The 56,181-nt window shown below is 73.6% G+C and carries 54 protein-coding genes, 1 tRNA gene, 1 pseudogene and 2 riboswitches (2 of these 58 only partly in view); of the genes and pseudogenes, 38 read left to right on the top strand and 18 right to left on the bottom strand.

From position 1 onward, the window contains the following. From AC5L3Z_RS21015 to AC5L3Z_RS21025, 3 genes are all read left to right on the top strand, one after another. Positions 1-1,046: the 3' portion of a DUF3626 domain-containing protein gene (locus AC5L3Z_RS21015; protein ID WP_494844398.1), read on the top strand. 73 nt of this gene lie to the left of the window's left edge; 1,046 of the gene's 1,119 nt are visible here — the last part of the coding sequence; the start codon falls outside the window, past its left edge; it ends in the stop codon at positions 1,044-1,046. 205 nt (positions 1,047-1,251) lie between these two features. After that, entirely contained in the window at positions 1,252-1,944 is a 693-nt protein-coding gene (locus AC5L3Z_RS21020) for a hypothetical protein (RefSeq protein ID WP_494844399.1), read from the top strand. Between the two features lie 850 nt (positions 1,945-2,794). Then, positions 2,795-3,415, top strand: coding sequence for a hypothetical protein (locus AC5L3Z_RS21025; protein ID WP_494844401.1), 621 nt, complete (start codon positions 2,795-2,797; stop codon positions 3,413-3,415). Between the two features lie 410 nt (positions 3,416-3,825). Here the strand turns inward: AC5L3Z_RS21025 and AC5L3Z_RS21030 are convergent, their stop codons facing one another. Next, complete coding sequence (locus AC5L3Z_RS21030) at positions 3,826-4,086, bottom strand: hypothetical protein (RefSeq protein WP_494844402.1); 261 nt, start codon at positions 4,084-4,086, stop codon at positions 3,826-3,828. A 1,041-nt stretch (positions 4,087-5,127) separates the two neighbouring features. Further along, a pseudogene (locus tag AC5L3Z_RS21035) lies at positions 5,128-5,520 on the bottom strand (winged helix-turn-helix transcriptional regulator); the annotation flags it as partial. Positions 5,521-5,666: 146 nt separating this feature from the next. Between AC5L3Z_RS21035 and AC5L3Z_RS21040 the strand changes: the two are divergent. The 10 genes from AC5L3Z_RS21040 (at position 5,667) to AC5L3Z_RS21085 (ending at position 18,569) form a co-directional block, all read left to right on the top strand. Next, positions 5,667-7,121, top strand: a complete 1,455-nt coding sequence (locus AC5L3Z_RS21040) for an MFS transporter (RefSeq protein ID WP_494844404.1) — start codon at positions 5,667-5,669, stop codon at positions 7,119-7,121. Between the two features lie 843 nt (positions 7,122-7,964). After that, positions 7,965-11,255 (top strand): formate dehydrogenase, encoded by a 3,291-nt coding sequence (fdh, locus tag AC5L3Z_RS21045; protein ID WP_494844406.1) that lies wholly within the window; start codon positions 7,965-7,967, stop codon positions 11,253-11,255. Then, on the top strand, positions 11,248-12,354 hold the full coding sequence (locus AC5L3Z_RS21050) for a 4Fe-4S dicluster domain-containing protein (protein ID WP_494844408.1): 1,107 nt from the start codon (positions 11,248-11,250) through the stop codon (positions 12,352-12,354). Before fdh ends, AC5L3Z_RS21050 begins: the two co-directional genes overlap by 8 nt. Then, positions 12,351-13,547 carry an NrfD/PsrC family molybdoenzyme membrane anchor subunit gene (nrfD, locus tag AC5L3Z_RS21055; protein ID WP_494844410.1) on the top strand — a complete coding sequence of 399 codons (1,197 nt, stop codon included), beginning with the start codon at positions 12,351-12,353 and terminating at the stop codon, positions 13,545-13,547. The genes AC5L3Z_RS21050 and nrfD overlap by 4 nt, the downstream gene beginning before the upstream one ends. 46 nt (positions 13,548-13,593) lie before the next feature. Continuing rightward, positions 13,594-13,689 (top strand) — tRNA-Sec (locus AC5L3Z_RS21060). Positions 13,690-13,711: 22 nt separating this feature from the next. After that, entirely contained in the window at positions 13,712-15,010 is a 1,299-nt protein-coding gene (gene selA, locus AC5L3Z_RS21065) for an L-seryl-tRNA(Sec) selenium transferase (RefSeq protein WP_494844412.1), read from the top strand. Position 15,011: 1 nt separating this feature from the next. Next, on the top strand, positions 15,012-16,775 hold the full coding sequence (selB, locus tag AC5L3Z_RS21070) for a selenocysteine-specific translation elongation factor (RefSeq protein WP_494844414.1): 1,764 nt from the start codon (positions 15,012-15,014) through the stop codon (positions 16,773-16,775). 59 nt (positions 16,776-16,834) lie between these two features. Then, the gene (locus AC5L3Z_RS21075) at positions 16,835-17,032 is read left to right on the top strand and encodes a hypothetical protein (protein WP_494844416.1); all 198 of its coding nucleotides are present in this window, start codon (positions 16,835-16,837) and stop codon (positions 17,030-17,032) included. A gap of 9 nt (positions 17,033-17,041) precedes the next feature. Continuing rightward, complete coding sequence (locus AC5L3Z_RS21080; protein WP_494844418.1) at positions 17,042-18,310, top strand: hemolysin family protein; 1,269 nt, start codon at positions 17,042-17,044, stop codon at positions 18,308-18,310. Positions 18,311-18,383: 73 nt separating this feature from the next. Then, positions 18,384-18,569 carry a hypothetical protein gene (locus AC5L3Z_RS21085; protein WP_494844567.1) on the top strand — a complete coding sequence of 62 codons (186 nt, stop codon included), beginning with the start codon at positions 18,384-18,386 and terminating at the stop codon, positions 18,567-18,569. A 4-nt stretch (positions 18,570-18,573) separates the two neighbouring features. Here AC5L3Z_RS21085 and AC5L3Z_RS21090 read toward each other — a convergent pair whose 3' ends face one another. Next, complete coding sequence (locus AC5L3Z_RS21090) at positions 18,574-19,230, bottom strand: hypothetical protein (protein ID WP_494844420.1); 657 nt, start codon at positions 19,228-19,230, stop codon at positions 18,574-18,576. Positions 19,231-19,361: 131 nt separating this feature from the next. On the opposite strand from AC5L3Z_RS21090, the gene AC5L3Z_RS21095 reads away from it, so the two are divergent. Beyond that, a complete protein-coding gene (locus AC5L3Z_RS21095; protein ID WP_494844422.1) occupies positions 19,362-19,562 on the top strand; it encodes a hypothetical protein in 201 nt (66 codons plus the stop codon). Here the strand turns inward: AC5L3Z_RS21095 and AC5L3Z_RS21100 are convergent. The 3 genes from AC5L3Z_RS21100 to AC5L3Z_RS21110 form a co-directional block, all read right to left on the bottom strand. After that, entirely contained in the window at positions 19,559-20,032 is a 474-nt protein-coding gene (locus AC5L3Z_RS21100; protein ID WP_494844424.1) for a hypothetical protein, read from the bottom strand. The two genes, AC5L3Z_RS21095 and AC5L3Z_RS21100, sit on opposite strands and share 4 nt — an antisense overlap. Further along, positions 20,029-20,238, bottom strand: coding sequence for a phosphatidylethanolamine-binding protein (locus AC5L3Z_RS21105; protein ID WP_494844426.1), 210 nt, complete (start codon positions 20,236-20,238; stop codon positions 20,029-20,031). The genes AC5L3Z_RS21100 and AC5L3Z_RS21105 overlap by 4 nt, the downstream gene beginning before the upstream one ends. Positions 20,239-20,312: 74 nt before the next feature. Further along, on the bottom strand, positions 20,313-21,194 hold the full coding sequence (locus tag AC5L3Z_RS21110) for a universal stress protein (protein ID WP_494844428.1): 882 nt from the start codon (positions 21,192-21,194) through the stop codon (positions 20,313-20,315). 118 nt (positions 21,195-21,312) lie between these two features. Between AC5L3Z_RS21110 and AC5L3Z_RS21115 the strand changes: the two genes are divergently transcribed. From AC5L3Z_RS21115 to AC5L3Z_RS21185, 15 genes are all read left to right on the top strand, one after another. After that, positions 21,313-22,059: an SAM-dependent methyltransferase gene (locus AC5L3Z_RS21115; RefSeq protein WP_494844430.1), complete on the top strand. Its 747-nt coding sequence runs from the start codon at positions 21,313-21,315 to the stop codon at positions 22,057-22,059. Between the two features lie 64 nt (positions 22,060-22,123). Next, positions 22,124-23,311, top strand: coding sequence for a PP2C family protein-serine/threonine phosphatase (locus tag AC5L3Z_RS21120; RefSeq protein ID WP_494844432.1), 1,188 nt, complete (start codon positions 22,124-22,126; stop codon positions 23,309-23,311). A 47-nt stretch (positions 23,312-23,358) separates the two neighbouring features. Beyond that, entirely contained in the window at positions 23,359-23,832 is a 474-nt protein-coding gene (locus AC5L3Z_RS21125) for a MarR family transcriptional regulator (protein ID WP_494844434.1), read from the top strand. A 309-nt stretch (positions 23,833-24,141) separates the two neighbouring features. Beyond that, complete coding sequence (gene clsA, locus AC5L3Z_RS21130) at positions 24,142-24,783, top strand: cardiolipin synthase ClsA (protein ID WP_494844436.1); 642 nt, start codon at positions 24,142-24,144, stop codon at positions 24,781-24,783. Beyond that, a complete protein-coding gene (locus AC5L3Z_RS21135; RefSeq protein WP_494844438.1) occupies positions 24,780-25,727 on the top strand; it encodes a DUF881 domain-containing protein in 948 nt (315 codons plus the stop codon). Before clsA ends, AC5L3Z_RS21135 begins: the two co-directional genes overlap by 4 nt. Then, positions 25,724-26,056 carry a small basic family protein gene (locus tag AC5L3Z_RS21140; RefSeq protein ID WP_446214391.1) on the top strand — a complete coding sequence of 111 codons (333 nt, stop codon included), beginning with the start codon at positions 25,724-25,726 and terminating at the stop codon, positions 26,054-26,056. The genes AC5L3Z_RS21135 and AC5L3Z_RS21140 overlap by 4 nt, the downstream gene beginning before the upstream one ends. 10 nt (positions 26,057-26,066) lie before the next feature. Continuing rightward, positions 26,067-27,023, top strand: a complete 957-nt coding sequence (locus AC5L3Z_RS21145; RefSeq protein ID WP_494844440.1) for a DUF881 domain-containing protein — start codon at positions 26,067-26,069, stop codon at positions 27,021-27,023. Between the two features lie 54 nt (positions 27,024-27,077). Next, complete coding sequence (gene gcvH / locus AC5L3Z_RS21150) at positions 27,078-27,458, top strand: glycine cleavage system protein GcvH (protein ID WP_494844442.1); 381 nt, start codon at positions 27,078-27,080, stop codon at positions 27,456-27,458. Positions 27,459-27,676: 218 nt separating this feature from the next. Beyond that, positions 27,677-28,129, top strand: a complete 453-nt coding sequence (odhI, locus tag AC5L3Z_RS21155; RefSeq protein WP_088962138.1) for an oxoglutarate dehydrogenase inhibitor Odhl — start codon at positions 27,677-27,679, stop codon at positions 28,127-28,129. Between the two features lie 50 nt (positions 28,130-28,179). Continuing rightward, positions 28,180-28,878, top strand: a complete 699-nt coding sequence (gene ftsR, locus AC5L3Z_RS21160; protein WP_334532557.1) for a transcriptional regulator FtsR — start codon at positions 28,180-28,182, stop codon at positions 28,876-28,878. A gap of 181 nt (positions 28,879-29,059) precedes the next feature. Continuing rightward, entirely contained in the window at positions 29,060-29,524 is a 465-nt protein-coding gene (locus tag AC5L3Z_RS21165) for a bifunctional nuclease family protein (RefSeq protein ID WP_334532554.1), read from the top strand. Between the two features lie 189 nt (positions 29,525-29,713). After that, positions 29,714-30,307: a MerR family transcriptional regulator gene (locus AC5L3Z_RS21170; protein WP_494844445.1), complete on the top strand. Its 594-nt coding sequence runs from the start codon at positions 29,714-29,716 to the stop codon at positions 30,305-30,307. A 335-nt stretch (positions 30,308-30,642) separates the two neighbouring features. Further along, positions 30,643-31,908, top strand: a complete 1,266-nt coding sequence (locus AC5L3Z_RS21175; RefSeq protein ID WP_494844561.1) for a nitric oxide synthase oxygenase — start codon at positions 30,643-30,645, stop codon at positions 31,906-31,908. A 2-nt stretch (positions 31,909-31,910) separates the two neighbouring features. After that, on the top strand, positions 31,911-33,140 hold the full coding sequence (locus AC5L3Z_RS21180) for a globin domain-containing protein (RefSeq protein WP_494844447.1): 1,230 nt from the start codon (positions 31,911-31,913) through the stop codon (positions 33,138-33,140). Continuing rightward, the gene (locus tag AC5L3Z_RS21185; protein WP_494844449.1) at positions 33,137-33,808 is read left to right on the top strand and encodes a hypothetical protein; all 672 of its coding nucleotides are present in this window, start codon (positions 33,137-33,139) and stop codon (positions 33,806-33,808) included. The genes AC5L3Z_RS21180 and AC5L3Z_RS21185 overlap by 4 nt, the downstream gene beginning before the upstream one ends. 82 nt (positions 33,809-33,890) lie before the next feature. Here the strand turns inward: AC5L3Z_RS21185 and AC5L3Z_RS21190 are convergent, their stop codons facing one another. From AC5L3Z_RS21190 to AC5L3Z_RS21200, 3 genes are all read right to left on the bottom strand, one after another. Next, positions 33,891-34,319 carry a DUF4396 domain-containing protein gene (locus AC5L3Z_RS21190; protein WP_494844451.1) on the bottom strand — a complete coding sequence of 143 codons (429 nt, stop codon included), beginning with the start codon at positions 34,317-34,319 and terminating at the stop codon, positions 33,891-33,893. Positions 34,320-34,525: 206 nt separating this feature from the next. Then, positions 34,526-35,062, bottom strand: a complete 537-nt coding sequence (locus AC5L3Z_RS21195) for a DUF2269 domain-containing protein (protein WP_494844453.1) — start codon at positions 35,060-35,062, stop codon at positions 34,526-34,528. Further along, on the bottom strand, positions 35,062-35,265 hold the full coding sequence (locus tag AC5L3Z_RS21200; protein ID WP_494844455.1) for a hypothetical protein: 204 nt from the start codon (positions 35,263-35,265) through the stop codon (positions 35,062-35,064). Before AC5L3Z_RS21200 ends, AC5L3Z_RS21195 begins: the two co-directional genes overlap by 1 nt. Positions 35,266-35,358: 93 nt before the next feature. Between AC5L3Z_RS21200 and AC5L3Z_RS21205 the strand changes: the two genes are divergently transcribed. The 4 genes from AC5L3Z_RS21205 (at position 35,359) to gcvP (ending at position 42,069) form a co-directional block, all read left to right on the top strand. Beyond that, a complete protein-coding gene (locus tag AC5L3Z_RS21205; protein ID WP_494844457.1) occupies positions 35,359-35,916 on the top strand; it encodes a TetR/AcrR family transcriptional regulator in 558 nt (185 codons plus the stop codon). Between the two features lie 193 nt (positions 35,917-36,109). Beyond that, positions 36,110-37,009, top strand: coding sequence for an NAD-dependent protein deacetylase (locus tag AC5L3Z_RS21210; RefSeq protein WP_494844459.1), 900 nt, complete (start codon positions 36,110-36,112; stop codon positions 37,007-37,009). A 485-nt stretch (positions 37,010-37,494) separates the two neighbouring features. Beyond that, entirely contained in the window at positions 37,495-38,778 is a 1,284-nt protein-coding gene (locus tag AC5L3Z_RS21215; protein ID WP_494844461.1) for an erythromycin esterase family protein, read from the top strand. A 297-nt stretch (positions 38,779-39,075) separates the two neighbouring features. Next, positions 39,076-39,173: riboswitch (glycine riboswitch) on the top strand. A gap of 73 nt (positions 39,174-39,246) precedes the next feature. Further along, positions 39,247-42,069, top strand: coding sequence for an aminomethyl-transferring glycine dehydrogenase (gene gcvP / locus AC5L3Z_RS21220; protein ID WP_494844463.1), 2,823 nt, complete (start codon positions 39,247-39,249; stop codon positions 42,067-42,069). A gap of 129 nt (positions 42,070-42,198) precedes the next feature. Here gcvP and AC5L3Z_RS21225 read toward each other — a convergent pair whose 3' ends face one another. Next, positions 42,199-42,399: a DUF5999 family protein gene (locus AC5L3Z_RS21225; protein ID WP_091306916.1), complete on the bottom strand. Its 201-nt coding sequence runs from the start codon at positions 42,397-42,399 to the stop codon at positions 42,199-42,201. Positions 42,400-42,522: 123 nt separating this feature from the next. Here AC5L3Z_RS21225 and AC5L3Z_RS21230 point away from each other — a divergent pair, with 123 nt between their 5' ends. After that, on the top strand, positions 42,523-43,722 hold the full coding sequence (locus AC5L3Z_RS21230) for a chorismate-binding protein (RefSeq protein ID WP_494844465.1): 1,200 nt from the start codon (positions 42,523-42,525) through the stop codon (positions 43,720-43,722). Positions 43,723-43,825: 103 nt separating this feature from the next. On the opposite strand, the gene AC5L3Z_RS21235 is transcribed toward AC5L3Z_RS21230, so the two are convergent. Genes AC5L3Z_RS21235 through AC5L3Z_RS21250 form a run of 4 tightly spaced genes read right to left on the bottom strand, consistent with a single transcriptional unit; the run spans position 43,826 to position 49,168 of the window. Then, positions 43,826-44,665, bottom strand: a complete 840-nt coding sequence (locus AC5L3Z_RS21235) for an SWIM zinc finger family protein (RefSeq protein WP_494844467.1) — start codon at positions 44,663-44,665, stop codon at positions 43,826-43,828. Then, on the bottom strand, positions 44,662-47,409 hold the full coding sequence (locus tag AC5L3Z_RS21240) for an SCO1167/SCO6262 family helicase (RefSeq protein WP_494844468.1): 2,748 nt from the start codon (positions 47,407-47,409) through the stop codon (positions 44,662-44,664). Before AC5L3Z_RS21240 ends, AC5L3Z_RS21235 begins: the two co-directional genes overlap by 4 nt. Beyond that, a complete protein-coding gene (locus AC5L3Z_RS21245; protein WP_494844470.1) occupies positions 47,406-48,218 on the bottom strand; it encodes an ABC transporter permease in 813 nt (270 codons plus the stop codon). Before AC5L3Z_RS21245 ends, AC5L3Z_RS21240 begins: the two co-directional genes overlap by 4 nt. Then, positions 48,215-49,168 (bottom strand): ATP-binding cassette domain-containing protein, encoded by a 954-nt coding sequence (locus tag AC5L3Z_RS21250; RefSeq protein WP_494844472.1) that lies wholly within the window; start codon positions 49,166-49,168, stop codon positions 48,215-48,217. The genes AC5L3Z_RS21245 and AC5L3Z_RS21250 overlap by 4 nt, the downstream gene beginning before the upstream one ends. A 77-nt stretch (positions 49,169-49,245) precedes the next feature. Between AC5L3Z_RS21250 and AC5L3Z_RS21255 the strand changes: the two genes are divergently transcribed. Both AC5L3Z_RS21255 and def read left to right on the top strand, forming a co-directional pair. Next, positions 49,246-50,010 (top strand): TetR/AcrR family transcriptional regulator, encoded by a 765-nt coding sequence (locus tag AC5L3Z_RS21255; RefSeq protein ID WP_494844474.1) that lies wholly within the window; start codon positions 49,246-49,248, stop codon positions 50,008-50,010. 50 nt (positions 50,011-50,060) lie between these two features. Continuing rightward, positions 50,061-50,570 carry a peptide deformylase gene (def, locus tag AC5L3Z_RS21260; protein WP_494844476.1) on the top strand — a complete coding sequence of 170 codons (510 nt, stop codon included), beginning with the start codon at positions 50,061-50,063 and terminating at the stop codon, positions 50,568-50,570. A gap of 46 nt (positions 50,571-50,616) precedes the next feature. Here the strand turns inward: def and AC5L3Z_RS21265 are convergent, their stop codons facing one another. From AC5L3Z_RS21265 to AC5L3Z_RS21275, 3 genes are all read right to left on the bottom strand, one after another. Beyond that, positions 50,617-52,191, bottom strand: coding sequence for a VWA domain-containing protein (locus AC5L3Z_RS21265; RefSeq protein ID WP_494844478.1), 1,575 nt, complete (start codon positions 52,189-52,191; stop codon positions 50,617-50,619). Positions 52,192-52,285: 94 nt separating this feature from the next. Next, positions 52,286-53,119 carry a GNAT family N-acetyltransferase gene (locus AC5L3Z_RS21270; protein WP_494844480.1) on the bottom strand — a complete coding sequence of 278 codons (834 nt, stop codon included), beginning with the start codon at positions 53,117-53,119 and terminating at the stop codon, positions 52,286-52,288. A 30-nt stretch (positions 53,120-53,149) separates the two neighbouring features. Beyond that, positions 53,150-53,923 carry a sulfite exporter TauE/SafE family protein gene (locus AC5L3Z_RS21275; RefSeq protein WP_494844482.1) on the bottom strand — a complete coding sequence of 258 codons (774 nt, stop codon included), beginning with the start codon at positions 53,921-53,923 and terminating at the stop codon, positions 53,150-53,152. Between the two features lie 199 nt (positions 53,924-54,122). Between AC5L3Z_RS21275 and AC5L3Z_RS21280 the strand changes: the two genes are divergently transcribed. Beyond that, positions 54,123-54,902 carry an endonuclease/exonuclease/phosphatase family protein gene (locus AC5L3Z_RS21280; protein ID WP_494844484.1) on the top strand — a complete coding sequence of 260 codons (780 nt, stop codon included), beginning with the start codon at positions 54,123-54,125 and terminating at the stop codon, positions 54,900-54,902. Between the two features lie 61 nt (positions 54,903-54,963). Here the strand turns inward: AC5L3Z_RS21280 and AC5L3Z_RS21285 are convergent, their stop codons facing one another. Continuing rightward, on the bottom strand, positions 54,964-55,854 hold the full coding sequence (locus AC5L3Z_RS21285) for a bifunctional 5,10-methylenetetrahydrofolate dehydrogenase/5,10-methenyltetrahydrofolate cyclohydrolase (protein ID WP_494844486.1): 891 nt from the start codon (positions 55,852-55,854) through the stop codon (positions 54,964-54,966). 13 nt (positions 55,855-55,867) lie between these two features. Beyond that, positions 55,868-55,944: riboswitch (ZMP/ZTP riboswitch) on the bottom strand. 112 nt (positions 55,945-56,056) lie between these two features. Between AC5L3Z_RS21285 and AC5L3Z_RS21290 the strand changes: the two genes are divergently transcribed. Then, positions 56,057-56,181 carry the 5' portion of an SRPBCC family protein gene (locus AC5L3Z_RS21290; protein WP_494844488.1) on the top strand. It continues 955 nt past the right edge of the window, so only the first 125 of its 1,080 coding nucleotides appear in the window; it begins with the start codon at positions 56,057-56,059; its stop codon lies beyond the right edge, outside the window.

Here is a 56,181-nt window from a genome sequence, read left to right on the forward strand (position 1 = left end):
ACGTGCGCGCGGTGGCGGTGCGGGACCGGCCGGTGGCCCTCGCGGTGATCGCCCGGCACCTGGCCGGGTCGGGGGCCGCGTACCGGCCGGAGGAGCTGGTCGCGGCGGTCGCGGAGCGGGGTCGGCTGACCGTCAACTTTCACCCCGACCGGCTGCTCGCCGACGGGCGCACGGTGGCGGCGGCGCTCGCCGACGAGGGGACCTACCGCAGCCAGTTCGTCACCGGCATCTCCAGCGGCGGCCTCACCGCGTATCCGGGCGGCGACCGGGACCGTTGGGAGGAGCGGCTGTTCGGCGGGGCGTACCAGGCGCCCGGGGTGTCCCCGGCGGAGCGGCCGATCTACGGCGGGTTGAACCTGCTGGACCACCCGGACGGCGCCTGCCCCCGGTTCGGCTCCTGCCACCTGCGGCTGCGTCCGGAGGTGCTGGCCCGAACGACATTCTGCTTCGGCGACAGCCATCTGGGCCCCACCGACCTGGGCACCGTCGACGTGCCCGAGCCCATCCTGGCCGCACTGCTGGCGGCGACCGCCGAAACCGGGACGAGCCTCGGCGTCGCCGGGATGGACGCCGGCCGGCTGGTACGCACCCTGCTCAGCCGGCGCGAGCGGGCGGCGCGCCGGCCCGCCGGCCGCGCCCTGGACGACTACGTCGAGGCGCAGATCCACGGCGGGGTCGCGCTGGGACGGGACGTGGAGGCGCTCGTCGTGGACCCGTCGTTCCGGGAGACGGACATCGGGCGCCTGCTGGCCGAGATCGCCCAGCGGTACCGGATCGACCTGGCGTTCCACGACGGCTTCGCGATGCCGGTCGACGCGATCGGTCCCGAGTTCCGCGGGCCGGCGATCCCCCCGTTGGCCGCCCGGGTGCACGCCGAGTTCGGCCGGCCGGGGGAGCCGGTCGACGCCGCGCTGATCGGGCGGGCCGCGGCGTCGGTGGTGCGGGAGCCGGGCCGCTGGGCCGACCGGGGCTCGACCGCCGAGACCCTGCAGCACCTCAAGCAGCTCTGGCACGTCCTGGTGCGGTTCGGCGATCCGCGTCCCTGACCCGCCTGTTCACGGGTGAACGTCCGACTCGCCGCGTGACCCACGCCGCAGCTCGGCGGGGTGCCGACATTTCCGGAATGACGGACACGTCAACCTGGTTGTGTCCCCCGTACCGCCGGCATCCAAACCCCGCCGGCGCGGGCAGTTCCCCCCGGGAGTGGGCGCGATCTTCAAGCGCGTCGACACGATTGAAAGGGCAACCATCGTGAAGCAGGTCTTCACTGCATGGCTCCCCGCCATCGCGAAGAACCGCAGGACCCCACTGATCGTCGCCGGCATCGCCGCCATCGGCGGACTGGCGCTCGGACCCGCCGCCGTGGCCGCCCCGGTCACCAGTGGGCCGCACGCCGGAGCCGTGGCCGCCATCGACCTCGCCACCGGCAAGAACCGACAGGCCACCACGGTCGAATCCGCCCTGACCACGGGCAGCAGCACCAGCAAGGTGCCCGCCGGCAAGCCGAGCCGGGACAAGCTCATCCCGCACGGCGTCGAAGGCGCGCAGTCCCGCGTGCCGCTCGACGACGAACAGCGTGCCAACGCCAAGGCCATCATCGAGACCGCCAAGAAGACCGGTGTGGGCGAGCGGGGCGCGGTGATCGGCGTGGCCACCTCGCTCCAGGAGTCGAAGCTCTACAACCTGGGTCACCTCGGCGTGTACAACGACCACGACTCGCAGGGCCTGTTCCAGCAGCGCCCGTCCAGCGGTTGGGGCACGGTGGAGCAGATCACCGACCCGGAGTACGCCTCCCGGGCGTTCTTCGACGCGCTGAAGAACGTGCACGGCTGGGAGGACCTGCCGCTGACCACCGCGGCGCAGACCGTCCAGATCTCGGCCTACCCCTACGCGTACGCGCAGTGGGAGGAGCAGGCGGCGGACATCGTCCAGCAGCTCTGGTGACCATCGCCTGAACGACCGGCCGGCCGGCCCCCGTCCCGGGGCCGGCCGGTGCTCTTCACCCACACCCCGCGTCCCGCGCGGTTTGCGGCGTGTCGTGGCGTCATCGGCCAGTGATACGCCGACACGCCGCCAACGGAGTCGATCAGCGCGGGACGTCGGCTCGCTGGTCGTCCGCGTCTCGCGGGGCGTCCGTGTCTCTGCGGGGCTTACGCCGCTCGCCGGTGCCGCGCCGTCCGGGGGCGTGTTCCGCTCTGGAAGCGAGTCGATCAGTGGGCGGGCGATCAGCTTGCTTGGGCGGTACCTCGGGTGGTCCGCTTCTGGTGCGCGGGTTGCGGCATGGCGTCTCCGCCGGGCCGTTCGGACCGCTGGGCGATTCGGGTGGGCGTGGGAACCATCCGGATCTGGTCGGTCGTGGGGCAAATGTCCGTGGCGGCCGGCATCCTCAGGCCGGAATCTGGCGCGGCCCAGGGTCGTTACATCTCCTGTACATCGCAGCAGCAGGGTGTTTCTCTGCCGGCCTCCATGGCACCGCCCCCGGCGGAATGGCCGCAGGTCCCCGGTCGTTACATCCCCTGGACGATCGCACGAGCCGCCCCGGCTCCTGGCGGAATGACGGCAGGCCGGTGGTCGTTACATCCCCCGGCCCCGTCTCGCACGAGCCGCCGCTGGCGGAATGACAGGCGGCCGGTGGTCGTTACACACAGTCCCGGCGCCGCGAGCCCCCCCGGCTTGCTGGCCCGCCGGTCGAAGACTCTCCCCTGAATCTTGTTGAGCGCCTGATCGTGGTGCTTGCGCGCGCCGCCGTCCCCCTTCTGGTGGTGCGTGCCGACCCCCGAATGGAGCTTCTCTGATGAACACGAACATTCTGCGTAAGAGCATGCTGAGCATCGCTGGTCTGGCCTTCGCCGGTGGCATCTTCGCCGGCCCGGTGACCGAGGCTCACGCCGCCCCGACCACGGAGGCCAAGGCTGTCGCCGTGGCCGTGCAGGCTGACAAGGCCGACAAGGCCGACAAGGCCGACAAGGCCGACAAGAGTAAGCTGATCCCGCATGGTGTGCAGGGCAAGCAGTCGCGCATCGACCTCGGCGCCGAGCAGACCAGGAATGTCAAGGCGATCATCGCGGCGACGAAGAAGGCTGACATGGACGAGCGCGCCGCCGTCGTGGCGATCGCCACGGCGCTGCAGGAGTCGAAGTTGGAGAACCTGGGTCACCTGGGTGAGCGCAACGATCACGACTCGCAGGGCCTGTTCCAGCAGCGTCCGTCCAGCGGTTGGGGCACGGTGGAGCAGATCACCGACCCGGAGTACTCGACCCTGGCGTTCCTGAAGGGTCTGAAGCAGGTTGATGGTTGGCAGGACATGCCGCTGACCGAGGCCGCCCAGACCGTGCAGGTTTCGGCCTACCCCTTCCACTACGCACAGTGGGAGCAGCAGGCCGCCGACCTCGTCGCCAAGCACTGGAACAACTGACCCACGAACCACCCGCTGGCCGGCACCCCCACCCCGGGGTGCCGGCCAGCGGCGTCTGCGCACCCAGCAGTGTGAAGAGTTGTCGTCGCCAGGGCGACAACCACTCTTCACAACCCACCCCCACCCCGGTGATCATGAAGTTATTGGCAGAAATGGAGATCTACACCGCCAATGACTCTCTGGACATCGGCGGACCGTCACATAAAGGCGACGGTCAGGCGGGCTCTCGGACCCATGACGCGGTAAGCCGCCCTCGCTTCATGGAGTTTCTTGATCATGGTCTCATTGGCCGGTGGGGAGGAAGCGCTCCGTGGCAGCACCGAAATTCGAGGTCGCCCGCCGGCTGCCCGCACTCCTCTGCGCTTCGCTGCGGCGGCCGACGCGTGAGCGGCGGGCGCCCTCGGAAAGGGTCAGGCTTGCGCCGGCGAGGTGGGCTGGCCGTAAGTGGTGTCGAACCAGCGGATGAAGCCCATGGTGTTGCCCCACTGAGCGGTGATCCGGTCGTGGATTGCACGCTGGTCATGCCCAGGTAGGAACTGCCGAGCGCCGGTGACAATGCCGTCGCAGCCACAGGCGCACGTACGGGGCCGGTCGAGTGGATGATCCTCGACGTAGGTGACCGGGTTGCGGAACTGGTCAAGGCTCGGCTGGCCGATCAGGCCGTCGTACACCGGATCGCCCGGAAGCCCATAAAGCCGGGGACGTAGCCCTGGCCGGCTGGCTTGGGGAGACCTACGCAACGTACCTACACGCCGTCGACCCAGCCGGAGCACAGGAGGCCCTGTCCGAAGCTAGCGCGCGGTACTACGCCCCCGGGGCGGCGTGGCTTTCCAGCGCATCGAGGTGCCGTCATCGCAAGCACAGCAGGCCGTTGACTTCCTCACCAAGCGGTACGACAACGGTCCGCAACTCATACTGGGCGTCACCGCCGTGCTAGACGACATCGCATGGGACAACACGCGCACAGCCGAGGCGGAGGCAGCTCTTGGCCGAGTTGGGCGAACACATGGGATTCACCGTCCAGCAGCCAGAGCGCGACTTCAACTCTGGACCAGACGTGCTGTGGAGCATGGGCGGGCATCGGTATGTAGTGATCGAGGCTGAGACCGGCGCGACCGCGCCGAAGATCTGGAAGGACCACATCAATCAGCTCAGCGGCTCAGTCAATTGGTGCCGCAGCAACTACGGCGGCGACGCAAAGATAACGCCGGTGCTCGTACATCCGTCCCACGTGGTCGACTCCGCAGGTACTGCCCCTCTTGGCACCCGGGTCATCAACAGGGAAAAGCTCAAGGGCCTCAAGGCCGCAGTACAGAAGTTTGCCCGGGCGCTGGCCCACGAGGATCGGTACCGCGACCCCGCCGCCGTCGAGGCCCAACCGGCTGAGCTACAGCTAACTGGCGAGACACTGCTCAACGCCTTCGCAGAAACCGCCACCGTTAGCCAGCCTCGACGATGTAACGCCACCCCGAGGTGTTGGGCCTGGCAGCCGACGCCAGCCGTGGGTCAGGTCGGTAACTGGTGGTGGCCGACCTCGACGATCGGTACCTTCCGCTGCTGGAGCGCGCCGGAGCGGTGGCGGTGCTGGTCCGCCCCGACGGTTACGCCTTCGGCGACGCGGACGCGAAAGCCGGCATCCCGGCGCTCGTGGAGGAGTTGCGGACCGCCGTCTCGGCGCTGCCCGGCAACGGGTGAACCGGGACTGCCGGCTGCTCGGCGGCCCGGTCGTACTCCTCGCGGGCGAGGGCGATCGCGGTCCGGTGCCGTTTCGCCCAGTCGGTCAGCGCCAGCAGCGCGTCGGACAGCTCCCGGGCGCGTTCGGTGGCGGTGTACTCCACCCGGACGGGGACGGTCGCATACACCGTACGAGTGAGCAGGCCGTCCCGTTCGAGGTTGCGCAGTGTCAAGGTCAGCATGCGCCGGCTGATCCCGTTCACCGCCCGTTCGATCTCGGTGAACCGGACCGGACCCTGGATCGCCACCAGCAGGATCCCGATGCTCCATTTCCCGCTGACGCGGTTGAGCACTTCGAGGACCGTGCACGCGGGGTTGTTGTCGTCCTGGTGCTCGCCGTCCTCAGGCACACGGCTGTTCCCTTGGGACATCAAAGTGCCTCCTTTCGGTCAAACGAATAGTCACACATCATGAAGTCGGTAACAAGAAGTAACGCTAGGGACCAAACAGAACCGGGCGGATCGGTCACCGGCGTTCCCGCCGGAGCGGTCCGCAGAGTCGAAGAGGAAGGCCGTTCGTGAATCAGACCAGAACAGCCGGCAGGTCGCGGGCGCTGGCGCTGGCCGTGCTGTGCTCCATGCAGCTGATGGTGGTGTTGGACGGGACGATCGTCACCGTCGCCCTGCCGACCATCCGCGAAGAACTCGGGTTCTCCCAGTCGAGCCTGGCCTGGGTGGTCAACTCTTACCTGATCGCCTTCGCCGGCCTGCTGCTGCTCTCCGGCCGCCTAGGCGACCTGATCGGCCGCCGCAAGGTGTTCCTGATCGGTCTCTCCATCTTCACCGCGGCATCGCTGCTCTGCGGGCTGGCCAACAGCCAGGAGACCCTCATCGCGTTCCGGTTCCTCCAGGGCGTCGGCGGCGCGATGTCCACCGCCGTCATCCTCGGCATGATCGTCACGATGTACACCGAGGCTCAGGAGCAGGGCCGGGCCATCGCGATCTACAGCTTTGTCGCCTCGGCGGGCGCGTCGATCGGCTTCATCGCCGGCGGTGTGATCACCCAGGGCGCCAGCTGGAACTGGATCTTCCTGATCAACGTGCCGCTCGGCGTCGCCGCCGTGCTCCTCGGCCTGCGCCAGATCGAGAAGGACCAGGGCATCGGCCTGTCGGCCGGCGCCGACGTGGTGGGCGCCGTCCTCGTCACCTCCGGGCTGATGCTCGGCGTCTACACCATCGTGCAGGCCGCCGACCACGGCTGGGGCTCCGGTCGCACCTTCGCTCTCGCCGGCACCTCCATCGCTCTGCTGGCCGGCTTCGTGGCCCGCCAGGCCACCGCGGCCAAGCCGCTGCTGGCGCTGCGCATCTTCCGGTTCCGCCAGGTCACCGGCGCCAACATCATCCAGCTGCTGATGGTCGCCGGCATGTTCGGGTACCAGTTCCTCACCGCGCTCTACCTGCAGCAGGTGCTGGGCTACGACCCCGCGGAGACCGGGCTCGGCTTCCTGTCGGTGGCCGTGGTGATCGCTATCGTCTCGCTCGGCTTCTCCACCAAGCTGGTGACCCGCTTCGGTGGGCGGGCGGTGCTGGTGGCCGGCCTGCTGGTCATCGTCGCCGGTCAGGTGCTGCTCGCCCGCGTCCCGGTCGACGGCCGGTACGTCGTCGACGTGCTGCCGGTGATGGTCCTGATCGGTGCCGGCTTCGGTATGGCGATGCCGGCGCTGACCGGGCTCGCCATGTCGGGCGCCACCCCAGAGGACTCCGGACTCGCCTCCGGCCTCTTCAACACCACGCAGCAGGCGGGTGGCGCCGTCGGCCTGGCCGTCCTGGCCACCGTCGCGGCCGACCGGACCGACTCGCTGCTCGCCAAGGGCACCGACGCAGCCGAGGCGGCGGTCGCGGGTTATCACGTGTCGTTCATCATCTCCGTGGCGTTCACCGTGGTCGCGATCCTGCTCAGCCTCACCGTGCTGCGCCGGCCGGCCAAGGCCGTGCAGGCCGCCCCCGTCTCCTCCGCCGCGGCCGACGCGTAAACAGCCGGTGCGGTCGATGCCGCGACCGCACCGCCGTGGCCACCTCCGTCCGGAGGTGGCCACGGCGTTTCTCCCCCGGCACCGGGTCGCGGCGGAGGCCAGGGTCCCGCTGGTCTCCGCCGTCCCGCACCGGCCGGGGTAGACGCACCAGCAGGAACGCGAAACGGCCGGCACATCCGAAGATGTGGCGGCCGTTTCCGTTCAGCCCGCCCGAGCGGTTACTTCATGATCATCGGGGCGAGAGTCGGCAGCGGAAAGGGCGGCGTGGGCGCGCATGGGGTCGGGATCGTGGATGGACCCCGTACCCGACGAGGTTGACGTCGATGGCTTGGCGCACGCGCACGGGGCGGGAGCGAAGGCGTCGTCGGGGGCGGGTGCGAGGGCATCGAGGCGGGTGCCGTGCCGGGGCCGGGGCCGAGGGCGGGGCTGCACCGAGGGCGGGTGCGGGGGCCGGGGCCGGGCATCGGGGCGGGCGCGAGGGCGCGCCGGAACCGGACAGCGGGGTGCGCGACAGGGGTGGCGGTGGTCACTCTGGGGGGTGGAACACCGGGTGGGGGTAGCCTGTTGAGTCAGGTGTCGGTGTGTCCAGTGTCCCCGGGCCTCACCTATAAATTGCCTTCGCGGAATACCGTTCGGCTGGAGCCGCGTCGTGCCACTCGCCGAGAGGCGACCTGCACACCGACGCCCCGGCGCCGCCCCCGATCCGACAGGGTCGGGGGCGGCGCTTTTTGTGCCGGTGCCCCGCGCCGTCGAAAAGATCGTCTGCTGGACTCGCCGCGCCCGCCCCGTTGACCTATCTTCAGGAGGTCGGCTTCCGCGACGTCGGGGAGGGGGTGCGGGGCGATGGGTCTGCGCACCTTCATCGAGGGCTGGCCGGTCTACCGTCAGCTCACCGGCCCCGACCCGCTGGGCCGGGGCGCCGCGGCGCAGTCCGCCCGCTCGGCGCAGCTCAGCCCCCGCACGGAGGCCGCCGACAACGTCGCCCGCTCGGTCTGCCCGTACTGCGCGGTCGGTTGCGGCCAGCGGGTCTTCGTGAAGGACGGTCAGGTCACCCAGATCGAGGGGGACCCGGACAGTCCGATCTCCCGGGGCCGGCTCTGCCCCAAGGGCTCGGCCAGCAAGAGCCTGGTCACCAGCCCACTGCGGCAGACCACGGTCCGCTACCGCCGGCCGTACGGCACCGAGTGGGAGGACCTGGAACTCGACGTCGCGCTCGACATGATCGCCGACCGGATCCTCGCCGCCCGCGCGGAGACCTGGGAGGACGTCGACAGCGAGGGCCGGCCGCTGAACCGGACGCTGGGCATCTCCAGCCTCGGCGGGGCGACGCTTGACAACGAGGAGAACTACCTCATCAAGAAGCTGTTCACGGCGATGGGGGCGCTCCAGATCGAGAACCAGGCCCGGATTTGACACTCCGCCACCGTCCCCGGTCTGGGGGCCAGCTTCGGTCGCGGTGGCGCGACGGACTTCCAGCAGGACCTCGCCAACGCTGACGTCATCGTCATCCAGGGCTCGAACATGGCCGAGGCCCACCCGGTGGGTTTCCAGTGGGTGATGGAGGCCAAGCGCCGTGGCGCCAAGGTCTTCCACGTCGATCCCCGGTTCACCCGGACCAGCGCCGTGGCCGACACGTACCTGCCGATCCGCGCCGGCTCGGACATCGCGCTGCTCGGCGGGGTGGTGCGCTACATCCTGGAGAACGAGCTCGACTTCCGGGAGTACGTGCTGGCGTACACGAACGCCGCGACGATCATCAGCGAGCAGTTCGTCGACACCGAGGACGGCGACGGCTTCTTCTCCGGCTTCGACCCGGAGACCGGCAGCTACGTGCAGGACACCTGGCAGTACGAGGGGCACGAGCGCGACTCCGGCAGCGGGCACACCGCCAAGGAGCGGGACAGCGCGGCGGGCCTGCGGCACGAGTCGCACGGCCCGGAGGTGCACGGCGAGACCCGGCGGGACGAGACGTTGCAGCATCCCCGCTGCGTCTACCAGATCCTGCGGCGGCACTTCGCCCGCTACACCCCGGAAATGGTGGAGCGGGTCTGCGGCATCCCGCAGGAGAAGTTCCTCGAGCTGGCCCGGGCCTGGACGGAGAACTCCGGCCGGGAGCGCACCGGCTGCCTGATCTACTCGGTGGGCTGGACCCAGCACAGCGTCGGCGTGCAGTACATCCGCACCGGGGCGATCATCCAGCTGCTGCTGGGCAACCTGGGCCGCCCCGGCGGCGGGGTGCTGGCGCTGCGCGGGCACGCCAGCATCCAGGGCTCGACCGACATCCCGACCCTGTACAACCTGCTGCCCGGCTACCTGCCGATGCCGCACCACGCCGACCACCCGACCTTCGACGAGTGGGTGGACAGCATCCGCCATCCGGGCCGGAAGGGGTTCTGGGGCAACGCGCGGTCCTTCGCGGCGAGTCTGCTGAAGGCGTACTGGGGTGACAGCGCGACGCCGGAGAACGACTTCTGCTACGGGTACCTGCCCCGGATGACCGGCGACCACGGCACCTACCAGCAGGTGCTGAACATGATCGACGGCAAGATCAAGGGCTACTTCCTGCTGGGGCAGAACCCGGCGGTCGGCTCCGCGCACGGCCGGGCCCAGCGTCTCGGCATGGCCAACCTCGACTGGCTGGTGGTCCGCGACCTGTTCATGATCGAGAGCGCCACGTTCTGGAAGAACGGCCCCGAGGTCGCCACCGGCGAGATCGTGCCGCAGGAGTGCCGGACGGAGGTGTTCTTCCTGCCCGCCGCGTCGCACGTGGAGAAGGAGGGCACCTTCACCCAGACCCAGCGGCTGCTGCAGTGGCGGGAGAAGGCCACCGAACCGCCGGGCGACGCTCGCTCCGAGCTGTGGTTCTTCTACCACCTGGGTCGCCGGCTGCGGGAGAAGCTGGCCGACTCCGACCTGTCCCGCGACCGGGCGCTGCTCGACCTGGCCTGGGACTACCCCACGCACGGTCCGCACGCCGAGCCGAGCGCCGAGGCGGTGCTGCGCGAGATCAACGGGTACGACGTGGCGACGGGCCGCCCGCTCGCCGCTTTCACCGAGGCGCGCGACGACGGTTCCACCGCCGTCGGCTGCTGGATCTACACCGGGGTGTACGCCGACGGCGTCAACCAGGCGGCCCGCCGCAGAAGCCGGCACGAGCAGGACTGGGTGGCCGCCGAGTGGGGTTGGGCGTGGCCGGCGAACCGCCGCATGCTCTACAACCGCGCCTCCGCCGACCCGGAGGGCCGCCCGTGGAGCGAGCGCAAGCGCTACGTCTGGTGGGATCCGCGGCGGGGCGAGTGGACCGGCTACGACGTGCCGGACTTCGAGCGGTCCAAGCCGCCGTCGTACCGGCCGCCGGCCGGGGCGTCCGGTCCGGAGGGGATCGCCGGTGACGACGCCTTCGTCATGCAGCCCGACGGCAAGGGCTGGCTGTACGCGCCCAGCGGCGTGCTCGACGGCCCGTTGCCGACGCACTACGAGCCGGCCGAGTCGCCGATGCGCAACCCGCTCTACGGGCAGCAGGCCAACCCGACCCGCAAGATCTACGACCACCCGGTGAACTCGGTGAACCCGAGCCCGCCGCAGCAGCACAGTCAGGTCTTCCCGTACGTGTTCACGGTCAGCCGGCTCACCGAGCACCACACCGCCGGTGCGATGAGCCGGATGGTGCGACCGCTGGCCGAGCTGCAACCGGAGATGTTCGTCGAGGTGTCGCCCGAGCTCGCCGCCGAGGCGGGCCTGACCCACCTGGGCTGGGCGCACGTGGTCAGCGGGCGGGCGGCGATCGAGGCGAAGGTGCTGGTCACCGACCGGCTCACCCCGCTGCGGGTGGACGGCCGGGTGATCCACCAGCTGTGGCTGCCGTACCACTTCGGGTTCGAGGGGATCGTGACCGGCGACTCGGCCAACGACCTGTTCGGCATCACCCTGGATCCGAACGTGCTGATCCAGGAGAGCAAGATCGGCACCTGCGACGTACGACCGGGGCGGCGGCCGACCGGCCCGGCGTTGCGCGCCATGGTCGTCGACTACCAGCGGCGGGCCGGCATCGTCCCGGGTCACCCGCCGCCGACGGTGACCACCGAGCTCCGCCACCCGGCGGGGTCGACCGCGGAGGGGACCGGCGATGCCTGACGCCAACAGCCTGTACGGCCCGCTCGACCCCGCACCGGACGCCGGCTGGGTCGCCGCCGGCCCCCGGATGGGCTTTTTCACCGACACCAGCGTCTGCATCGGCTGCAAGGCGTGCGAGGTGGCCTGCAAGGAGTGGAACGGCGTCCCGGCGTCCGGCTTCGACCTGCTGGGCATGTCGTTCGACAACACCGGCGCGCTGACCGCGAACTCGTGGCGGCATGTCGCCTTCATCGAGCAGCCCCGCCCCGCCGGCGGGCGCACCCCGCCGTTCGCCGGCGCCCCGACGGGCGGCTCGGCCGGCGCCTCGTCGGCGGCGGTGGCCGCCGGCACCGGCAACCCGACCGGCACCGACCCGGGCCTGCCGCCGGGCGCGCCCGCGTCGGCCGCCCGGATGGCCACCGGCGCCCCGCCCGGCACCGGCGGAGCGGTCGCCAGCGGCACCGACGCCGCGGCTCCCGCGAACAGTGCGCGGTTCCTCGGCATGCCCGGGTCGCAGCCGCCCGGCCGCGGCACCGGCGCGGAAGAGCGCACCGACTTCCGCTGGCTGATGATGTCCGACGTCTGCAAGCACTGCACCCACGCCGCCTGCCTGGACGTCTGCCCCACCGGTTCGCTGTTCCGCACCGAGTTCGGCACGGTAGTGGTGCAGGAGGACATCTGCAACGGCTGCGGCTACTGCATCTCCGCCTGCCCGTACGGCGTGATCGACCAGCGCAAGGACGACGGCCGGGCGTGGAAGTGCACGCTGTGCTACGACCGGCTCGGCGCGGGCATGACCCCGGCCTGCGCGCAGGCCTGCCCGACCGAGTCGATCCAGTTCGGCCCCCTCGACGAGTTGCGGGAGCGGGCCGCGCGGCGGGTCGCCACCCTGCACGGGCGGGGCGTGCCGGAGGCCCGCCTCTACGGCGACGACCCGACCGACGGGGTCGGCGGCGACGGGGCGTTCTTCCTGCTCCTCGACGAGCCGGAGGTCTACGGCCTGCCACCGGACCCGGTGGTCACCACCCGGGACCTGCCGAAGATGTGGAAGCGGGCCGGCCTGGCGGCGCTGGCCATGGCGGCGGCCACCGTCGCCGCGTTCGTCGGAGGTTCCTCGTGAGTCCGGACCGCGCCCCGGTGGGTGCCCTGTTCCGTCGTTTCCGGCAGCGCCTGGCGGCGGAGGGCCCGGACCGGTTCGGCGGACCGGGCCCGTCGGCGCCGTACGGCCCGAAGACCGGCGCCAGCCACCCGGCGGCGGCGCGCGGTGACGCCGTCGCGGCGGAGGCCGGGCTCGCCCCCCGGCCACCGCGGGACGCCGACCCGGTGACCCGGGGACGCGGGAGGCGGCGCGGGCGCGGCGGCGAGGAGCTGACCGTCCCGGAGGCCGAGTTCACCTCGTACTACGGCCGGCCGATCCTCAAGGCGCCGGTGTGGCGCTGGGACATCGCCGCGTACCTGTTCACCGGCGGGCTGGCCGCCGGCTCGTCGCTGCTCGCCGCGGGCGGTCAGCTGACCGGTCGGCCGGCGCTGCGCCGGGCCGGCCGGGTCACCGCGCTGGGCGCGGTCACCGCCAGCGCGTACTTCCTTATCCACGATCTGGGACGGCCGGCCCGCTTCCACCACATGCTGCGGGTGGCCAAGCCGACGTCGCCGATGTCGGTGGGCACCTGGATCCTCACCGCCTTCGGGCCGGCCGCGGGCGTCGCCGCGATCGCCGAGGCGGCCCCCTGGCTGCCCGAGCGGGGGGTGTCCGGGCTGGCCCGCCGGGTGCTGCCGCCGGTCGGGCACGCCGCCGGGCTGGCCGCCGCCGCGACCGCGCCGGCGCTGGCCACGTACACCGGGGTGCTGCTCGCCGGGACGGCGGTGCCGTCCTGGCACGAGGCGTACCCGGAACTGCCGGTCATCTTCGCCGGCAGCGCGCTGGCCAGCGGCGCCGGAGTGGGCCTGATCGCGGCGCCCTGCGCGCAGGCCGGTCCGGCCCGGCGGATGGCGGTGGCCGGCGCGGCCCTGGAGCTGTTCGGCGCGCACTCGGTGGAGACCAGGATGGGCCTGCTCAGCGAGCCCTACCGGATCGGCGCCGCCGGGCGGCTGCTGCGCGCCGGGCGGGCGCTCACCGCCGCCGGCGTGGTCGGGGCCCTGGTCGGCCGCCGCAGCCGCGCGCTCTCCGCGGTCTCCGGCGGGTTGCTGCTCGCCGCCTCGGTGGCGACCCGGTTCGGCATCTTCCACGGCGGGGTCGCCTCGGCGAAGGATCCGAAGTACACGGTGGTGCCGCAGCGGGAACGGCTGCGCCGCCGGGAGGCCGGCGAGGGCTGACGACCTCATCGCGCGGCCCTGTCGGCGCTGTGGTTGACTCCTGGGCGGAGGCGTTCAGGCGGCTGGTGCCCCTCCCGGTCTTCAAAACCGGTGTGGTCCGGGATCCGGGCCAGGCGGGTTCGATTCCCGTCCGTCTCCGCCACACCGCTCGGGAGATGACACGCATGGGCGACGGGCCGGCCGACCCGCGGCGGCGGGTGCCGCGCACCGACACCCTGCTGGCCGAGCCGCGGCTCGCCGCGGCCGTCGCCACCCTCGGCCGCGACCGGGTGAAGGCCGTCGTCGGCCGCGCCCAGGAGCGCGCCCGCCGCGGCGAGATCACCCCCGAGCAGGTACGCGACGCGGCGGTCGCGGCGCTGCCCGCCCCGGCGCCCCGCGCCGTGCTCAACGCCACCGGCGTCGTGCTGCACACCAACCTGGGCCGGGCCCCGCTCTCCGCGGCCGCGGTCGACGCGGTGACCGCCGCGGCCGGGCACACCGACGTGGAGCTGGACCTGCGTACCGGCCGGCGGGCCCGGCGCGGACGCGACGCCCTCGACGCGCTCGCCGCCGCGGTCCCGGACGCGCCGGCCGTGCACGTGGTCAACAACGGGGCGGCGGCGCTGGTGCTCGCCGCCACCGCCCTGGCCGCCGGTGCGGAGATCGTGGTCAGTCGGGGCGAGCTGGTCGAGATCGGCGACGGGTTCCGCCTGCCCGACCTGCTGGAGAGCACCGGCGCCCGGCTGCGCGAGGTCGGCACCACCAACCGCACCACCCTCGACGACTACGCCGCGGCGCTGGGGCCGCGTACCGGCTTCGTGCTCAAGGTCCACCCGTCCAACTTTCTCGTCACCGGCTTCACCTCCGCCGTGGGCGTCGGTGAGCTGGCCACCCTGGGCGTGCCGGTGGTCGCCGACATCGGCTCCGGGCTGCTCGGCCCCGACCCGCTGCTGCCCGACGAGCCGGACGCGGCGAGCACCCTGCGCGCCGGCGCCGCGCTGGTCACCGCCAGCGGCGACAAGCTGCTCGGCGGCCCGCAGGCCGGCCTGCTCCTCGGCGCCGCCGACGTGGTCGAGCGGCTGCGCCGGCACCCGCTGGCCCGGGCGCTGCGGGTGGACAAGCTCACCCTCGCCGCCCTCGCGGCGACCCTGCACGGCCCGGACAACCCGACCCGGGCGGCCCTGCGCGCCGACCCGGCCGCGCTGCGCGAGCGGACCGAACGGCTGCGCGACGCCCTCGGCGCCGCGGGGTGCGAGGCGGAGGTGGTGCCCAGCGCCGCCGTGGTCGGCGGTGGGGGCGCGCCCGGCGTCGAGCTCGACTCGTGGGCGCTGAGCCTGCCCGAGTCGTACGCCGCGCCGCTGCGCCTGGGTGAGCCGCCGGTGCTCGGCCGGGTGCTCCGCGGCCGGCTCCTGCTGGACCTGCGCTGCGTGCCGGCCGCCGCCGACGAGGCGCTGCACGCCGCGGTGCTGCGGGTGGCCGGCTGAGATGTACGTCGTCGCCACCGCCGGGCACGTCGACCACGGCAAGTCCACCCTGGTCCGGGCGCTGACCGGGATGGAGCCCGACCGGTGGGCCGAGGAGCGCCGCCGGGGCATGACCATCGACCTCGGCTTCGCCTGGACCACGCTGCCCGGCGGCGGCACCGTCGCCTTCGTCGACGTGCCCGGGCACGAACGGTTCGTGCCGAACATGCTCGCCGGGGTCGGCCCGGTCCCCGCCGCGCTGGTGGTGGTTGCCGCCGACGAGGGCTGGATGCCGCAGTCCGCCGAGCACCTGGCCGCGCTGCACGCGCTCGGGGTGTCGTACGGGCTGCTGGTGGTGACCCGCGCGGACCTGGCCGATCCGGGGCCGGCGCTGGCCCAGGCCCGGGCGGAGATCGCCGCGACCTCGCTGGGCGACGTGCCGGCGGTGGCGGTCAGCGCCGTCACCGGCGCGGGCCTGCCCGAGCTGCGGTCCGCCCTGGACCGGCTGGTCGCCCGGCTGCCCGCGCCGGACGTCGAGGCGCCCGTGCGGCTCTGGGTGGACCGGTCGTTCACCATCCGGGGCAGCGGCACGGTGGTCACCGGCACCCTCGGCGGCGGCCGGCTGCGCGTCGGCGACCAGCTCGAACTCGCCGGCGGCGGCGACCTGGTCCGGGTCCGGGGCCTGCACCGCCTGGGCGCCGCCCGGGACCGGGTCGACGCGGTGGCCCGGGTGGCGGTCAACCTGCGCGGCGTGGCCCGGGACCGGCTGGCGCGCGGCGACGCGTTGCTCACGCCCGGCCGGTTCGGCCGGACCGAGCTGCTGGACGTGCGACTGGCCGGCGACCCGGCCGGTGACCTGCCGGCCACCCTCACCCTGCACGTCGGCTCGGCGGCCGTCGCCGCCCGGGTCCGCCCGCTCGGCCCGGACACCCTCCGGCTGCGGCTGGCCCGCGCGTTGCCGCTGCTCGTCGGTGACCGGGCGCTGCTGCGCGACCCCGGCCGGCGCCATGTCAGCGGCGGGGTCACCGTGCTCGACGTCGCCCCGCCCCCGCTGCGCCGCCGGGGCGCCGCCGCGGCCCGGGCGACCGTGCTGGCCGGCCTGGACGGGCGCCCCGACCTCGCCGGGGAGCTGCGGCGCCGGGCGCTGGTCCGCGCCGGCGACCTCGCCCGGATGGGGGTGCCGGTCACCGCCACCCCGGTCGCCGGTGACTGGCTGGCCGACCCGGACCACTGGCGGCGGCTCGCCGCCCGGCTGGTCGAGGAGATCACCCGGTACGCCCGGGAGCATCCCCTCGAACCGGGCGCGCCGGTGGACGCGCTGCGCCACCGCCTCGACCTGCCCGACCGGGCGCTGGTCGAGGCCCTGGTCCGGCCGCCGCTGACGCTGCGCGCCGGCCGGGTCGCCGTGGCCGGCGCCGGGGCGCTGCCCGAGCCGGTGGCCCGCGCCGTGGGGCGGGTCCGCGCCGAGTACGCCGACCACCCGTTCCGCGCCCCCGAGGCCGACCGGTTGGCCACCCTCGGCCTGGGCCCCCGCGAGATCGGCGCCGCGGTACGCGCCGGCGCGCTGCTGCGGCTGGCGGAGAACGTGGTGCTGCTGCCCGGCGCGGTCGACGACGCGGTGCGGGTGCTGGCCGCCCTGCCGCAGCCGTTCACCCTCAGCGCCGCCCGGCAGGCCCTGGACACCACCCGCCGGGTCGCGGTGCCGCTGCTGGAGCTGCTGGACCGGCGCGGGGCGACCCGGCGGCTGCCCGACGACGCCCGCGAGGTGGTCGCTCCGCCCGGCTGAGGCGGGCGGCATCCGCCGATACCGGTTCCGGGGCACGGCGCCGTCGCTACGGTGACGGGATGGACCCTTCGGCGGTCTGGCGGGACAAGGGCCACCGCTGGCGGATCGAGGCGTACCGGGCGCCGGACCTGCGCTTCGCCATCTTCGCCACCAACGGCACCACCGAGTCCGCGCCGCTCTGGCTGTTCGGCATGTCGGCGCTTGCCCGGTGGCTGATGACCCACGCCATCTCCCTGGACGACCTGGAAAGCGACTGAGGGGGTGTGATGGCCGGTCAGCTGGCCCTGGTGGCCGTACTGGTGCTGGTCAACGCCGCCCTCTCCGGCAGCGAGATGGCGCTGGTGACGCTGCGCGAGGGTCAGTTGCGGCGGCTGGGCCGCTCCGGTCGGGCCGGCGACCGGGTGGCCCGCCTGGTCCGGGAACCGAACCGCTACCTGGCCACCATCCAGCTCGGCATCACCCTGGCCGGGTTCCTCGCCTCCGCGGCGGCGGCCGTGTCGCTGGCCGAGCCGCTGGTCGGGCCGCTGGGCTTCCTCGGCCGGGCGGCGCAACCGGTGGCGGTGGTCGCGGTGACCGTGGTGCTCACCTTCGTCACCCTGGTCGTCGGGGAGCTCGCCCCGAAACGGCTGGCGATGCAGTGGGCGGAACGCTGGGCGCTGCTCAGCGCCGCGCCGCTGGACGTCGCGGCCCGGCTGTCCCGCCCGGCGGTCTGGCTGCTCAGCCGCGCCACCGACCTGCTGGTCCGGCTCGCGGGCGGGGATCCGGGGGCCCGCCGGCAGGAGATGACCGAGGACGAGCTGCGGGAGATGCTGGTCAGCCAGCGGGGCCTGTCGGCGCAGCAGCGGGAGATCCTGTCCGGGGCGTTCGACATCGCCGGCCGTACCCTGCGGGAGGTCCTGGTCGCCCGGCGCGACATGACGGTGCTGCCGGCCGCCATGCCCGCCGCCGAGGCGGTGCGGCGGCTGGCCGGCGCCGCCCGGTCCCGCGCGCCGGTGATCGGGCCGGGTGGGCTGGACGACGTCTGCGGGGTGGTGCACATCCGCGACCTGGTCGACGCCGGTGACGCCTCGGCGGGGGAGAAGGCCCGGCCACCGCTGCTGCTGCCGGCCACCCTGCCGGTCGCCGACGCCATCCGCCAGCTGCGGCAGCGCCACGAACAGCTCGCCCTGGTGGTCGACGAGCACGGCGGCATCGACGGGTTGATCACCATGGAGGATCTGCTGGAGGAGGTCGTCGGCGAGCTGTACGACGAGACCGACCGGGACGTGCGCGGGGTGGTCCGGGAACCGGACGGGGCGCTGCTGCTCTCGGGTGACTTCCCGCTGCACGACCTGCCCGACGTCGGGGTGCGGCTGACCTTCCCGCTGTCGCGGGAGTACACCACGGTCGCCGGGCTGGTCCTGGCCGGGCTGGGCCGGCTGCCCACCGGGGCGGGGGAGACCGTCCGGCTGCCCGACCTGACCATCGAGGTGGTGGAGGTCGCCGACCGGGCGGTCCGCCGGGTCCGGCTGCGCGGTTCCGCGGCCGGCTGCTGACCGGGTACCCCGGACGGGGGAAACGATGCGGAAGCGCCGGTGCCCGGCGATGTGCCGCCGTACCGTCCGAAACGTGAGGGACCAAGGGATTCGCAAGTTCCTGGCGGTGCTGGCCGGGCTCGCGGTGATCTATTTCGGCGTCATCGGCAGCGCCGACCAGGACGGCGGCGGCATCTCCGGCGGGCTGGTGCTGCTCGCTCTGCTGGCCGCGCTGCTGGTGTGGCACCTGACCAAGCCGGGCGACAAGCCGGCCAAGTGAGGGCTCAGCGGGCCCCGGCGGCGCTACGGTTGACCTCCGCGGCGGACTCCTCGCCCAGGGCCACCCGGACCAGCGCCGAGGCCAGCCGCCCGAAGTCCGCCTCGCCGACGAGACCGGCCAGGCCGCGCGGGTTCGCCGGCAGCCCGAGCCGCCGGGCCCCGGTCAGGGTCCGCCGGTCGGCGTACGGGCGCACGTCCGGCCAGACCGTCTGCGCCTCGCGCAGGAAGATGTCCGCGCCGGTCGGCCCGATCCCGGGGAACTCGGTCAGCAGGCGGCGCAGCGCGGTGGACTCCCCACCCGCCTCCCGGTGCAGCCGGCGCAGGTCACCGTGCCAGCGGTCCAGGCAGAGCCGGGCGCCGGTGCCGAGCATCGTGGCGGTCCGCTCGTCGTAGCGGCGGTAGTGGCCGCGGCCCAGGGCGTCGACCCGGTCCTGCCAGCTCGCCGCCTCCATCGCCTGCGGCGTACGGCAGCCGGCGGCGAAGAGCTCCCGCGCGGCGGCCACCGCCACCTGCGCCCTGATCCGGGTGCTCAGCAGGGTGGCGAGCACCAGCAGTTGGTAGAGCGGACCCGGCCGGTCGGTCAGCCGGATGCCCGCCTCCTCGGCGTAGGTGCGTCCCTGCCGGTCCAGCAGCACCCGGGCCACCTGTCGTTCGTCCCCCATGACCGGGCAGTACCCGTCCTGGCGCGGATCAGCCGGGCGGCCGGTGGTCGAATGCGCTCCACGGCGGCGGGTAAGCCATTGACCGGACCGGCGACCGCCGCGTCCGGACAGACCCGGGGGAGGAGACCGCCGTGGTGCAGCCGCAGCAGGAGGAGTTCCGCCGCAACGACAAGGGCGCGACCAGTCAGGACAGCAAGGGGCCCAAGCCGACCGGCCACCCGCTCAACAAGAGCCACTCGACCGGTGACCGGGGACGGCCTGTCCCGAAGGGACAGGCCTCACCGTACGGACCTGGCGGGTCGACCGCCGAGGACGACAGTGTGAAGGGCTAACGTCCCCGCCCGTGGGGCGGCCGCAGCCGGTTCCAGGTGGCTGCGGCCGCCACACCGTACGCCAGGTGCGGGATGATGTCGGACAACCAGTCGGTGCGGGTCCAGGTGCGCGGGTCACTCACCCCGAGCGCGGTGATCGACACGTCCGACGCCGCCATCGCTCCGCCCCCGAGCAGGCCGGTCGCCGCGGCCAGCGACGTCCGCCGCCGCGCGAGCAGCGCGAACGCCACGCCGACCCCGATGCCGGTGGCGTACCCGAGCAGCGCCCCGAGGCCCGCGCGGCGGTTGACCGCCCGGTCCTCGGGGCCAAGGTCCACGTGCGCCAGCTCCGCCATGCGGCGGGCGCTCTCGTCCGGTGCGCTGCTCGCCGGCCGGGCACGGATCAGGATGTCCAGGTAGCCGACGGCGTTCAGCGCGGTGCTGCCCACCGCGCCGGCGATCGCCCCGTCGACGAGGGCCGACGACCTCACTTCGGGTCACCGGGTTCGCGCTCGCTCTTGGGGCCGTACGTCCGTTCGCCCCGGACCACGCCCCGCTGTCCGCGATCCTCCTGGAGGATCCGGTTGGCGACCTGGTTGGCCTCCTGGTCGGCCGCGCGTCCCGACTGCTCGATCAGGTCGCGCAGCCGCGCGCGGGCCTTGTCGTAGGCGTTGCTTCCCGGCCGTGGTCCTGACATTGCCGCCTCCTCGGTCGCTGTCACCGCGTGCCGTACCCGCGCCGTCTACCCGTTCGGCAACGGGCCAACCGCGCTCACTCGGGGGCCCGCACCACGGCGACCGGGCTGGCGCTGTGGTGCAGCACCGCGTGGCTCACCGAGCCGAGCAGGAGCCCGGTCAGCGGCCCGTGCCCCCGCCCCCCGACGACCACCAGCAGGGCGTCGCGGGACGCCTCGGTGAGCGCGGTCGCCGCTCGTTCCCGGACCACCCGGTGGGTGACCGACACGTCGGGGTAGCGCTCCGCCACGCCGGCCAGCGACTCGGTGAGCACCTGGTCCTCCTCGCCGCGCAGCGTCGACTCGTCGTAGACCAGCGGCTGCATGTCCCCGGGTCCGCTGGAGGTCGGATGCCGGTAGGCGTGCAGCGCGTGCAGGGCGGCGCCGCGCAGGCTGGCCTGTTCGGCGGCGAACTCCACCGTGGCCCGGGAGGCCGGCGAGCCGTCCACCCCGACCACGACCGGCCCGCCGGCGTGTTCCTCGCCGCGGGCCACCAGCACCGGACAGTCGGCGTACGTGGAGACCTGGACGGCGACCGAGCCGACGACCAGCGCGGCGAAGCCGCCCAGTCCGCGGTCGCCGAGCACGATCAGGGCGGCGGCGGGGGACTCGCCCAGCAGCACCGCGGCCGCCTCCCCGTCGATGATCTCGCCGGTGACCGGTACGTCGGGCGCCGCGGCTTCGGCCGCCGCCACCGCGTCGGCCACCACCTGCTCGGCCTGGTGGCGCAGCCCGCCGCCGGGTGGCGCACCCTCGGGCGGTTCGACCGGCACCCGCAGCAGCGGCCAGATGAACGCGTGCACCACCCGCAGCGGCCGGTGGCGCCGGCGGGCCTCCGCAGCCGCGAGCCGGACGGCGCGCAGCGCCGGTTCCGAGCCGTCCACGCCGACCACCACGGCCGCGCTGTTCGCCGAGTTCACGTCGCCGCACCTCCTACCCGCGGCCAGTATCGCGGCCGTGGCACTGTCGCCGGGGCGATACCGCGAGCCCGGTCGTCGTCGTTACGCTGTCGGCCACCCGAGGGAAGGAGCGCCGTCGATGGCCGAGCCGGAGCAGCCCAGCACCGCCCGCATGATCGACTTCTGGTTGGGCGGTACGCACCACTATCCGGTGGACGTGGCGGCGGCCCGGGCGTTCGAGGGGGCGTACGGGCCGTGTGCGGCGATCTTCCAGGACCTGCGGGCCTTCCTGGGCCGGGCGGTGGCCGCCATGGCCGGGGCGGGGGTGGACGGGTTCCTGGTCTTCGGCGCGGGGCTGCCGACCCGGGGCAACGTGCACGAGGTGGCCACCTCCGCCACGGTGCTCTACACCGACGTCGACCCGGTGACCGTCCGGCTCGGGCAGCAGATCCTGGCCGGCAGCGACCGCGCCGGCTACGGGTACGGCGACGCCACCGACATCGGCACGGTGGACCCGGCCCAGCTGCACCGCTTCGTGCCGGGGTGGGGCCGCAGGCCGGTCGGGGTGGTCTTCCTCGGGCTCGCCGCCTTCCTCGACGACGACACGCTGGCGCGTACCCTGGACGAGCTCTACGAGGCGGCCGCGCCCGGCAGCTTCCTCGCGGTCGACTTCGACAGCGAGGAGCTGGCGGCGTACCCGGAGGCGCTGGCCATGATGGGACCGCAGTTCCGGATGCGCGCCCCGGCGGCGTTCGCGCCACTGCTGGGCCGCTGGACGCCGACGGCCGACGGCATCGTCCCGGTGTCCCGGTGGCGGCCGGTGGGGGAGCCGACGGCCGTGCCGGACGCCTTCCACGGCGGGCTCGCCACCAAGTCGGCCGGCTGACCGGTCGATGCCCCGCCCTCCGTATGATTCTTGCTCTACAGCAAGAATTTCTCGGAGGACGAAGATGCCGGACGCCCCCGGAGCAGTGTCGCGCGCTCTCCGCGAGGCCCCGCCCGACCAGTTGGTGGAGGCCGTCGACCGGTACGTCCGGTCGACGCTCGGCGCCTCCCGCGTCGAGGTCCTGCTCGCCGACTACCGGATCGCCGGGCTGCTGCCGGTGCTCGACCCGGAGCTGCCCGACGCCGGCTTCCTGGCCTGCCAGGGGGTGGCCCAGCGCTGTTTCAGCAGCCAGCAGCCGGTGCTGGACGGCCGGGACGACGGGCACTGCCGGGTCTGGACGCCGGTGACCGCCTGGGGTGAGCGGCTCGGCGTGCTGCTGGTCGAGTTCCCGCACGCCACCGACGCGGACCTCGTGCGACGACTCGGTGACATCGCCGGTGACCTGGCCACGGCGCTGCGCGCCGCCGACCGGGAGACCGACCGCTACCGGCGGGCCCGGCGGCGGGAGCGGCTCACCATGGCCGCCGAGATGCAGTGGGACCTGCTGCCCGGGCGTAGCGTCACGCACGAGTCGTTCCTGCTGGCCGGGCAGCTCGAACCGGCGTACACCGTCGGCGGCGACCACTTCGACTGGTCGGTCGACGCCGGCCAGCTCACCGTCACCGTGCTCAACGGCACCGGCACCGGCCTGGCCGCCGCGCTGCTGACCGCGCTGACGGTCAACGCGATGCGCAACGCCCGCCGTTCCGGCGGCAGCCTGGTGGAGCAGGCCGAACTCGCCTCGGACACCATCTACTACCAGCACCGCGGACGTCGGCACGTGGCCACGCTGCTGCTCTCGGTGGACACCGCCACCGGACGGGTGCGGGCCGTGGACGCCGGCTCCCCGCACGTGCTGCGGCTGCGCGGCGGCACGGTCACCCCGATCACCCTGGAGCAGCAGCTGCCGCTGGGCATGTTCGCCGAGACCCGGTACGACGTGCAGGAGTTCGACCTGGAGCCGGGGGACCGGCTCTTCGTGGTCAGCGACGGGGTGTACGCGGCCTGCCCCGGCGGCCACGAGACCTACGGGGAACGGGCGATGACGCGGTCGATGCGGTCCACGCGGTTGCAGCCGGCCACCGAGGCGGTTGGTACGGTGATGCGCGAGTTGTTCGCCTATCATGCGGAGACCGACCTCCGCGACGACGCCGTCGTCGTCTGTCTGGACTGGCGCGGGACCGGCGGTGGTGACGGGTGGCGCGAACGGTAACCGGGCCGACGGCCACGGAACAGCGGGACAATCGCAGGGGACAGCGGGTGGAGCGACCTCCGGATCTTGCCGCGGCGATCGACGCCGCTGCCGAGGCGCTCCTGGCTGTGCTCGACCCGGCCGCCTCCCGGCACCAGGTGACGGTCCCGCCGACCCAGTTGCGGGTGCTGGCCCTGATCAGCGACCGGCCGGAGACCAACGTCAACCGCCTGGCCGAGCTGCTCGACGTCGTGCCGTCCTCGGCCAGCCGGCTCTGCGACCGGCTGGAGGCCACCGGGCTGCTGCGCCGGGTGGCCGATCCCCGCGACCGCCGGGAGGTCCGGCTGGTCCCCACGGCGGCGGCGCTGGCGCTGCTGCAGGAGCTGAAGGACCGGCGGCACCGGGCGGTGCAGACGGTGCTGGACCGGATGACGCCGCGGGCCCAGCACGAGCTGCTGCTGGCGCTGCTGGCGTTCGGCCAGGCCGCCGAGGCCGAGGCCGAGCCGGCAGCCCAGGCCGACGCCCCGGCCCGTACGGCCTGACCACGAACCCGGACCGGACGAGCCCTGGCCCGCCGTATTCAACTAGTGTCCTAGGATGCTCTACGGGTGGTGACGCACCACACACGGCACACCGGTCATCGACGTCGACGCGCGGCTCGGGGGAGCAGACGTGAGCCCGATATAGTGGCTGCGCAACTCACCGGTCCACGGCCACGACGCTCGGGGACCGCGTCAGGGGGAGGTCCCAGCCCGGGATCGCCGAGGCGCCGGCGACGGCCGGCCCGGGAAACGCGCACGTCCCGCCGGGTGCCCGACAGGCACCCGGATCGTGCTGCGGAGGGAGGATCGGTGTCGCGTCGGCCGGCTCGGGCAGAGCATCCGCACCGCTCGGACGGCGAGACCGACGCCGCCGACCGGGTACTGACCCTGCCCAACCTGATCAGCTTCGTCCGGCTGCTCGGCGTACCGCTGTTCCTCTGGCTCTTCCTGGTGGTCGAGGCGGACGTGGCGGCGCTCGTGGTGCTGGCCATCGGCGGGACCACCGACTGGGTGGACGGCTGGATCGCCCGCCGCCTCGGTCAGGTCAGCCGCCTCGGCGAGCTGCTCGACCCGCTCGCCGACCGGCTCTACATCCTGGCCACGCTCCTGGCGTTCACCGTGCGCGAGGTGGTGCCGTGGCAGTTCACCGCCGCGCTGCTGGCCCGGGAGCTGCTGCTGGTCGGCTCGCTGACGGTGCTGCGTCGGTACGGGTACGGCCCGCCGCCGGTGCACTACGTGGGCAAGACCGCCACGTTCCTGCTGCTCGCCGCGTTCCCGATCCTGCTGCTGGCCTCCGCGTCGGCGCCGGTGGCGACCGCCGCCGGCGCGATCGGCTGGGGGCTGGCCTGGTGGGGGCTGGTCCTGTACTGGGTGGCCGGCGCGATGTACGTGGTCCAGGCCGGGCGGCTGGTCCGGGCCGTCCGCGCCGACTCCCGGGGAGCGACGGCGTGAGCGCGCCGGATCCGGGCCGGCGTCCGAGCCGGGTGTACGCCCCGGACTTCCTCACCGAGCTGTTCCGCAATCCGCTCGACCCCGGGTACGCCGACGCGGCGGCCCGGCGGGAGCGGTCGCCGGCCCCGCAGGGGTGGCGGGGGACGTCGGCGAGGGCGGTGGCCGTGGTGGTGCTCGCCGCGGTCGGGTTCCTGTTCGCGGTGGCGTACCGGGAGACGGTGGCCGACGAGCCGAGCCGCAGCAAGGCGCGGGCCGGGCTGGTGGCGCAGATCCAGCAGCGGGAGGCGGAGACCGACCAGCTCAGTGTCCGCGCCGACCGGTTGCGCGAGGAGGTCGGCCGGCAGCGGGACGCGGCGTTGAGCGGTTCGCAGGCGGCCCGGCTGCGCAACCTGGAGGCGGGCACCGGTCTGGGCCGGGTGCGCGGGGACGGCCTGGTGGTGCGGCTGACCGACGCGGCGCCCAAGGACGAGGACGCGGTGACCGGTGACTCGGAGGTCGGCCCGGACAAGGTGCTCTACTCCGACCTGCAGAAGGTCGCCAACGACCTGTGGGCGTCGGGGGCGGAGGCGGTGGCGATCAACGGGCAGCGGTTGACGGCGACGTCGACGATCCGCTCGGCCGGAGCGGCGATCCTGGTGGACTTCCGTCCGGTGACCAGCCCGTACGAGGTGACGGCGATCGGGCCGGGTTCGATGCGCGACCGGTTCGAGGAGAGCCGCTCGGCGTACCTGATGCGTCGGGTGGCGAAGATCGCCGGGCTGTCGTTCCAGGTGCGGGACGCGGAGGACCTCACGCTGCCGGCGGCCACGGAGCCGCGGCTACGCTACGCGGAGCCTTCGGTCAGTCCGAGCCCGTCGCCGTCCGGGTCGGGTGCCGACCGTTCGTCCAGTCCCGGGCCGATCGGTTCGGGTACGTCCCCTCGCCCCTCCGGAGGTGTCCGATGATCGCGGTGCTGGCGCTGCTCGTCGGTGTGGTTCTCGGGATCTACCTGGACCCGACCGTGCCGGCCGCGTTGCAGCCGTACCTGCCGATCGCGGTGGTGGCGGCGCTCGACGCGGTGTTCGGTGGGGTGCGGGCGAAGCTGGACCGGATCTTCGACGACAAGCAGTTCGTGGTGTCGTTCATCTCGAACGTGCTGGTGGCGGGTCTGATCGTGTACCTGGGTGACCAGCTGGGGGTGGGCGGTCAGCTCTCCACCGGTGTGGTGGTCGTGCTCGGGGTGCGGATTTTCGGCAACGTGGCGGCGATCCGTCGTCACCTGTTCCGGGCGTAGGTTTGTGGCGATGAGCGACGAGCAGCGGGACACGGGCACCGGGTGGCCGGAGCAGGCGGAGCCGGTGCGGCCTTCGGGGCCGGCGGGTGAGCCGGATCCGCGACCGGACGCGCCGGATCCGGACGAGTTGAGTCCGTTGGCGCCGGCGGCGGAGCCGGGGGAGTCGCCGGACGACGACGGGGAGACGGTCGACCCGGCCGACCTGCCGCCGGCGGACCAGGGGTCGGTGGAGGCGGAGCCGGTCGGGGTGGCCGCGGCGCCGGCGCCGGGCCGGCGGATCAGCTCGGCCGGGGTGATGATCGGGGTGTTGCTGGCGCTGCTGGGGTTCACCCTGGTGGTGCAGCTGAAGACCACCTCGACGGATCCGACGCTGGCGGCGACGCGGCAGGAGGACCTGGTCCGGATCTTCTCGGATCTGGAGTCGCGGCAGAAGCGGTTGCAGCAGGACATCGCCGGTCTGGAGGAGAGCCAGCGGCAGTTGCGCTCGGGTGAGCAGGGGCGGCAGGCGGCGTTGCAGGAGGCGACGCGGCGGGCCGACGAGCTGGGGATCCTGGCCGGGACGTTGCCGGCGCGGGGGCCGGGGTTGAGCGTGCGTTTCGACGCCGGCGGCAAGCCGGTCGCTGCGGATCAGATCTTGGACGCGGTGCAGGAGTTGCGGGGCGCGGGCGCGGAGGCGATGCAGATCTCCGGTGGTGAGGGTTCGCCGGTGCGGATCATCGCCTCGACGTTCTTCCTGGACGGCCCGGACGGGGCTCTGGTGGTGGACGGGCGGACGATCCGGGGCCCGTATTCGATCACGGTGATCGGTGACCCGACGACGATGCGTACCGCGTTGAACATTCCGGGCGGGGTGATCGCGTCGGTGAAAGGCGATGGCGGTACCGTGAGCGTCGACGAGCTCGAAGTTGCCGAGGTTTCGGCGCTGCACGCTCCGTTGAAGCTGGAACACGCCCGTCCGGTCTCCTGATCGGCGCGGCAGCGCCGGGTTTCCCCGGTGCACGGATGGATGAGGACGCGTCTGGTGATTCCTGAGGATCTGCGTTACACCGCCGAACACGAATGGGTGGTCGGTTCCGACGGCGGGGCCGTCCGGGTCGGCATCACCCACTTCGCGCAGGACGCGTTGGGTGACATCGTGTTCGTCCAGTTGCCGGACGAGGGCGCGGTGGTTGCCGCCGGTGAGCCGTTGGGTGAGATCGAGTCGACCAAGAGCGTGTCGGAGATCTACGCGCCGGTGAGCGGTACGGTGGCGGCGCGGAACGAGGCGCTGGCGGACACTCCCGACGTGATCAACACGGACCCGTACGGTGCGGGGTGGTTGTTGGAGATCACGCCGGATGATCCGGCGGCGTTGGACGGGTTGTTGACCGCTGGCGCCTACCGCGAGCTCACCGAGAGCTGAGTTGCCCTGTGCCGGGCGTGGGTGATGTTCTCCGCGCGTCCGGTTGCCCTGCATTTCGGCGCTGGCTAGGCTCGCCCAGTCGACCGAGAACCCCAATAGTTGAGCGTTGTGTAATTGCCTTCCCTGGCACGGGGAGCCAGCCGCCGGGTGTGCGACTGCCCGGCGGCCAGACCCGCCATTACCCCGACGCTGACCGAACAGATCCGTGAGGTGGTCCCATGACGCGCCCAGGCGACGAGTTCCCCCCGCTCGACGTCACTTCGACGCTCAATCTCGGTTCGCTGGACGAAGTGCTGGAGGGTCCGGACACCGATGTGGTGCCGAGCCGGATGTCCGGCTCGTTGCCCCCGGGTATGGCGCTGCTGGTGGTTCGTCGGGGCCCGAACGCGGGTGCCCGGTTCCTGTTGGACCACGACGTGACGACCAGTGGGCGGCACCCGGACAGTGACATCTTCCTGGACGACGTGACGGTGTCGCGGCGGCACGCGGAGTTCCACCGGGACGGTGGGACGTTCACGGTGCGGGACGTGGGCAGCCTGAACGGCACGTACGTGAACCGGGAGCGGGTCGAGGCGGCCACGTTGAGCAATGGCGACGAGGTGCAGATCGGTAAGTTCCGGGTGGTGTTCATCGCCGGTCCGCGCCCGGAGGAGGAGGCCGGCCGGGGGTGAACGAGCCTGCGGCGTCGATGCCGCCCGGGTCGGCCCGGTCTCACCCGCTGATGAGTATCGGTGAGGTGTTGGGGCAGCTGCGGGTGGAGTTCCCGGACGTCACGATCTCGAAGCTGCGGTTCCTTGAGTCCGAGGGGCTGGTGGAGCCGCAGCGGACGGCGGCGGGTTACCGGAAGTACAGCTGGGACGACGTGGCCCGGCTGCGGTTCGTGTTGACCGCGCAGCGGGATCAGTATCTGCCGTTGCGGGTGATTCGTGACCAGTTGGCCCAGTGGGATGCCGACGGTGAGGCGCCGGGTCGGCAGCGGCCGACGTTGGTGGCCGTGGGTCCGGGTGGTGAGGTGCCGGGCCGGGAGGCGGAGGAGCCCGAGTCGTCGCAGGTGCGGCTCGGGCGGGCTGATCTGGTGGCGCGCAGTGGGCTCGACGAGTCGACGGTGGGTGAGCTGGAGCGGCTGGGCGTCCTGGTGTCGGATCCGCCGGGGTGGTACGACGCGGATGCGTTGATCATCGCGCGGGCGGTGGCGGGGTTGGCGGCGTACGGGTTGGAGCCGCGGCATCTGCGGGCGTACCGGTCGGCGGCGGATCGTGAGGTGGGTCTGTTCGCGCAGTTGGTGGCGCCGTTGGTGCGGCAGAGTGATCCGGCGGCGCGGGCGCGGGCGGCGGAGACGGCGCGGGAGTTGATGGCGTTGTCGCAGCAGTTGCACGCGGCGTTGGTGCGGGTGGGGTTGCGCTCGACGTTGGGTCGGTGAGCCGGCCCTGGTGGTGTGCGTGCGGAAAGATCTGCCCCGGGAAGCGTGCCGTAGGCTTGCCGGGGTAACCCTTTTCTGGCGCGGGGCGTGGTGCTGGTGCGCATGGGACGACCGTGTCGCGGTCCGTGTACCGTGCAGGGAAAGGGCGCGGTGCGTAGGTGACGACGACACGGAGGCGGCGGTGCGCGAGCTGAGCGTGGTCGGAGTTCGGGTGGAGCTGCCCAGCAACCAGCCGATCGTCCTGCTCAGGGAGGTAGAGGGCGACCGCTATCTGCCGATCTGGATCGGCGCGGTCGAGGCTACGGCGATCGCCTACGAGCAGCAGGGTGTCAAGCCGGCGCGGCCGTTGACGCATGATCTGTTGCGGGACGTGCTGGCGGCGTTGAAGGCGCCGTTGCGGGCGGTGGAGATCACCGAGTTGAAGGAGAACGTCTTCTACGCCGATCTGTTGCTGGGTGACGGGGTGCGGGTGTCGGCCCGGCCCAGTGATGCGATCGCCCTGGCGTTGCGGGTGGGTGCTCCTATTCGTTGTGCGGAGCAGGTCCTCGGTGAGGCGGGGATCGTGATTCCCGACGAGCAGGAGGACGAGGTGGAGAAGTTCCGCGAGTTCCTGGACCAGGTGCGTCCGGAGGATTTCGCGGGCTGACCGGCGTCTCCGTACCCTGTCGTCACGGTGTGTGACGGCCGGGTGCGTCGAGTGGTCGTCGGTGGCGCTGCGCGGCGTGTCGCGACTGTTCCTCCGTGGTAACCCCCGGATGCGGGGATAGGGTTGCCGTGTCGAGGGGTGCACGTCCCGGAAACGACGTGTCACCGCACTGACGGGGAGGTTGTCGGGATGCACGAGCCGCGGGATCCTGAGCCGGGTGTCGAGCGGGACGAGTCGGGTGCGGGGTCGTCGCCGGTGGCGACGGACGGTGACGGTTCGGTGGGTTACCGGGGTGTGACGGCCTGCCATGCGGTGGGGATCTCCTACCGGCAGTTGGACTACTGGGCGCGGACGGCGCTGGTGGTGCCGAGTGTGCGGGACGCGTCGGGGTCGGGTACGCAGCGGTTGTACTCGTTCCGGGACCTGGTGGTGTTGAAGGTCGTCAAGCGGTTGCTGGACGCCGGGGTGTCCCTGCAGAACATCCGGAAGGCGATCGAGGCGTTGCGGTCGCGTGGGGTGGAGGATCTGGCGGGGATCACGCTGATCTCGGATGGGACGACGGTGTACGAGTGTCGGTCGCCCGAGGAGGTGGTCGACCTGTTGCAGGGCGGCCAGGGGGTCTTCGGTATCGCGATCGGTGGGGCGTTCAAGGAGATCCAGGGTTCGTTGTCGCATCTGCCGGCGGAGCCGGCGGTGGCCGGTGGCGGGGTGCCCGCGGAGCCGGTGTCCGATGTGGTGGGCGATGAGTTGGCGGCGCGTCGGGCACGGCGTCGGGCGGGCTGATTCGTTCTTTCGGGCGCCGCGACCGGTTCCGGTCGCGGCGCTTCGTTGTGCGCGAGGGCGGCGGTGACCTGCGGAGTCCGATGGGTGGGACTGTCCGGTGAGCATTGTCCACTGTGCAACTTTCCCGGCGGAAGTCGTGTTGTTGACAGTTGTGGTGTTCCCAGGAATCCTGTCCAAGGCAATCACCAAGGACACCGTCCCGTCACTGTGTGTGATGACTTGTGGATGGTGTGGAGCTGAGGTGCGGGGGGCGGCGCGCAGGGCGCGCCGGAGTCCGCGGGAGAACGGGGAAACGAGCCGACGTGCACACTGACCACCACATCGGGCTCCGCTCCATACGGGCCGGCGGCGCCGTCGCCGAGCACGCCGACGTCGACGCGCCCGCGGCCTCCTGCCCGGTCACGGGTGTCGCGGCGCAGCGTGAGCCGGCCACCGAGCGGGCCGGCGGCGACGACGTCGCCGCGGAGGCGGCGGAGTTTCTCCAGCTGTTCCACGCCGAGCGCGGGCTGCCGGGGTTGGCGGCGCGGTTGGCGGAGGTGCGCGAGGAGATCGCGTTGACCGGGTCGTACCGGCACACCCGCGAGGAGCTGGTGTACGGGGCGAAGGTGGCGTGGCGGCAGTCGGCGCGGTGCGTGGGGCGGATCCGGTGGGCGGGGTTGAAGGTCCGGGACCGGCGGCACGTGACCACGGTGGCGGGTATCGCGCAGGAGTTGGCGGCGCACCTGGCGGCCGGGGACAACGGTGGCCGGATCCAGTCGGTGATCACGGTGTTCGCGCCGGACCGTCCGGGGGTGGGTCCGCGGGCGCGGATCTGGAACGACCAGCTGATCCGCTACTGCGGGCACCGGCGGGCCGACGGGTCCGTGCTGGGTGACCCGGCGCAGGTGGGGATGACGGAGGCGGCGCGGCGGCTGGGCTGGCGTCCGCCGCCGGTGCCGGGCCGGTTCGACCTGCTGCCGTGGGTGATCGAGACGGCGCACGAGGATCCGACGGTGGTGGCCGTGCCGCGGGAGCTGGTGCGTGAGGTGGCGTTGACCCATCCGTCGTATCCGTGGTTCGCGGATCTGATGCTGCGCTGGCACGCGTTGCCGGTGATCAGCAACATGCGGCTGCGGATCGGTGGGGTGGACTACAGCTGCGCGCCGTTCAACGGGCACTACCTCAGCGACGAGATCGGCACCCGGAACATGGGCGACCGGGCGCGCTACGACCAGTTGCTGGTGGTGGCGACGGCGTTGGGGTTGGACACCTCGCGGGAGGACACCCTGTGGCGGGAGCACGCGGTGCTGGTGATCAACCAGGCGGTGCTGCACTCGTTCAAGGAGGCCGGTGTGCGGGTGTCGGATCCGCACACCGAGTCGGAGCTGTTCATGAAGTTCTGCGCGCAGGAGGAGCGGGCGGGTCGGCCGGTGCACGGGGACTGGTCGTGGATCAACGGGAGTGTGGGGTGGGCGGCGTTGCACGCGGTGCACCACCGCTACTACGACACCCGGGTGCCGAATCCGAATCTGTGGCAGGCCGACCGCGCCTACGACGCCGAGGGCGTGGCGGAGCTGAGTCTGCGGCAGCGGCATGAGCTCGCCCGCACGCAGGAGGACTGACGATGGACCACGTGGCGCTGCGCCAGAGTTGGAGCCAGTTCTCCGCCGCGGGTCCGGAGGCGGCCAAGTACTTCTACGCGACGTTGTTCGTGGTCGCGCCGGAGGCGCGGTCGATGTTCCCGACGAACATGCAGTACCAGGAGGACAAGCTCCTGAAGGCGTTGGGCCACATCATCACCAATCTGGATGACCCGGGCACGTTGACGGCGTTCACGCAGCGGTTGGGCGCCGACCACCGCCGGTTCCACGGGCAGGACCAGCGGGGCAACCCGGTGGTGCTGGGGGAGCGGCACTACATCTGGGTCGGTCAGGCGTTGCTGGCCACGTTGGAGCGGTTCCTCGGGCCGTACTGGACGCCGGCGTTGCGGGCGGAGTGGGCGGCGGCGTACGAGGCGGTGGCGAAGCTGATGCTCAGCGGGGCGGCGGAGGCGGAGCGGACGTCGCCGCCGTACTGGGAGGCGGAGGTGCTCGCCGCGGAGCGGCGTCGGGCGGACATCGCCGTGTTCACGGTGCGCCCGAACTACCTGTGCAGCTACCTGCCGGGGCAGTCGCTGCCGGTGCAGGTGCCGCAGTTGCGCACGTGGCGGTACCTGTCGCCGGCGAACGCGCCGCGGGCGGACGGGACGATCGAGTTCCACGTGCGGGCCACGGGCCGCTTCTCCACCCACCTGGTGCGCAAGTTGCGGGTGGGTGACCGGCTGTTGTTGGGCAACCCGACCGGTACGGCGTTGTCGTCGTACGACCGGTCGCCGCAGCTGCCGCTGCTGCTGATCGCCGGGGGCACCGGCCTGGCGCCGCTGCGGGCGGTGGTGGAGGCGTTGCAGCAGGGCACGGGGCGGCGCACCACGCTGGTGGTGGGTGGCCGCACCCCGGAGGACCTCTACGACGAGCCGGCGTTGGCGCAGTTGGCGTCGATGCCGCCGGCGGGCGCGTGGCAGAACGGCGGCGCCGGGTGGCTGCGGTACGTGCCGACGGTGGAGACGGGTTGGGGTTGGCAGGGGGCGATCGGGCGGGCCGCTGACACGGCGGTGCGGTTGGGCCCGTGGCACGACACGGAGATCCTGGTGTGCGGGAGCCCGGAGATGACCCGGGAGACCTTGGCGATCCTGGCGCGCTCGGGTGTGCAGCCCGAGCAGGTCCTGACGGAGAGCTACGATCACTCTCTCTATCCGCCCCTCGCCGAGGCCGGCGCCGCTGCCCCGCGCGACTTCAGCTGGACAGGTGCCCGATGAGCATCGACCACTCCGACCGTCTACCCGCCCTCGCCGACCAGGGCGAGATCGCCCGCCAGTTGTCCATGTTGGAGGCCCGCCGGTTCCGGGGCAGCCACTGGCTGTCCGCCGACGAGGTCACCACGGTCGTCCGCTCCGCGGACGACCGGATCGCGTTGCTGGTCAACGAGTTGGAGCGGCAGCGGCGGGAGAACCAGGGGCTGCTCAGCCAGGTGGAGATGCTGCGGCACGGGACGTTGCCGAGCAACGCGCCGCAGGGCCCGGACCCGATGACCGTCGAGTTGGCGATGCGGGCGCAGGACGAGGCGAACCGGACGATCGGTGAGGCCAGCGCGGAGGGCGCGGAGATCATCGCCGACGCGCGGCGGCAGGCCGACGACATCCTCGCCGAGGCGCACCGCCGGGCCGGTGACGTGGCCGCGACCGGCATGGGCGCCAACGGCGCCGGGCCGAACGGCGCGGCCGGTGGGCAGGGCGGGCAGGACATGGCCCGGCAGTTGCGGGAGTTGGAGGAGCGGCACGCGGCGGCGCTGGCGGCGGTGGCGGCCGCGCAGCAGCAGCTGAACCGCTGGCAGGCGTACCTGTCGGCGCAGTCGGAGCAGTTGCGCGCGGACGCGGCGGCGGCGGGCGGCGCGAGCGCTCAGCTGCGCGCCGTGCTGGGCGGATAGGCGGCGACACGGCGTCGGCGGCGGCCGGCACCCCCGATCGGGGGTGCCGGCCGCCGCGCGTACCGGGGTGAGGTGCGGCTGATCAGTGGGCGTGGTGGTACTGGTGCACGACGGCGTGGCCCTTGCCGCGCGAGATCAACCACTTGTTGATCGGCGTGGTCAGCACGAACGCCACCGCCAGGGCGAAGGCCAGCGACGCCCAGAACACCCAGCTGGCCAGGCCGGCCTCCATCGCCCCGGGCACGGCCAGCATGACCGCGTTGTCCAGGACCTCCATCACCGTGATCGACAAGGTGTCGGCGGCGAGGGCCACCTTCAGCGCCGTGCGTGGACCCAGGCCGGCGCGCAGCAGCGGCCGCATCGTCAGCGCGTAGCCGAAGACGAATGCCAGCGCCACCGCGAGGATCACGGTGGGTCCGGCGTGCCAGCCCAGCGCGGTGCCGATGACCATGCCGAGCACCTCACCGATGGCGCAGCCGGTCAGGCAGTGCAGGGTGGCCTGCGCCGCCATCGGCCACGACGCTCGTCCTGGCGCCGCCGGTCCCGCCGCGGCGCCCTGGTGCTGATGGGCCACGGGCCCGCTGCCGGGGTGGGCGCCGTGGCCGCGGTGATCGGTGTGTGGTGGGTGCGGGCTGGTGTGGTTCATGGCTGCCTCCTCCTTCGACCCCGACCAATATACCCCCGGGGGGTATTAGATGGAAGGGTGGAGGCGGGCCCTCAGTCGCCGGAAGTGCTCCGGGCGGTGGTGCGGCGGTAACCGTGACGAGTCATGCGGCGCGGCTTGTAGATGGCCAGCACCATCGCGGCGAGCAGCACCAGCAGGCCCCCGGTGGCGTGCACGACCAGCGACAGCCGAGCCTCGGACCATCGCGCGGCGCTCACCTCGCCGGCCAGGTCGCCGGCGGTGGCGGCCCGGGCGAGCGCGGCGATCGGGGCCAGTTGCAGCAGCAGCACGACAGCCGCCACCACGATGAGCCCGAACTTGACCAGCACCCACCAGTGCCGCAGCAACCCCCAGGGGGTACCCAGCGACGACACCAGGCCGCTGACCAACGCGCCGGCGGCGAGCGGGACGATCGCGTACCGCGCGGTCAGGTCCATCGCCACGTAGCAGGCGCGCACCACCGCGTCGTCGCCGCTGCGCAGCCCCGCGACGGCCAACGCCAGGAACACCGTCACGGCGCCGAACCACCCCGCCGACGTGCTCACGTGCGCCAACAGCGCCGCCTTACGCCCGCCGGGCCGCAGCGCCACTACCGCACCCCCGGCCCGCCGGGCGCCCGCACGGCGGTCGCGTCCACGCCGCGCAGGTGCCGGCCCGGGCCGTGGCCTCCGGCGATCCCGGTCAGCTGCGCCACGACCAGCAGCAGCACCAGCACGCCCACCACGATGCCGATCACCTTGACCCAGCGCGGCACGCCCGGGCCGCTGCCCGGCTGCGGCATCTGCTCGGACATCCGACCTCCTCGTCGCCAGCGGCCCGTTTTCGAGACAGTATGTCTCGGTCGCCGTCATACTGTCACAGCCGTGGCGGTGTGTAGGCTGGCGGGGTGCCGAAGCTGTGGACCGACACGGTCGTCGCCCACCGCGCCGCGGTGCGCGACGCCACCCTCGACGCCGCCGCCGCGCTGGTGGCCGAGCACGGGCTGACCGGCGTCACCATGTCTGGCATCGCCGAGGCGACCGGCATCGGCCGCGCCACCCTGTACAAGTACTTCCCGGACGTCGAGGCGGTCCTGCGCGCCTGGCACGAGCGACACGTCCAGCGGCACCTCGCGCACCTGACCGCGATCCGCGACGCGACCGACGGCGGTGACCCGGCGACCCGGCTCACGGCGGTGCTGACCGCCTACGCCGGCATGGCACATCACCGACCCGACGGCGACCTTGCCGTCATGCTGCACCGCGGCGACCACGTCAGCCACGCCCACCAGCACCTGCACGCCCTGATCCGGGACCTCGTCGCCGACGCCGCCCGCGCCGGGCAGGTGCGCGGCGACGTCCCGGCCGGCGAGCTGGCCGCCTACTGCCAGCACGCCCTCGGCGCCGCCACCAGCGCGGACCGGCTGGTCACCGTCGTCCTGGACGGCCTGCGCCCCCGCCCGTGAGCGGCCTGCCGGGCGAGCTCCGGGAGCAGAACCTCACCCGCCGACGAGCCGCCATCGTCGCAGCCGGGTGCACCTCTTTGACACCGCGATGACGACGACACGCACACCGGCAACTCGGCCCGCCGGTGGGGCGGGATCCGGTCGTGCGGGTCACCGGTGCGCCGTTGGCCGACCGTGGGGCGGTTGAGGCAGCATGGGACGGGTGACGGAGACGATCGACGCGCTGGCCGGCCTGATCGCCGGTGGCGGTGTCGTGGTGCTGAGCGGGGCGGGGCTGTCCACCGAGTCGGGCATCCCCGACTACCGGGGGCCCAGCGGCGCGGCCCGCCGGCACTCCCCGATGACCTACCAGACGTTCACCGGGGATCCGCTGGCGCGGCGCCGGTACTGGGCGCGCAGCCACCTGGGGTGGCGGATGATCGCCCGGGCGGCGCCCAACGACGGGCACCGGGCGGTGACCCGCCTGCAGGACGCCGGCCTGGTCGACGGGATCATCACGCAGAACGTCGACGGCCTGCACACCGCGGCGGGCAGCGGCGGCGTGGTGGAGCTGCACGGTCGCCTCGACGAGGTGATCTGCCTGGACTGCGGCAACCGCACCTCCCGGGAGGAGCTGGACCGGCGGTTGCGGGAGGCCAACCCGGACTTCGACGCGGCGGTGGGGGCGATCAACCCCGACGGTGACGTGGATCTCGCCGACGAGCAGGTGGCCGGCTTCCGCACCGTCGACTGCACGTTCTGCGGCACCGGCATGTTGAAACCGGACGTGGTGTTCTTCGGCGAGACGGTGCCCGCCGACCGGGTGTCGCGCTGCTTCGCGATGGTGGGCGCGGCGCGGGTGCTGCTGGTGCTGGGGTCGTCGTTGACGGTGATGTCGGGGCGGCGGTTCGTGCTGCGCGCGGCGAAGCTCGGCATCCCGGTGGTGATCGCCAACCAGGGCCCGACCCGCGGTGACGGGTACGCGGCGTTGACGGTGGACGCGCCGTTGGGCTGGCTGCTGCCCGCGCTGGCCGACCGGGTCGCCGCCGCGGCGCCGACCGGGCCGGTCGGTGTGGGCGCGGCGCCGGCGACGGTGACGCCCGCCGCGCTCTGAGGGCCGGCCGTGGCTGCCAGCGAGGCCAACGCCGAGGCTCGCTGATCAACGTGGCTGTTCACCCCGTGGCGTTCCGTCCGCTCGTCGAGGTGAACGCGCCGGTGATGGATTCGTGGCCGCCATGCCCGGTGGAGACCCGCACCAGCTGCGGGCATTGCGCGGCCACTCACCTCGGCGGGGCCGACGCCGGCCGGTAGCCGATCATGGCGAAGGGGTGGTGGCGCAACCACCCGAACCGCGCCCGGACCCGCAGGTTGGCGCCCCTGGCACGTCCGAGCGCTGAACACACCCTTGATAAGCTCAGCGCATGCCCATCGGCAGCTTGTTTCTCTGAAACGCGTCCTCCAGGAGACGCGGTGGCGCCGGAGTGCCTCGCCTCCGGCAACAGCGGCACGCATCGCTGAGTCCAGCAAGCGCCCCGCCCACGGCCCTGCGCTCCTGACCGCGTTGACCGTCAACACCGGCAGAGAGACAAGTGCATCATCATGACTTCCCGTAACTCATCGGGCTACCCCGCACACCTGCTGGACGGCCACACCGCCGTCCTGCACACCCTGGACCCAGATCACACCGCACTGAACGACCTCGAACCGTTGCGCGCCATCGTCGGAGACAGCCGCGTCGTGAGCATCGGCGAAGGCGCGCACTTCGTCCACGAGTTCACCCTCGCCCGCGCCCGGCTGCTGCGCTACCTCGTGGAACGCTGCGGATTCACGGTGTTGGCGTTCGAACTCGGCGCCTGTGAGGCCTCCGCCGTCAATCCCTGGCTCGCCGGCGCCGGCGACGATGCCGACCTGCCGCAGCTGACCGGACCCCTGAGCGTCGGTCTGTTCGGAGAGCTGCTGCGCTGGCTGCGCCGCTACAACCGCGGCAGGTCGCAGCCCCTTCAGATCCTCGGCATCGACCTTCCCAACACCCTCACCCTGCGGCCCGACCTCGACCCCGTCGCCGACTACCTCCGGCTGGTCGACGCAGACGCCGCCGACCTGCTGGCCACGGTCCTGCCCACAGCCGACCAGATCACCGGAGGCTCAGCCGCCGTCTCGGCGCCGCAGTGGGCGACCCTCGGATCCGCCCGCCAGCATGCCCTCACCGCTTGCCTGGCCAAGCTGTCACTGCGGGCACGCGCCCTCGAACCGATCTACGTCTCGCGCAGCGACCGCCGCCGCTACGACACCGTACGGCGGCACCTCGACGCGGCCTGCCACACCGACTACATGCTCCAGGCGATGAACGATCTGTTCTCCGGCGGGGGCCTTCCCGGTGATACCTCGATACGCGACTACTACATGGCCACCACGGTGCAGTGGCACCTCGGCCACACCGGCCCGGACACACGCCTCGTCGTGATCGCGCACAACAACCACATCCAGAAGACCCCGGTGACCTTCGACGGCCACCTCGCCGCCTTGCCGATGGGCCACTACCTCGCACGAAGCCTCGGTCCGCAGTACCGTGCCGTGGCCCTGACCCACACCGCCGACGCCGTACCCGAGATGGCCTTCCCTGCCGAGGCGTCCCCGGTCGGTTTCGCCGTCGAGCAGGTTCGCCTCGCTGCCCCGCCTCCGGGAAGCGTGGAGAAGGCACTCGCCGACGCCGGGCTCGACACCGCCATCACCCTCACCGACCTTCGCTCACCTGAGCCAGCCGTCGCATCACTGGCAAGCATCCGTTCACAGAGCGCAGCGATGGAATCGAACCTTCAACAGGCCTTCGACGCGGTTCTGTCCAGCCCTACCGCAACCAGAGACAACACCGTCAACTTCTAGATCGCCATGACTCGCGGCGCGAGGACCTGCGGCTCAGTGGGTCCTCGCGCCGCTGGTGACAGGTCGCGCCGACGGATTCTTGACCGACGATCAGATCGCGGAGTTGGTCCTCAGCCGGCCGGTGGTGGGGCGGCCTGCGACGTCATCGGCGTTGGCGCGGGTGACGAAGAACCGGCCCAGGTCCTCCGGGCGGGTCGCCGGCTCGTGCATTTCACCTCCTCCAGCCGCCCCTGACGCTGCCGTGGGGGTACGAGATCTGCCGGGAACCGGCACGCTGGTAGCGTTGACCATGCCGGTACCACCCACGTGGGAGAGACCGCCCAGCAGCACCCGGGCGGCGCCGAAGGGGCAGATTCTCCCCGGAACCTCTCAGGCAAAAGGACCACGTGGGCAGGCACTGTGGAGCGCCGCGCGCGCGACTCAGGGGGAGGCCGACCCGTCGACCTCGCCCCTGCAGGAGCGCCCCCCATGACCGTAGAGCAGTTCGCCGACCGGCACATCGGCCCCGACCCGGACGATGAGCGCCGCATGTTGGAGGCCGTCGGCCACGGCTCGATCGACGAGCTGATGGACGCGGCGATCCCCGAGGTGATCCGCTGGCACGGCACCCTCGACCTGCCGGAGCCGGCCAGCGAGCACGACGCGCTGGCCGAGCTGCGCGCCCTGGCCGCCCGCAACACCGTCGCCGTGTCGATGATCGGGTTGGGCTACCACGGCACGCACACCCCGGCGGTGATCCGCCGCAACGTGCTGGAGAACCCGGCCTGGTACACCGCGTACACGCCGTACCAGCCGGAGATCAGCCAGGGCCGGCTGGAGGCGCTGCTGAACTTCCAGACCATGGTCACCGACCTGACCGGGCTGGCCACCGCGAACGCCTCGATGCTCGACGAGGGCACCGCCGCGGCCGAGGCGATGACCCTCGCCCGCCGCGCGTCCAAGGTCAAGAGCCCGGTGTACGTCGTCGACGCCGACGCCCTGCCGCAGACCATCGCGGTGATCACCAGCCGGGCGGAGCCGCTCGGCATCGACGTGCGGGTGCTCGACGTGGCGCACGACGAGCTGCCGGCGGAGTTCTTCGGCCTGCACCTGCAGTACCCGGGGGCGTCGGGTGCGGTGCGGGACCACGCCGGGCTGGTCGAGGCCGCGCACGCGGTGGGGGCGCTGGTGACCGTGGCGGCGGACCTGCTGGCGTTGACGCTGCTGCGCCCGCCGGGGGAGATCGGCGCCGACATCGCCGCCGGCACCACCCAGCGTTTCGGCGTGCCGATGGGCTTCGGTGGGCCGCACGCCGGCTACCTGGCGGTGCGGGCCGGCCTGGAGCGGATGCTGCCCGGCCGGCTGGTCGGGGTGTCCCGCGACGCCGACGGCAACCCCGCCTACCGGCTGGCGTTGCAGACCCGTGAGCAGCACATCCGGCGGGAGAAGGCGACCAGCAACATCTGCACCGCGCAGGTGCTGCTGGCGGTGATGGCCGGCATGTACGCCGTCTACCACGGCCCGGACGGGCTGCGGGAGATCGCCCGGCGTACTCATGGCATGGCGGCGCGGGTCGCGGCCGGGCTGCGCGCCGGCGGCGTCGAGGTCGCCGACGTCGCGTTCTTCGACACCGTCACCGCGACCGTGCCGGGTCGGGCGGCCGAGGTGGTCGCGGCCGCCGCGGACCGGGGGGTGAACCTGCGGCTGGTCGACGCCGACCGGGTCGGCATCTCCTGCGACGAGACCACCACCGGGGCGCACCTGGAGTCGGTGTGGGCGGCGTTCGGCGTGCCCGCCCTGGACGGCGACGGCGACGCGGCCCTGCCGGCGGAGCTGGCCCGCACGAGTGACTTCCTCACCCACCCGGTGTTCCGCACGCACCACTCGGAGACGGCGATGCTGCGCTACCTGCGGCGGCTGTCGGACTTCGACTACGCCCTGGACCGGGGCATGATCCCGCTCGGGTCGTGCACCATGAAGCTGAACGCGACCACCGAGATGGAGCCGGTCAGCTGGCCGGAGTTCGCGCACATCCACCCCTTCGCCCCGGAGGCGCAGACCGCCGGCTACCGGGAGATGATCTCCCAGCTGGAGGGGTGGCTGGCGGAGGTGACCGGCTACGACGCGGTGAGCGTGCAGCCCAACGCCGGCTCCCAGGGTGAACTGGCCGGCCTGCTGGCGATCCGCTCCTACCACGCGTCCCGGGGCGACGGGCACCGCGACGTCTGCCTGATCCCGTCCTCGGCGCACGGCACCAACGCGGCGTCGGCGGTGATGGCCGGCATGCGGGTGGTCGTGGTGGGCTGCGACGCCGACGGCAACGTCGACCTGGTCGACCTCGACGCCAAGATCGACAAGCATCGGGGCGCCCTGGCCGCGATCATGGTGACCTACCCGTCCACGCACGGGGTGTACGAGACGGGCATCGCGTCGCTGTGCGCGAAGGTCCACGACGCCGGCGGCCAGGTGTACGTCGACGGGGCGAACCTCAACGCCCTGGTCGGTTTCGCCAAGCCGGGCAAGTTCGGGGCGGACGTGTCGCACCTGAACCTGCACAAGACGTTCTGCATCCCGCACGGCGGCGGTGGCCCCGGGGTGGGCCCGGTGGCGGTGCGGGCGCACCTGGCGCCGTTCCTGCCCGGCGACCCGTCCGCCGCGCACGTCGACGGCCGGCCGGCGATCTCCGCGGCCCGGTACGGCTCGGCGGGGATCCTGCCGATCCCGTGGGCGTACCTGCGGATGATGGGCGCGGCGGGGCTGGCCCGGGCGACCGGGGTGGCGGTGCTGGCCGCGAACTACGTCGCGGCGCGGCTGCGCAACCACTACCCGGTGCTGTACTCCGGCAACAAGGGCCTGGTCGCGCACGAGTGCATCCTGGACCTGCGGCCGTTGACCAAGGCGACCGGGGTGACCGTGGACGACGTGGCGAAGCGGTTGATCGACTACGGCTTCCACGCGCCGACGATGTCGTTCCCGGTGGCGGGGACGCTGATGGTGGAGCCGACCGAGAGCGAGGACCTCGCCGAGCTGGACCGGTTCTGCGAGGCGATGATCGCCATCCGCGCGGAGATCGACGAGGTGGCGTCGGGACGGTGGCCGGCCGGGGACAACCCGCTGGCCAACGCCCCGCACACGGCGGCGATGGTGGCCGGCGACGAGTGGCCGCACCCGTACCCGCGGTCGGTGGGGGCGTACCCGGGCGGGACGGAACGGGCGGGCAAGTACTGGCCGCCGGTGCGGCGCATCGACGGCGCGTACGGCGACCGGAACCTGGTCTGCTCGTGCCCGTCGCCGGAGGCGTTCGAGGACTGAGGCGGTGACGCGGTGCCGGGGCGGCGGTTCGTCGCCGCCCCGGGCCGGCGGGATCCTGGGGAGGGCGGTCCCGGTCCGGGGGACTAGCCTGGTCCGCGGTGACCAGCCGTTGTTACGGAGCGTGTTCGTTCAGGCGACGAGGGCGTGCCGGGCGGGGCCGCGGTGCGGGGCGATGGTGCTGCCGTCGGGGAGCAGCTCACCGGTGTCCTCGAAGACGATGACACCGTTGCAGAGCAGGCTCCAGCCCTGTTCAGGAAAGCAGGCGAGGACGCGGGCGGCTTCCCGGTCGGTCGCCTCGGCGGAGGGGCAGGTGGGTAGGTGCTGGCACATCGGGTTCTCCGGACTGTGGGGGCACTGTGTCATGGTTCACATGACCAGTGACGCACAGTACCAAGCGATACCGCGCCGCATCGAGCAGGCATCCGTCATGTTTCCCGGAAATCCGCTGAACGGATGAGTCAGATTGGACCGGACGGCGTGGAAACGCTCCCACACCCGCTGATCGACGTACCGGCGGTGCCGGCGTCCTGCCGCAGCGTGCTCGTCGAACGCGCCCGCTACGAGTGGCGGCCCACCGACGGCGGTGACCCCGCCGCGCTGGCCGAGCAGTTCCTCACCGCGCACGGACTCCCCGTCACCGACCTGACCCGGCCCGCCGCGCACGACCCCACCGGCGTCTGCGGAGCCGCCCTCTACGTCTCCGCCGCCGCCGGCGCCCTGATGGCGGGCGGGCCTACCGGCGCGCCGAACCCCGCGCCGGCGCTGCCGGAGCTGGCCGTGGTCGTCTACGGCCACGCCCCCCGGGTTCCCGAGCCACACCTGACCCCCGCGACGCGGGGCCGGTGGTGGCTGGGGGACTGGCAGGACAGTTGGACGCCCCGGCAACACGCCGCCGCGGTGCGCGCCGTGCGCGCCGCCATCGGCCGCGGCGACGTCTACCAGGTCAACGTCGTCGGCCACGCCGCCGCCCGCTACACCGGCGACCCCGGACCGGCCCTCGCCCGACTCGCCGGGCTGCCCGGCGCCCGCTACGGCGGCACCCTGCGCGGCGACGGCTGGATGATCGGCTGCGCCTCACCGGAGACGCTCGTCGAGGTGACCGACGGCCGGGTGCTCACCCGGCCGATCAAGGGCACCCGGCCGGCGACCGCCGCCGGCCGCCGCGACCTGCTCGCCTCCGCCAAGGAACGCGCCGAACACATCATGATCGTCGACCTGGAGCGCAACGACCTGGCCCGGGTGGCCCGCACCGGCTCGGTACGGGTCGACGAGCTGTTCGCCGTGCGCCGCTGGTGCGACCTGTGGCAGGCCGAGTCGACCGTCTCCGCGGCGCTGGCCGACGGGCTGGGCCTGGCCGCGCTGCTGCGCGCGGTCTGCCCCGGCGGATCGGTCACCGGGGCGCCGAAACACGCCGCGCTGCACCAGGTCGCCGCCCTCGAACCGGTCGGCCGGGGCGCCGGCATGGGCGCCCTCGGCTGGGTCGGGCCGGGCCGGCTCGACCTGGGACTGACCATCCGCACCGCCGCGGCCGACGCCGACCGGCTGCACCTGTGGGCCGGGGGCGGCATCACCTGGGACAGCGACCCGGCCGCGGAGGTCGCCGAGGCCGCCGCGAAGGCCGCCCCGGTGCGGGCCCTGCTCGCCGCCGACTGACCCGCCCCCCGCCGGATCCGGCGGGCGCCAGGAGCGGCGCCGGCAGCGCACCCCGCCGACCCCCCTGCCAGCCGATCGCTGGCCTTCCCCGACAAGGCCTACGTCAGCCGGGCGTTCCGGGCGGCGTGTGGGCGGTCGCCCCGGGCGTACCGGGACGGCGCGGCGCAGCGCTGACCGACAGCAGCTGCGCCGCCCGGGCCGCCGCCGCGGCCACCAGCGCGCGGAGCGCGTCCGGGTCGACGCCGGGACCCGCCGGCAGCGACGGCGGCGCCTCCGGTGCCGACGGCTCCCCGAGCGGCGCCGGCAGCGGCGGCACGACCCGGGCGTACGCCTCGCCGGCCGGCTCCCCGTCGGCCGGCGCTGCGGCACCGTCGCGACGCTCGAGCGCACCGGCGGTGGCGTGCCGCCCGGCCGCGCCGGTCAGCGCGCCGGGGTCCCGGCCGCGGATCAGCAGCAGCAGGAGCGGTTCGGCGTCCAGCAGCCAGGACACCTGGTGGCACAGCGCGGCGGCGTGCGCGCACGGGTGCTCCCAGTCGGGGCAGTCGCACTCCGGCAGCAGCTCCGCGGGCTCGGGCAGCAGCGCCACCCCGGCGGCGGCGCCGAGGTCGGCCGGCAGCTCTCCGGCCAGCAGCGCGGCGCGCCACCCGGACCGGTCGGCCAGCTCGGCGGTGAGCCGCTCCCAGTCGCCGTGGCGCAGCGGGTCCACCCGCACCACCGTGCGGTGCGCCAACTCGGGGTCGCCGTCGTGCACGGCGGCGGCGACCCGGCCCGCGCTGACCGTGATCGGGCCGACGTGCCCCCGGGCGGCGTAGCGGCGACCCCGGCGCAGCGGCCGCAGGTCCAGCGCGGACCGCGTCAGCGCGTCGGCCCAGCCGACGCCCCAGCGGCCGCGGGGTCGACGCGCCGGTCCGGGTGCGAAGGCGGGAAAGCCACGCGCGGTCATCCGAGGCTCCTCAGTCGTACCAGGTCGGCCAGGTCGTCGTCGTCGAGCGCCGCGAGGGCGCCGGGCCCGGCGTCGAGGACCGCCGCGGCGAGTTCCCGCTTGCCGGCCAGCAGCGCCGCGACGCGGTCCTCGACGGTGCCCTCGGCGATCAGCCGGTGCACCTGCACCGGCCGGGTCTGCCCGATCCGGTGGGCCCGGTCGGTGGCCTGGTCCTCCACGGCCGGGTTCCACCAGCGGTCGTAGTGCACCACGTGGTCGGCGCGGGTCAGGTTGAGCCCGGTGCCGGCCGCCCGCAGCGACAGCAGGAACACCGGCGCCTGCCCGTCGGTGAACCGGCGCACGAGCTCCTCCCGCCGGGCCACCGGCAGGCCACCGTGCAGCAGCAGCGCGTCGACGCCGCGTTCGCGCAGGTGCCGGTGCAGCAGCCGGGCCATCGCCACGTACTGGGTGAAGACCAGCACCGACCCGCCGGCGGGCAGGGTGGCGTCGAGCAGCTCGTCGAGCAGGTCCAGCTTGCCGGAGCGGCCGGCCAGCCGGGAGGTGGTCTCCCGCAGGTAGTGCGCCGGATGGTTGCAGATCTGCTTGAGCGCGGTGAGCAGCTTGACGACCAGGCCGCGGCGGGCCAGCCCGTCGGCGGCGGCGATCGCGTCGAGCAGCTCCGCCACCACCGCCTCGTAGAGGGCGGCCTGTTCGGCGGTCAACCCGACCGGCTGGTCGGTCTCGGTCTTGGCGGGCAGCTCCGGGGCGATGCCCGGGTCGCTCTTGCGCCGGCGCAGCAGGAACGGCCGGACCAGGCGGGCCAGCTCCCCGGTGGCCGGATCGCCGGGATCCACCCGCGCCCAGCGGGCCCGGAACGGCGCCAGGGGGCCGAGCAGGCCCGGGGTGGTCCAGTCGAGGATCGCCCACAGGTCGGTGAGGTCGTTCTCCACCGGGGTGCCGGTCAGGGCGACCCGGGCGGCTGCCGGGATCGCGCGCAACGCCCGCGCGGTGTCGGCGGCGGGGTTCTTGACGTGCTGGGCCTCGTCGGCGACGAGCAGCGGCCAGCGCCGCCGGCCGAGCCGCTCGACGTCGCGGCGCAGGGTGGCGTAGGTGGTGAGGACGAACCCGTCGGTGACCGTGTCGAGGGTGCGGCCCGGGCCGTGGTGGCGGCGCACCGGGGTGCCGGGGGCGAAGCGGGTGATCTCCCGTTCCCAGTTGCCCAGCAGCGAGGCCGGGCAGACCACCAGGGTGGGCCCGGCGGTGCCCGGGGTGGCCTGCCGGTGCAGGTGCAGGGCGATCAGGGTGACCGTCTTGCCCAGTCCCATGTCGTCGGCGAGGCAGCCGCCGAGGCCCAGCGCGGTGCGGGCGGCCAGCCAGCGCAGCCCGTACCGCTGGTAGTCGCGCAGGCCGGCGGCCAGGCCGGCCGGCACGTCCACCGGCGGTGGATCGCCGGTGAGCTGCCGGCGTACCTCCGCCAGGGTGCCCTCGGCGTGGGCCGGGACCTCCACGCCGTCGACGGTGGCCGCGCCGGTGAGCACGGCCCGCAGCGCCGCCACCGGCGGCAGCGACGCCGACGCGGGCCGCCGCGCGCGGCGGGCCAGGTCCGGGTCGATGAGCACCCAGTGTTCGCGCAGCCGCACCACCGGCCGGCGGGCCTCGGCCAGCAGGCGCAGCTCGGCGTCGGTGAGCGGCTCGCCGCGCAGCGACAGCCGCCAGTCCAGGGCCAGCTCGTCCAGGTCGCTGAAGAGACCGGACGGGGTCGACGCCCGGGGCGCGCGCAGCCGGAGGCCGGCGGTGAGCTCCCGGCTGACCCCGGCCGGCCAGTGCACCGGCACCCCGGCGTCGGCGAGCCGCCCGGCGCCGCCGGCGAGCAGGTCGGCCAGTTCGTCGTCGTCGAGGACCAGCGCGTCGGGCACCGCCCGGTCCAGCAGCCCGGCCAGCGGCGTCCACCGGTCGGCGGCCTCCCGCAGGGCGAGCAGCGCGGCGTCGCGGGCGGCGGCCGGGAAACCCGGCGCCGCGCCGCGCCACAGGGCGGCGGCGTCGGTCAGCAGCGTCGGGTCGGCGCGCCGGTGCACCTGGACCACGGCCCGCCACGGGCCGTCGGGGTCGGTGAGCGGTTCCAGGCGCAGCGACAGCCGCACGGCCGCCTCCGCCTCGGCGGCCACCCGCTCGGCCCAGTCACGCAGCCGCGGCACCCGGGCGCCGGTCGTGCCCGCCCACGGGGTGTCCCCGGCGTCGCCACGCGGCAGGGTGTCGGCGACCGCGTCGAGGAAGTCGCGCAGCAGCCGCTGCGCATCGGGCAGCCACCCCGGTGCACGGCCCGGCGGCGGCAGGGCGCGGGCGTGCGGCGGCATGGCGGCGGCCAGCTCCCGCAGCCGGGCCGCGGCGGCCTCGCCGAGCGGACCGACCCGCCAGGCGTCGTGGCCGGCGGCGGTGACGGTGGGCAGCAGCAGCCCCCGGGCGCACAGGTGCAGGGCGGTGCGGGCGGCGGCGGCCCAGAACGCCGCCGCCGGGTGCGTCGGGCCGTCGAGGGCCAGCAGCAGCGCCACGGCGTCGGCGACGCCGACGCGGCGGACCGGCACGGGCCGGGGCGCGCCGGCCGGCGGGGTGGCCAGGGTGACCTGCCCAGACACGCCGATGTCGGGCAGGTCGCCGTGGTCGTCCCAGATCAGCAGCGCGCCGGCGCGGGGCGGGTCGGCCGGCGCGTACGTCATCGGGTACCGGCCGACCGGGCGGGCGGTGACCGGCGCGACGTCGACGCTCACCGGTCGAGCCGCTGCCAGCGGCGCACGGCCAGCGGGCCGAGCACGGCGACGATCAGCAGCGGCCAGGCCACCGCCAAAGCGACGGCGTGTTCGGCGGGGAACGACCCGCCGCCCCAGCCGGGGTTGCCGAACAGTTCCCGGCAGGCCGCCGCGGTGGCCGACAGCGGGTTCCAGGCGGCGACCGCCCCCAGCCAACCGGGCATCGTGTCGGGGGCGACGAAGGCGTTGGAGGCGAAGCTGAGCGGCCAGACGAGGATCTGCAGCGCCGCGATCGACTCGGGAGAGCGCAGCAGCAGGGCCAGGTACACCCCGGCGACGATCATCGCGGTGCGCAGCAGCACCAGCAGCCCTACCGCGGCCAGTGCCCGTGCGGCGCCGAGGTGCCACTGCCAGCCGGCCAGGGCGCCGCAGCCGAGCATGACGGCCAGCGCCAGCAGCGAGTGCAGCAGGTCGGCCACGGCCCGGCCGGCCACCACCGCGCTGCGGGCCATCGGCAGGGTCCGGAGCCGGTCGGTGACCCCGCGGTCCGCGTCGGTGGCCACCGCCGTGTACGTGGCCTCCACGCCGAACAGCATCGTCATGGTGAACAGGCCGGGCAGCAGGAATTCCCGGTAGTTCCCGCCGCCGGGTACCGCCATCGCCCCGCCGAGCAGGTAGCCGAACATCAGCACCAGCAGGACGGGGAAGAGCAGCGTGACGAGGACCGGGCCGGGTTGGCGGGCCCAGTGCGCCAGGGCCCGTCCGGTGAGGGTGGCGGTGTCGGTCAGGGCCCAGCGGGCCCGGGTCAGCGGCATGGTTGGCGCGGTCATGCGGGCACCTGCTCCCGGTCGGCGGTGAGGTGCAGGAAAACCTCGTCGAGGGTGGGGCGGCGCACGGCGACGTCGGCGGCGGCCAGGCCGGCGTCGTCCAGCGCGCGCAGGACCGTGGTGAGGGTGGCGACCCGGTCGGTGACGGCGACGCTGACCCGGGTGCGGTCGGCATCGACGCGGGCCGGGCCGCCGGTGGCCGCGCCGATCAGCTCGGCGGCGCGGGTGAGGTCGCCGGGGTGGCGGGGCACCACGTCGACCCGGTCGCCGCCGAGGGCGGACTTGAGCTCCTCGGGGCTGCCCGCGGCGACGATCCGGCCGTGGTCGACGACCCGGACGCTGTCGGCGAGCTGGTCGGCCTCCTCCAGGTACTGGGTGGTGAGCAGCACGGTGGTGCCGTCGGCGACGAGCGCGCGCACGGCGTCCCACACCTCGGCGCGGGCGCGCGGGTCCAGGCCGGTGGTGGGCTCGTCGAGGAAGAGCACCGGCGGGTCGACGATCAGCGCGGCGGCCAGGTCGAGCCGGCGGCGCATCCCCCCGGAGTACGTCCGCACGGGCCGGGTGGCCGCCTCGGTCAGCCCGAAGCGCACCAGCAGCGCGTCGGCGCGGGCCCGGGCGCGGGCGGGGGAGAGGTGGTGCAGCCGGCCGAAGAGGATCAGGTTCTGCCGGCCGCCGAGCACCTCGTCGACGGCAGTCCGCTGGCCGACCAGGCCGATGTCGGCGCGTACCCGCTCGGGGTGGCGGCGCACGTCGTGCCCGGCCACCCGGGCGGTCCCGGCGTCGGCGCGCAGCAGGGTGGTCAGGATCCGCACCAGGGTGGTCTTGCCGGCGCCGTTGGGCCCGAGCACCGCGCAGACGCCGCCGGCGGCAACGGCCAGGTCGACCCCGGCGAGGGCCTCGGTGTCGCCGTAGCGCTTGCGCAGTCCCTCGACGTCGATGACCGGTGCGTTCACGCGTCCGTCCCCTCTCCCGATGTTGCCGTGCGGCGTACCGTACACCATACGGTACGAGGGACGGTAGGGTGGCGGTCGTGAGCGTCGAGTACAGCGGCACCGGTGACCCCGCGCGCAGCCTCGCGCTGCTCTGGCGTACCCGGGAGAAGACCAGCCGCAAGGGCGGCGACCTGAGCGTCGACCGGATCGTGCGCGCCGCCATCGAGCTCGCCGACGCCGAAGGGCTCGGCGCGCTGTCCATGCGCCGGGTCGCCGAACGGCTCGGCGTCGGCACCATGTCCCTCTACACCCACGTCCCGGGCAAGGGCGAACTGCTCGACGTCATGCTCGACACCGTCCACGGCGAGACCGCCCGCCCCGACGACGTGCCCGGCGGCTGGCGCGGACGCCTGGAGCAGATCGCCCGCGAGAACTGGGCGCTCTACCTGCGCCACCCGTGGCTGCTCCAGGTCGCCACCACCCGCCCGCCGCTGGGCCCCCACGTCATCGCCCGCTACGACTACGAGCTGCGCGCCGTCGAGGGCATCGGCCTGACCGACCTCGAGATGGACGCCGTGGTCACCCTGGTCGACTCCTACGTCCACGGGGCGGTCCGCGGCGCGGTGGAGGCCGCCCAGGCCGCCCAGCGCACCGGGATGACCGAGGAGCAGTGGTGGCGCGCCCACGCCCCCTACCTGGAGAAGGCGATGGACCCCCGACGCTTCCCCACCGCCGCCCGGGTGGGCAGCGCCGCCGGCCAGGAGTACCAGGCCGCCTCCGACCCGGCGCGGGCCTTCGAGTTCGGTCTGGCCCGGCTCCTCGACGGGGTCGCCGCCCTGGTCGCCGGCCGCGCCGCCGAGTGACCGGCGGGCCGGCCCCACGCCGGCGGTAACGCGCCGATAGCCTTTCGGGCATGACCGTACGCCCGATCAGGATCATCGGTGATCCCGTGCTGCGCACCGCCTGCGAACCGGTGACCAGCTTCGACGCCGAACTGCAGCAACTCGTCGACGACCTGATGGACACCCTGCTGGGCGCGCCCGGCCGGGCCGGGGTGGCCGCCCCGCAGATCGGGGTGAGCGCCCAGGTGTTCGTCTACGACGCCGACGGCCACCGCGGCCACCTGATCAACCCCACCATCGAGCTGTCCGAGGAGAGCCAGGACGACGACGAGGGCTGCCTGTCCATCCCCGGGCTGTACTTCCCGACCCGCCGGGCGATGCACGCCACCGTGCACGGCCTCGACCGGCACGGCGAACCGTTGACCATCTCCGGCAGCGGATTCCTGGCCCGGGCGTTGCAGCACGAGACCGACCACCTGGCCGGCCGCCTCTACGTCGACACCCTCGCCGGGGACGTCCGGCGCCGGGCGCTGCGGGAGATCCGCGCCGGCCGGTTCGACTCGCCCAGCCGACCCCGCTGACGACGTGGGGGCGGCCGACGGCCGCCCCCACGCCCTCATCCACCGGTCACTTCGGCGGCGGGGCCACCAGGCAGGTCGCCGTGGAGCTGTTGCCGAAGTCGTCCACTCCGGTGATCACCGCGTCACCGCGCAGGGTCACCTTGTAGTCGATGTCGCCGGTGCCGTCCTTGACCTTGGACTGGGCACCCGGCGCCTGCACCAGCTTGATCTTGGTGCCGGCGGGGAACGGGCCGAACTTCACCGACGGGTCGGCGCTGTCACCGATCCACACCGCCACCGCCGTGTCGACAACGTCGGTCGAGGCCAGCTCGTAGAACCCGTCCGGGTTGTACGAGCCGGGGATGTTGCCCCCGCTCGGGTTGTTCGTCGGCACGCACCCGGTCACCGGGGCGGTGGTGTCGACCACCCGCATCGTCGCGGTGTCGCTGCCCACGTTGCCGGCCGCGTCGGTGGCGGTGCACGTCACCGACGTCGCGCCCAGCGGGAAGGTGCCGCCCGACGGCGGCACGCAGGTCGGCGTCAGCGGCCCGTCGACGTTGTCCGTCGCCGACGCCGGGTAGTCGACGACCGCCCCGGCGGGGCTGGTCGCCTCCACGGTCCGGTCGTCCACGACCACCACCGGCGGGGTGACGTCGTTGACCTTCACGGTGATCTGCTCGACGAACGCCGGCCCGCCGGGCAGGCCGTTGAGCAGGAAGTCCACCGTGCAGTGCAGGGTGGCGCCCTGCGGGGCGTCCGCCGCGACCGTGATGGTCTCGGCGAACGGCACGTCGGTGCCGCTCTGCTGGGTCCGCGAGGCCGCGTCGAAGGTGACCGTCAGCCCCGGGTCGCAGGAGGTCACCGTCGGGGTGACCGTCACGTCCAGGTCCCGCAGACCGCTGAGGATGGCCGCGGTGACCGTCTCCGGGGTGCTGGCGACCAGTTGACCCCCGGTCGCCGCGGCCACCGCGGTGGCCTGACCGGTGGCGTCGAGGCCACCGGCGCCGCCGCTGACGCTGACCGCCAGCACCTTGGCCTCGTCGGCCTGCAACGCCGCCGTGGCCTGGGCCAGGGTGCGCCCGGCGCTCGGGTCGTGGCTGGGCGCGTCACCGACCAGCACCACCAGCCGGCTGCTGCCGGAGCGGTACCCGATCGCGCCGTCGGAGACCTGGAACAGCGCGTTCACCCACGCCTCGGGCGCGTCCCCACCACCACCGGGGGCCAGGCCGTTGACCGCCGCCTGCAGGGCCGCCGCGTCGCCGGTCAGGTCCTGGCGTACCCGGAACAGCTCCGCGCCGTCACCCTCGTCGCGGTAGGACGCCACCGCGAACTGGGCGCCCGGCTGCACCCCCCGCACGTTGTCGATGACCTGCTGCAGGTTGGTCCGCACCGTGGCGATGGCCCCGCCCATGCTGCCGGTGGTGTCCACCAGCAGCACGATGTCGGGCTTCGGGGGGATCGGCGGGGTGGAGACGACCTTGCTGATCGGAATGGACGTGCCCGGGTTCGCGGCGGTGTCCACGCTCGCCGGGTCGACACCCGGCGCCGCGACGGCCGGCGTCGCCGCCACGGTGACGAGCGCCGACGCGGTGGCGGCGACGAGCGCCCACCGACGTCGGTGCCGTCCTGTTGTCATTGCCATGTGTGCTCCTTCAGCTCCGCCGCGTCACGACGCGGCCTCTGCCAGGAGACGCTAGGCCGCCGGAGGGCTCCCACCGGTCCGACACAGGGCCCGGTCAGGGTCGGGTAGTTGACCCGGCGTGGCTGCTGGACGTGGCAGACTGCCGCGCGCGATCCAGAACGGTCAGCGTGTGTTCACCGAAGTCGGCGACCCGGGTGAACCCGAGCCGCTCGTACAGGCGCACCGCGGCCAGGTTGTCGCACCGGACGTTGAGCGTGACATGATCGACCTCGGCCAACAGCCGGCCGCACAGCGCGGCGACAGCAGAGGCGGCCAGACCCTGCCCGCGCACCGCCGGATGGGTGGTGACATTGCCCAAAGCGGCCACCCGGTAGGTCGGCGAGTAGACGTGCACCCCGGCCACCGCGACCAGCTCACCGTCGCGCCGCACCCCGACGTACTGCCCGGTGTCGAGCATCCGCTCGTCGAACCAGTTGTCCGGGTACGCGGCGGCGTAGAGGGCGCGCAGCCCCGGCAGGTCGCCCCGCCCGAGCACATCACCGGCCGGGGCGACCCCGGCCAGCCGGGCCCGGTCGGTCAGCGCCATCCGATGGTGCGCACCCGCCGACCCGACCCGGTACCAGCGACCCAACACCGTCTCCAGACCGGGGGAGAGGTGCGCGTACAGCCGGGCCGGCAGCACCGGGGCCAACTCGGCCACCAACGCCGCCAACTCCGGCAGGTCCGCCGGCGCGGCGAAGGCCAGCAGCACCGGCGGCTGCACCCCGTGGTACAGCAACGCCACCTGCTCGCCCCGCCGGAACCACGAGGTGTACGGCCAGAAGAAGTCGTCCAGGTCGCCGAGCTGATAGGCGTGCAGCACCGGGTCACGGCGCAGCAACGCGGCCAGGACCTCCCGATCGTGCTCGGCGCGGACCGGCACCCTCACCCACCGCCTGTCAGCTCGACGGGCCGACGCTCAGCCGGCCAGCCACTGGTCGTAGCCCAACTTCGCCACCAAGCCCAGCACCACCACCAGCAGCACCCCCCGCACGAACCCCGCGCCCCGGCGCAACGCCATCCGCGCGCCCAACGCCGCCCCAGCCACGTTGCACACCGCCATCGCCGCACCCAGCAGCCACCACACGTGCCCGGTCGCGGCGAACACCACCAACGCCCCCAGGTTCGTGCCCGCGTTGACCACCTTCGCCATCGCCGAGCCGTGCAGGAAGTCCGCCCCCACCAGCGCCGTGAACGCCACCACCAGGAACGTGCCCGTACCCGGACCGATCAACCCGTCGTACAGCGCGATACCCACCCCGGCCACCGCCACCGCCAGCAGCACCCGCGCCCGGGTCCGCCGCGACGGCGCCGCCACCACACCCAGCCGCGGCCGGAACACCACGAACAACGCCACCGACACCAGCACCACCAGCACCACCGGCCGGTACGCCCCCGCCGGCACCGACCCGGCCAACGCCGCCCCCAGCCCGGCGAAGAGCACCGCCAACCCCGCCGACGGCCCCGCCACCGCCCAGTCCAGCTTCGTACGACGCGCGTACGTCACCGCCGCCGTCGACGTACCGAAGATCGCCGCCAGCTTGTTCGTGCCCAACGCCGTCGCCACCGGCACCCCCGGCGCGGCCACCAGCAGCGCCGGCAACAGCAGCAACCCACCCCCACCCACCACCGCGTCGACCCAACCGGCCAGCGCGGCCGCGGCGAGCAGGGTGGTCAGCGACACGGGATCCATGGGGCGCCATTCTGCCCACCCGCCACAGCCCGCCGCGCCACCCAGTGGCCCACCTCACCGCCCACCCGCCGGCACGGTCAGCGACCCCGCCGCCGGCGCAGCCACAACCCGGCCCACGCCAACACGACGAACAACAGCACCGAACAGAGCAACGCCTTGGCCATCGGGCAACTGTGCCACGCGGACGTAGGGTGCAGGAGTGCGCCTGGCGACGTTCAACCTGCTGCACGGCCGGTCCCTCACCGACGGCCTGGTCGACCCCGACCGCCTCACCGCCGCGGTGAAGGCCCTCGACGCCGACGTCCTCGCCCTCCAGGAGGTCGACCGCGACCAGTCCCGCAGCGGCAACCTCGACCTCACCGCCCTCGCCGCCCGCGCCCTCGGCGCCCCCGAACACCGCTTCGCCGCCGCCGTCGTCGGCACCCCCGGCGAGCAGTTCCGCCCCCTGCGCCACGACGACGACGGCCACGGCGAACCCTGCTACGGCGTCGGCCTGATCAGCCGCCACCCCGTGCGCTCCTGGCAGGTCACCCGCCTCAAACCCGCACCCGTGCGATCCCCGATCTACGTACCCGGCCCCGGCGGCGGGCTCATGCTCCTGCGCGACGAACCCCGCGTCGTCCTCGCCGCCGTCCTGGACACCGCGCACGGCCCACTCACCGTCGCCGCCACCCACCTGTCCTTCGTCCCCGGCTGGAACGCCCACCAGCTCCGCCAGGTCGTCCGCGCGCTGCGCACCCTGCCCGCCCCGCGCATCCTCCTCGGCGACCTCAACCTGCCCGCCGGACCGGCCCGACTGCTCACCGGATGGCGCCCACTGGGCCGCCGCCCCACCTACCCGGCCGCCGACCCCCGGGTACAGCTCGACCACATCCTCGCCGACCGGCACGGCAGCGACCGGCTACCCCCGGTCACCGCCGTGACCACCCCCCGCTCGACCATCTCCGACCACCGCCCCCTCGTGGTCGACCTCGGCTGACCCGGCCCCAGCCCACGGCCGACGGCCCGCGAACGCCGCCGACCGCGAGCCGGGCCCGACCTCAGTCGCGCCCCACCGCCCGCTGCGCCGCCCGCAACGCGTTACGGAACAGCATCGCCACCGTCGTCGGCCCCACCCCACCGACCCGCGGCGTGATCGCCCCCGCCACCTCCGCACACGACTCGTCCACGTCCGGCAGCAGCCGCCGCCCCTCGTAGCGCACCCCACCGCCGACGACCACCGCACCCGGACGCACATGCTCCGGCCGGACGATGCCCGGCACACCGGCCGCCGCCACCAGGATCTCCGCCCGCCGCGTGTACCGCGGCCAGTCCGCCACCCCGGTGTGCACCACCGTCACCGCCGCGTTCGCCGTCGCCCGCTTCTGCGCCAGCAACATCGCCAACGGCCGCCCCAGCGTCGCCCCCCGACCCAGCACCACCACCTCACGCCCGGCCACCGGCACCCCGTGGTACGCCAGCAACGCCTCGATACCCGCCGGCGTGCACGGCAACGGACCCGGCAACCCCAACGCCAACCGACCCATGTTCATCGGGTGCATCCCGTCGACGTCCTTGTCCGGGTCGAGGACCTGCAACGCCCGGTCGTAGTCCAGATGCCCCGGGATCGGATGCTGCACCAGCACCCCGTGCACCCCGGCGTCGGCGTTGAAGTCCTCCACCACCCGGTGCAGATCCGCCTGCGACGCCGACGCCGGCAAGTGCACGTGCGGCGACGCGAAACCCAACTCCGCGGCCTGCCGCTGCTTGATCCGGATGTACCCGGCGCTGGCGTCATCGTCACCCACCAGCACCGTCGCCAACGCGGGCGTCACACCCGACGCGCGCAACGCAGTCACACCCTCGGCCACCTCGGCCAGGATCTGCTCCGCCACCGGCTTACCGGGCAGCAGCCGGGCCGTGGTCGTCGTCGGGGAAGTGGAAGCGGACATGGCTCACCTCGTCCGCGGAGGCCCAGGCGGTCGACCCCCGCGACGAGCTCCCCGATGGTTCACCCATCCCCGTGCCGCCAGTCGCGTCCACCCCCAGCCTGCCACACCGCCCCCGACCGGGGGAAACGACGCCCCGCCGGCCGCCGGCGGTCACCGCCCGGGCCGACCCCCGGCCGCCGGGCCGAAGCCGTACAGTCTCGCCGTGATCGAGATCGGCGCACAGGCCCACCTCTCCCACCCCCGCGAGCGGGTCTGGCGCGCGTTGACCGACCCGCAGCTGCTCGCCCGCTGGTTCACCGACACCGGCACCGTCACCCAGACCGCCGG

The sequence above is a fragment of the Micromonospora sp. LZ37 genome (assembly GCF_059359015.1).

What these genes read in the sequence shown, in the direction of transcription:
- AC5L3Z_RS21025 (WP_494844401.1), top strand. Translation starts at nt 2,795, where the DNA reads ATGAACACGAACATTCTGCGTAAGAGCATGCTGAGCATCGCTGGTCTG.
- AC5L3Z_RS21050 (WP_494844408.1), top strand. Translation starts at nt 11,248, where the DNA reads ATGCCTGACGCCAACAGCCTGTACGGCCCGCTCGACCCCGCACCGGAC.
- selA (WP_494844412.1), top strand. Translation starts at nt 13,712, where the DNA reads ATGGGCGACGGGCCGGCCGACCCGCGGCGGCGGGTGCCGCGCACCGAC.
- selB (WP_494844414.1), top strand. Translation starts at nt 15,012, where the DNA reads ATGTACGTCGTCGCCACCGCCGGGCACGTCGACCACGGCAAGTCCACC.
- AC5L3Z_RS21075 (WP_494844416.1), top strand. Translation starts at nt 16,835, where the DNA reads ATGGACCCTTCGGCGGTCTGGCGGGACAAGGGCCACCGCTGGCGGATC.
- AC5L3Z_RS21080 (WP_494844418.1), top strand. Translation starts at nt 17,042, where the DNA reads ATGGCCGGTCAGCTGGCCCTGGTGGCCGTACTGGTGCTGGTCAACGCC.
- AC5L3Z_RS21090 (WP_494844420.1), bottom strand. Translation starts at nt 19,230, where the DNA reads ATGGGGGACGAACGACAGGTGGCCCGGGTGCTGCTGGACCGGCAGGGA.
- AC5L3Z_RS21105 (WP_494844426.1), bottom strand. Translation starts at nt 20,238, where the DNA reads ATGTCAGGACCACGGCCGGGAAGCAACGCCTACGACAAGGCCCGCGCG.
- AC5L3Z_RS21115 (WP_494844430.1), top strand. Translation starts at nt 21,313, where the DNA reads ATGGCCGAGCCGGAGCAGCCCAGCACCGCCCGCATGATCGACTTCTGG.
- AC5L3Z_RS21120 (WP_494844432.1), top strand. Translation starts at nt 22,124, where the DNA reads ATGCCGGACGCCCCCGGAGCAGTGTCGCGCGCTCTCCGCGAGGCCCCG.
- AC5L3Z_RS21140 (WP_446214391.1), top strand. Translation starts at nt 25,724, where the DNA reads ATGATCGCGGTGCTGGCGCTGCTCGTCGGTGTGGTTCTCGGGATCTAC.
- AC5L3Z_RS21145 (WP_494844440.1), top strand. Translation starts at nt 26,067, where the DNA reads ATGAGCGACGAGCAGCGGGACACGGGCACCGGGTGGCCGGAGCAGGCG.
- odhI (WP_088962138.1), top strand. Translation starts at nt 27,677, where the DNA reads ATGACGCGCCCAGGCGACGAGTTCCCCCCGCTCGACGTCACTTCGACG.
- ftsR (WP_334532557.1), top strand. Translation starts at nt 28,180, where the DNA reads ATGAGTATCGGTGAGGTGTTGGGGCAGCTGCGGGTGGAGTTCCCGGAC.
- AC5L3Z_RS21170 (WP_494844445.1), top strand. Translation starts at nt 29,714, where the DNA reads ATGCACGAGCCGCGGGATCCTGAGCCGGGTGTCGAGCGGGACGAGTCG.
- AC5L3Z_RS21180 (WP_494844447.1), top strand. Translation starts at nt 31,911, where the DNA reads ATGGACCACGTGGCGCTGCGCCAGAGTTGGAGCCAGTTCTCCGCCGCG.
- AC5L3Z_RS21185 (WP_494844449.1), top strand. Translation starts at nt 33,137, where the DNA reads ATGAGCATCGACCACTCCGACCGTCTACCCGCCCTCGCCGACCAGGGC.
- AC5L3Z_RS21190 (WP_494844451.1), bottom strand. Translation starts at nt 34,319, where the DNA reads ATGGCGGCGCAGGCCACCCTGCACTGCCTGACCGGCTGCGCCATCGGT.
- AC5L3Z_RS21200 (WP_494844455.1), bottom strand. Translation starts at nt 35,265, where the DNA reads ATGTCCGAGCAGATGCCGCAGCCGGGCAGCGGCCCGGGCGTGCCGCGC.
- AC5L3Z_RS21210 (WP_494844459.1), top strand. Translation starts at nt 36,110, where the DNA reads ATGGGACGGGTGACGGAGACGATCGACGCGCTGGCCGGCCTGATCGCC.
- AC5L3Z_RS21215 (WP_494844461.1), top strand. Translation starts at nt 37,495, where the DNA reads ATGACTTCCCGTAACTCATCGGGCTACCCCGCACACCTGCTGGACGGC.
- gcvP (WP_494844463.1), top strand. Translation starts at nt 39,247, where the DNA reads ATGACCGTAGAGCAGTTCGCCGACCGGCACATCGGCCCCGACCCGGAC.
- AC5L3Z_RS21225 (WP_091306916.1), bottom strand. Translation starts at nt 42,399, where the DNA reads ATGTGCCAGCACCTACCCACCTGCCCCTCCGCCGAGGCGACCGACCGG.
- AC5L3Z_RS21230 (WP_494844465.1), top strand. Translation starts at nt 42,523, where the DNA reads ATGAGTCAGATTGGACCGGACGGCGTGGAAACGCTCCCACACCCGCTG.
- AC5L3Z_RS21235 (WP_494844467.1), bottom strand. Translation starts at nt 44,665, where the DNA reads ATGACCGCGCGTGGCTTTCCCGCCTTCGCACCCGGACCGGCGCGTCGA.
- AC5L3Z_RS21245 (WP_494844470.1), bottom strand. Translation starts at nt 48,218, where the DNA reads ATGACCGCGCCAACCATGCCGCTGACCCGGGCCCGCTGGGCCCTGACC.
- def (WP_494844476.1), top strand. Translation starts at nt 50,061, where the DNA reads ATGACCGTACGCCCGATCAGGATCATCGGTGATCCCGTGCTGCGCACC.
- AC5L3Z_RS21265 (WP_494844478.1), bottom strand. Translation starts at nt 52,191, where the DNA reads ATGGCAATGACAACAGGACGGCACCGACGTCGGTGGGCGCTCGTCGCC.
- AC5L3Z_RS21275 (WP_494844482.1), bottom strand. Translation starts at nt 53,923, where the DNA reads ATGGATCCCGTGTCGCTGACCACCCTGCTCGCCGCGGCCGCGCTGGCC.
- AC5L3Z_RS21285 (WP_494844486.1), bottom strand. Translation starts at nt 55,854, where the DNA reads ATGTCCGCTTCCACTTCCCCGACGACGACCACGGCCCGGCTGCTGCCC.